At 52.7% G+C, this 57,671-nt stretch carries 55 protein-coding genes, 1 tRNA gene and 2 pseudogenes (1 of these 58 running past the window's edge); 15 read left to right on the top strand and 43 right to left on the bottom strand.

The genetic code is table 11. The features are described from left to right. The 3 genes in view from yfcD to yfcF are tightly spaced (at most 56 nt apart) and all read right to left on the bottom strand, a layout consistent with a single transcriptional unit that may run on beyond the window. A protein-coding gene (gene yfcD, locus NAZ64_RS19500; RefSeq protein ID WP_076935015.1) for an NUDIX hydrolase YfcD crosses the window boundary here: on the bottom strand, nt 1-483 show its 5' portion. It extends 72 nt beyond the left edge of the window; only the first 483 of its 555 coding nucleotides appear in the window; it begins with the start codon at nt 481-483; its stop codon lies beyond the left edge, outside the window. Between the two features lie 56 nt (nt 484-539). Continuing rightward, the gene (gene yfcE / locus NAZ64_RS19495) at nt 540-1,091 is read right to left on the bottom strand and encodes a phosphodiesterase (protein ID WP_000772458.1); all 552 of its coding nucleotides are present in this window, start codon (nt 1,089-1,091) and stop codon (nt 540-542) included. Between the two features lie 55 nt (nt 1,092-1,146). Continuing rightward, nucleotides 1,147-1,791 (bottom strand): glutathione transferase, encoded by a 645-nt coding sequence (gene yfcF, locus NAZ64_RS19490; RefSeq protein ID WP_000043010.1) that lies wholly within the window; start codon nt 1,789-1,791, stop codon nt 1,147-1,149. A 142-nt stretch (nt 1,792-1,933) separates the two neighbouring features. Here yfcF and yfcG point away from each other — a divergent pair, with 142 nt between their 5' ends. Both yfcG and NAZ64_RS19480 read left to right on the top strand, forming a co-directional pair. Next, nucleotides 1,934-2,581 (top strand): GSH-dependent disulfide bond oxidoreductase, encoded by a 648-nt coding sequence (yfcG, locus tag NAZ64_RS19485; protein ID WP_000566563.1) that lies wholly within the window; start codon nt 1,934-1,936, stop codon nt 2,579-2,581. A gap of 125 nt (nt 2,582-2,706) precedes the next feature. After that, nucleotides 2,707-3,600 carry a TIGR01777 family oxidoreductase gene (locus NAZ64_RS19480; RefSeq protein WP_001166274.1) on the top strand — a complete coding sequence of 298 codons (894 nt, stop codon included), beginning with the start codon at nt 2,707-2,709 and terminating at the stop codon, nt 3,598-3,600. Nucleotides 3,601-3,651: 51 nt separating this feature from the next. Here NAZ64_RS19480 and hisP read toward each other — a convergent pair whose 3' ends face one another. The 10 genes from hisP to dokD form a co-directional block, all read right to left on the bottom strand. Beyond that, nucleotides 3,652-4,425: a histidine ABC transporter ATP-binding protein HisP gene (hisP, locus tag NAZ64_RS19475; protein WP_058819520.1), complete on the bottom strand. Its 774-nt coding sequence runs from the start codon at nt 4,423-4,425 to the stop codon at nt 3,652-3,654. A 13-nt stretch (nt 4,426-4,438) separates the two neighbouring features. Then, nucleotides 4,439-5,146, bottom strand: coding sequence for a histidine ABC transporter permease HisM (hisM, locus tag NAZ64_RS19470; protein WP_023219864.1), 708 nt, complete (start codon nt 5,144-5,146; stop codon nt 4,439-4,441). Beyond that, nucleotides 5,143-5,829, bottom strand: a complete 687-nt coding sequence (locus NAZ64_RS19465) for a histidine ABC transporter permease HisQ (protein ID WP_220569752.1) — start codon at nt 5,827-5,829, stop codon at nt 5,143-5,145. Before NAZ64_RS19465 ends, hisM begins: the two co-directional genes overlap by 4 nt. 182 nt (nt 5,830-6,011) lie before the next feature. Next, nucleotides 6,012-6,794: a histidine ABC transporter substrate-binding protein HisJ gene (gene hisJ, locus NAZ64_RS19460; protein WP_000731865.1), complete on the bottom strand. Its 783-nt coding sequence runs from the start codon at nt 6,792-6,794 to the stop codon at nt 6,012-6,014. A gap of 237 nt (nt 6,795-7,031) precedes the next feature. Further along, nucleotides 7,032-7,814, bottom strand: coding sequence for a lysine/arginine/ornithine ABC transporter substrate-binding protein ArgT (gene argT, locus NAZ64_RS19455; protein WP_023193939.1), 783 nt, complete (start codon nt 7,812-7,814; stop codon nt 7,032-7,034). A gap of 288 nt (nt 7,815-8,102) precedes the next feature. Beyond that, the gene (locus tag NAZ64_RS19450; protein WP_000825682.1) at nt 8,103-8,672 is read right to left on the bottom strand and encodes a UbiX family flavin prenyltransferase; all 570 of its coding nucleotides are present in this window, start codon (nt 8,670-8,672) and stop codon (nt 8,103-8,105) included. A 26-nt stretch (nt 8,673-8,698) separates the two neighbouring features. Beyond that, nucleotides 8,699-10,105: an amino acid permease gene (locus NAZ64_RS19445; protein WP_000380350.1), complete on the bottom strand. Its 1,407-nt coding sequence runs from the start codon at nt 10,103-10,105 to the stop codon at nt 8,699-8,701. A gap of 63 nt (nt 10,106-10,168) precedes the next feature. Then, entirely contained in the window at nt 10,169-11,272 is a 1,104-nt protein-coding gene (locus NAZ64_RS19440; RefSeq protein ID WP_000281907.1) for an alanine/ornithine racemase family PLP-dependent enzyme, read from the bottom strand. Between the two features lies 1 nt (nt 11,273). Then, on the bottom strand, nt 11,274-12,695 hold the full coding sequence (locus NAZ64_RS19435; RefSeq protein ID WP_115285813.1) for an APC family permease: 1,422 nt from the start codon (nt 12,693-12,695) through the stop codon (nt 11,274-11,276). A gap of 90 nt (nt 12,696-12,785) precedes the next feature. Then, complete coding sequence (gene dokD / locus NAZ64_RS19430) at nt 12,786-14,183, bottom strand: ornithine/lysine decarboxylase DokD (protein ID WP_483641017.1); 1,398 nt, start codon at nt 14,181-14,183, stop codon at nt 12,786-12,788. A gap of 210 nt (nt 14,184-14,393) precedes the next feature. Here dokD and NAZ64_RS19425 point away from each other — a divergent pair, with 210 nt between their 5' ends. Then, complete coding sequence (locus NAZ64_RS19425; protein WP_000168925.1) at nt 14,394-15,821, top strand: sigma-54 interaction domain-containing protein; 1,428 nt, start codon at nt 14,394-14,396, stop codon at nt 15,819-15,821. A gap of 35 nt (nt 15,822-15,856) precedes the next feature. Here the strand turns inward: NAZ64_RS19425 and purF are convergent, their stop codons facing one another. The 9 genes from purF to pdxB form a co-directional block, all read right to left on the bottom strand. Further along, nucleotides 15,857-17,374, bottom strand: a complete 1,518-nt coding sequence (gene purF / locus NAZ64_RS19420) for an amidophosphoribosyltransferase (RefSeq protein WP_000334205.1) — start codon at nt 17,372-17,374, stop codon at nt 15,857-15,859. 37 nt (nt 17,375-17,411) lie between these two features. Further along, entirely contained in the window at nt 17,412-17,900 is a 489-nt protein-coding gene (gene cvpA, locus NAZ64_RS19415) for a colicin V production protein (protein ID WP_000262102.1), read from the bottom strand. A 310-nt stretch (nt 17,901-18,210) separates the two neighbouring features. Then, nucleotides 18,211-18,885: a cell division protein DedD gene (gene dedD, locus NAZ64_RS19410; protein ID WP_024798144.1), complete on the bottom strand. Its 675-nt coding sequence runs from the start codon at nt 18,883-18,885 to the stop codon at nt 18,211-18,213. Beyond that, nucleotides 18,875-20,143 (bottom strand): bifunctional tetrahydrofolate synthase/dihydrofolate synthase, encoded by a 1,269-nt coding sequence (gene folC, locus NAZ64_RS19405; protein WP_000792275.1) that lies wholly within the window; start codon nt 20,141-20,143, stop codon nt 18,875-18,877. Before folC ends, dedD begins: the two co-directional genes overlap by 11 nt. A 67-nt stretch (nt 20,144-20,210) precedes the next feature. Then, on the bottom strand, nt 20,211-21,125 hold the full coding sequence (gene accD, locus NAZ64_RS19400) for an acetyl-CoA carboxylase, carboxyltransferase subunit beta (RefSeq protein ID WP_000118383.1): 915 nt from the start codon (nt 21,123-21,125) through the stop codon (nt 20,211-20,213). Between the two features lie 149 nt (nt 21,126-21,274). Next, nucleotides 21,275-21,934, bottom strand: coding sequence for a DedA family protein (locus NAZ64_RS19395; protein ID WP_000364318.1), 660 nt, complete (start codon nt 21,932-21,934; stop codon nt 21,275-21,277). Nucleotides 21,935-21,982: 48 nt separating this feature from the next. Beyond that, nucleotides 21,983-22,795 carry a tRNA pseudouridine(38-40) synthase TruA gene (gene truA / locus NAZ64_RS19390; RefSeq protein WP_220569751.1) on the bottom strand — a complete coding sequence of 271 codons (813 nt, stop codon included), beginning with the start codon at nt 22,793-22,795 and terminating at the stop codon, nt 21,983-21,985. Beyond that, a complete protein-coding gene (locus NAZ64_RS19385; RefSeq protein WP_001289141.1) occupies nt 22,795-23,808 on the bottom strand; it encodes an aspartate-semialdehyde dehydrogenase in 1,014 nt (337 codons plus the stop codon). The genes truA and NAZ64_RS19385 overlap by 1 nt, the downstream gene beginning before the upstream one ends. 67 nt (nt 23,809-23,875) lie before the next feature. Further along, nucleotides 23,876-25,012: a 4-phosphoerythronate dehydrogenase PdxB gene (pdxB, locus tag NAZ64_RS19380; RefSeq protein WP_000699178.1), complete on the bottom strand. Its 1,137-nt coding sequence runs from the start codon at nt 25,010-25,012 to the stop codon at nt 23,876-23,878. Nucleotides 25,013-25,115: 103 nt separating this feature from the next. Between pdxB and flk the strand changes: the two genes are divergently transcribed. Continuing rightward, nucleotides 25,116-26,117, top strand: a complete 1,002-nt coding sequence (gene flk, locus NAZ64_RS19375; RefSeq protein ID WP_000553395.1) for a flagella biosynthesis regulator Flk — start codon at nt 25,116-25,118, stop codon at nt 26,115-26,117. Here flk and NAZ64_RS19370 read toward each other — a convergent pair. Both NAZ64_RS19370 and NAZ64_RS19365 read right to left on the bottom strand, forming a co-directional pair. Beyond that, nucleotides 26,114-27,292: an MFS transporter gene (locus NAZ64_RS19370; protein WP_000127730.1), complete on the bottom strand. Its 1,179-nt coding sequence runs from the start codon at nt 27,290-27,292 to the stop codon at nt 26,114-26,116. The genes flk and NAZ64_RS19370 overlap by 4 nt on opposite strands. Before the next feature lie 179 nt (nt 27,293-27,471). Further along, nucleotides 27,472-27,846: a MerR family transcriptional regulator gene (locus NAZ64_RS19365; RefSeq protein WP_001051266.1), complete on the bottom strand. Its 375-nt coding sequence runs from the start codon at nt 27,844-27,846 to the stop codon at nt 27,472-27,474. A gap of 172 nt (nt 27,847-28,018) precedes the next feature. Between NAZ64_RS19365 and NAZ64_RS19360 the strand changes: the two genes are divergently transcribed. The 3 genes and pseudogenes from NAZ64_RS19360 to NAZ64_RS19350 all read left to right on the top strand — a co-directional run bounded on the left by NAZ64_RS19360 (nt 28,019) and on the right by NAZ64_RS19350 (nt 29,323). Further along, nucleotides 28,019-28,267 (top strand): helix-turn-helix domain-containing protein, encoded by a 249-nt coding sequence (locus NAZ64_RS19360; RefSeq protein WP_000433429.1) that lies wholly within the window; start codon nt 28,019-28,021, stop codon nt 28,265-28,267. Nucleotides 28,268-28,435: 168 nt separating this feature from the next. After that, nucleotides 28,436-28,804, top strand: coding sequence for an NlpC/P60 family protein (locus NAZ64_RS19355; protein WP_000118256.1), 369 nt, complete (start codon nt 28,436-28,438; stop codon nt 28,802-28,804). After that, a pseudogene (locus tag NAZ64_RS19350) lies at nt 28,804-29,323 on the top strand (YqhG/Tai3 family protein). The gene NAZ64_RS19355 and the pseudogene NAZ64_RS19350 overlap by 1 nt, the downstream one beginning before the upstream one ends. A 66-nt stretch (nt 29,324-29,389) precedes the next feature. Here the strand turns inward: NAZ64_RS19350 and NAZ64_RS19345 are convergent. Together NAZ64_RS19345 and fabB are read right to left on the bottom strand one after the other, a co-directional pair. Continuing rightward, a complete protein-coding gene (locus NAZ64_RS19345; RefSeq protein WP_024798140.1) occupies nt 29,390-30,046 on the bottom strand; it encodes a CPBP family intramembrane glutamic endopeptidase in 657 nt (218 codons plus the stop codon). A gap of 97 nt (nt 30,047-30,143) precedes the next feature. Further along, nucleotides 30,144-31,358 (bottom strand): beta-ketoacyl-ACP synthase I, encoded by a 1,215-nt coding sequence (gene fabB, locus NAZ64_RS19340; RefSeq protein ID WP_024798139.1) that lies wholly within the window; start codon nt 31,356-31,358, stop codon nt 30,144-30,146. 159 nt (nt 31,359-31,517) lie between these two features. On the opposite strand from fabB, the gene mnmC reads away from it, so the two are divergent. Next, nucleotides 31,518-33,518 carry a bifunctional tRNA (5-methylaminomethyl-2-thiouridine)(34)-methyltransferase MnmC2/FAD-dependent 5-carboxymethylaminomethyl-2-thiouridine(34) oxidoreductase MnmC1 gene (mnmC, locus tag NAZ64_RS19335; protein WP_024798138.1) on the top strand — a complete coding sequence of 667 codons (2,001 nt, stop codon included), beginning with the start codon at nt 31,518-31,520 and terminating at the stop codon, nt 33,516-33,518. Between the two features lie 51 nt (nt 33,519-33,569). Here the strand turns inward: mnmC and NAZ64_RS19330 are convergent, their stop codons facing one another. From NAZ64_RS19330 to prmB, 6 genes are read right to left on the bottom strand one after another with little or no spacing between them, the layout of a single operon-like run. Then, entirely contained in the window at nt 33,570-33,845 is a 276-nt protein-coding gene (locus NAZ64_RS19330; RefSeq protein ID WP_000559749.1) for a YfcL family protein, read from the bottom strand. A 32-nt stretch (nt 33,846-33,877) separates the two neighbouring features. Then, complete coding sequence (locus NAZ64_RS19325) at nt 33,878-34,426, bottom strand: elongation factor P hydroxylase (protein WP_001089211.1); 549 nt, start codon at nt 34,424-34,426, stop codon at nt 33,878-33,880. Beyond that, nucleotides 34,426-35,235: a sulfite exporter TauE/SafE family protein gene (locus NAZ64_RS19320; RefSeq protein ID WP_000368599.1), complete on the bottom strand. Its 810-nt coding sequence runs from the start codon at nt 35,233-35,235 to the stop codon at nt 34,426-34,428. Before NAZ64_RS19320 ends, NAZ64_RS19325 begins: the two co-directional genes overlap by 1 nt. Next, a complete protein-coding gene (gene mepA, locus NAZ64_RS19315; protein WP_023206598.1) occupies nt 35,235-36,059 on the bottom strand; it encodes a penicillin-insensitive murein endopeptidase in 825 nt (274 codons plus the stop codon). The genes NAZ64_RS19320 and mepA overlap by 1 nt, the downstream gene beginning before the upstream one ends. Before the next feature lie 3 nt (nt 36,060-36,062). Continuing rightward, on the bottom strand, nt 36,063-37,148 hold the full coding sequence (aroC, locus tag NAZ64_RS19310; RefSeq protein WP_000918457.1) for a chorismate synthase: 1,086 nt from the start codon (nt 37,146-37,148) through the stop codon (nt 36,063-36,065). Nucleotides 37,149-37,183: 35 nt separating this feature from the next. Continuing rightward, nucleotides 37,184-38,116: a 50S ribosomal protein L3 N(5)-glutamine methyltransferase gene (gene prmB, locus NAZ64_RS19305; RefSeq protein WP_001542329.1), complete on the bottom strand. Its 933-nt coding sequence runs from the start codon at nt 38,114-38,116 to the stop codon at nt 37,184-37,186. A gap of 165 nt (nt 38,117-38,281) precedes the next feature. Between prmB and smrB the strand changes: the two genes are divergently transcribed. After that, a complete protein-coding gene (gene smrB / locus NAZ64_RS19300; RefSeq protein WP_000730794.1) occupies nt 38,282-38,833 on the top strand; it encodes an endonuclease SmrB in 552 nt (183 codons plus the stop codon). A 99-nt stretch (nt 38,834-38,932) separates the two neighbouring features. On the opposite strand, the gene sixA is transcribed toward smrB, so the two are convergent. The 4 genes from sixA to NAZ64_RS19280 form a co-directional block, all read right to left on the bottom strand. Continuing rightward, nucleotides 38,933-39,418 (bottom strand): phosphohistidine phosphatase SixA, encoded by a 486-nt coding sequence (sixA, locus tag NAZ64_RS19295; protein WP_001195801.1) that lies wholly within the window; start codon nt 39,416-39,418, stop codon nt 38,933-38,935. 208 nt (nt 39,419-39,626) lie between these two features. Next, the gene (gene fadJ / locus NAZ64_RS19290) at nt 39,627-41,774 is read right to left on the bottom strand and encodes a fatty acid oxidation complex subunit alpha FadJ (RefSeq protein WP_220569750.1); all 2,148 of its coding nucleotides are present in this window, start codon (nt 41,772-41,774) and stop codon (nt 39,627-39,629) included. Then, nucleotides 41,774-43,084, bottom strand: a complete 1,311-nt coding sequence (fadI, locus tag NAZ64_RS19285) for an acetyl-CoA C-acyltransferase FadI (RefSeq protein WP_183058387.1) — start codon at nt 43,082-43,084, stop codon at nt 41,774-41,776. The genes fadJ and fadI overlap by 1 nt, the downstream gene beginning before the upstream one ends. Nucleotides 43,085-43,261: 177 nt before the next feature. Then, the gene (locus NAZ64_RS19280) at nt 43,262-43,546 is read right to left on the bottom strand and encodes a YfcZ/YiiS family protein (RefSeq protein WP_000030904.1); all 285 of its coding nucleotides are present in this window, start codon (nt 43,544-43,546) and stop codon (nt 43,262-43,264) included. A gap of 370 nt (nt 43,547-43,916) precedes the next feature. On the opposite strand from NAZ64_RS19280, the gene fadL reads away from it, so the two are divergent. Continuing rightward, nucleotides 43,917-45,224, top strand: a complete 1,308-nt coding sequence (fadL, locus tag NAZ64_RS19275) for a long-chain fatty acid transporter FadL (RefSeq protein ID WP_001518618.1) — start codon at nt 43,917-43,919, stop codon at nt 45,222-45,224. Nucleotides 45,225-45,284: 60 nt separating this feature from the next. On the opposite strand, the gene mlaA is transcribed toward fadL, so the two are convergent. Further along, nucleotides 45,285-46,040, bottom strand: coding sequence for a phospholipid-binding lipoprotein MlaA (gene mlaA, locus NAZ64_RS19270; RefSeq protein ID WP_000776787.1), 756 nt, complete (start codon nt 46,038-46,040; stop codon nt 45,285-45,287). A 288-nt stretch (nt 46,041-46,328) separates the two neighbouring features. Here mlaA and NAZ64_RS19265 point away from each other — a divergent pair, with 288 nt between their 5' ends. Both NAZ64_RS19265 and NAZ64_RS19260 read left to right on the top strand, forming a co-directional pair. After that, nucleotides 46,329-47,270, top strand: a complete 942-nt coding sequence (locus tag NAZ64_RS19265; protein WP_000377772.1) for a formate/nitrite transporter family protein — start codon at nt 46,329-46,331, stop codon at nt 47,268-47,270. Nucleotides 47,271-47,345: 75 nt separating this feature from the next. Next, a tRNA-Arg gene (locus NAZ64_RS19260) sits at nt 47,346-47,420 on the top strand. A gap of 156 nt (nt 47,421-47,576) precedes the next feature. On the opposite strand, the gene pgtE is transcribed toward NAZ64_RS19260, so the two are convergent. From pgtE to pgtC, 4 genes are all read right to left on the bottom strand, one after another. Next, on the bottom strand, nt 47,577-48,515 hold the full coding sequence (gene pgtE / locus NAZ64_RS19255; protein ID WP_195700947.1) for an omptin family outer membrane protease PgtE: 939 nt from the start codon (nt 48,513-48,515) through the stop codon (nt 47,577-47,579). 267 nt (nt 48,516-48,782) lie between these two features. Next, entirely contained in the window at nt 48,783-50,030 is a 1,248-nt protein-coding gene (pgtA, locus tag NAZ64_RS19250) for a two-component system response regulator PgtA (RefSeq protein ID WP_000930843.1), read from the bottom strand. Further along, complete coding sequence (gene pgtB, locus NAZ64_RS19245; RefSeq protein ID WP_220569749.1) at nt 50,020-52,026, bottom strand: two-component system sensor histidine kinase PgtB; 2,007 nt, start codon at nt 52,024-52,026, stop codon at nt 50,020-50,022. Before pgtB ends, pgtA begins: the two co-directional genes overlap by 11 nt. Continuing rightward, nucleotides 52,023-53,216 (bottom strand): phosphoglycerate transport regulator PgtC, encoded by a 1,194-nt coding sequence (pgtC, locus tag NAZ64_RS19240; protein ID WP_000467985.1) that lies wholly within the window; start codon nt 53,214-53,216, stop codon nt 52,023-52,025. Before pgtC ends, pgtB begins: the two co-directional genes overlap by 4 nt. A 435-nt stretch (nt 53,217-53,651) precedes the next feature. Between pgtC and pgtP the strand changes: the two genes are divergently transcribed. Further along, nucleotides 53,652-55,043, top strand: coding sequence for a phosphoglycerate transporter PgtP (gene pgtP, locus NAZ64_RS19235; protein WP_000955747.1), 1,392 nt, complete (start codon nt 53,652-53,654; stop codon nt 55,041-55,043). Nucleotides 55,044-55,318: 275 nt separating this feature from the next. Here the strand turns inward: pgtP and NAZ64_RS19230 are convergent, their stop codons facing one another. Next, a complete protein-coding gene (locus NAZ64_RS19230; protein ID WP_000639889.1) occupies nt 55,319-55,561 on the bottom strand; it encodes a YfdY family protein in 243 nt (80 codons plus the stop codon). Between the two features lie 521 nt (nt 55,562-56,082). Here NAZ64_RS19230 and lpxP point away from each other — a divergent pair. Further along, on the top strand, nt 56,083-57,003 hold the full coding sequence (lpxP, locus tag NAZ64_RS19225; protein WP_220569748.1) for a kdo(2)-lipid IV(A) palmitoleoyltransferase: 921 nt from the start codon (nt 56,083-56,085) through the stop codon (nt 57,001-57,003). A gap of 402 nt (nt 57,004-57,405) precedes the next feature. Next, on the top strand, nt 57,406-57,477 hold the full coding sequence (gene ypdK / locus NAZ64_RS19220) for a membrane protein YpdK (RefSeq protein ID WP_010723117.1): 72 nt from the start codon (nt 57,406-57,408) through the stop codon (nt 57,475-57,477). A 121-nt stretch (nt 57,478-57,598) separates the two neighbouring features. Here ypdK and NAZ64_RS19215 read toward each other — a convergent pair. Beyond that, nucleotides 57,599-57,671 (bottom strand): annotated as a pseudogene (locus tag NAZ64_RS19215) (IS200/IS605 family transposase); the annotation flags it as partial.

Genomic DNA, 57,671 nt, shown 5'->3' with positions numbered 1-57,671 from the left:
CGCTTTGAGCGAGTCCGGCGTAAATTCATCACAGCGCGCGGTGATCTCCTCCGGGGTCAGCCAACACACTTCGCTGACTTCATCTTCCTGAAGCGCGAAAGGCCCGTGGGAAACGCAGCTAAACAGCGCGCCCCAAACCCGGCAATGTTGGTCTTCAAAGTAAAACAGACCGTGTTCGGCAAACGGCACGCCTGCAATACCCAACTCTTCTTCCGCTTCGCGGCGGGCAGATTCCAGTAGCTGCTCATCAGCCAGGACCACGCCGCCTGCGGTAGCATCTAACATACCGGGCAAAAAATCTTTTGTTTCGGTACGACGCTGCACCAGAATTTTACCCATACCATCATGAACGACGATATACGTCGCACGATGCCGTAAGCGTTGCGCACGCATCTGTTCCCGGCTGGACTGTGCAATGACTTCATTGTCTTCATTCACAATATCCACCCATTCCGTACTTGCCAAACGACGCTGTTCCACCATCAGGAAACCTTCTTATTTCTGGCGCTCTTACGGCGCATTTACGTTTGTGAGGTAAATTACGAGTTAATTGCAACCTGCGCAATGATACTTTGATCATTGAGTGCGATTACGCTCAACACATTATCATCCAGAATACCGTAGCTTGCCGCATACCCGCCTTTCGGGATGCTCACTGACCCAGGATTAAAGTGATACAGTCCTTCCTGCTGTTGCGCCACCGGCAGATGCGTATGACCATAGACCAACACATCGCCAGTATGCAGAGCGGGCAGATTCGTCGGCCCGAAGAGGTGCCCATGCGTTAAAAATAGCCGCCTCTCTTGCGTCAATATTTGCTGCCACGGCGCAGTTATCGGAAAATGCAGCAGCATCTGATCCACTTCGCTATCGCAGTTGCCGCGCACGGCAATGATTTGCGTCGCCACCGCGTTCAGGCGTTCGGCGACCTGAGCGGGCGCATAGCCTTCAGGCAGCGCATTTCGCGGCCCGTGGTTAAGGACATCGCCTAATATCACCAGCCAACGCGCGCCGCTTTGCGCGAACCGCTCAAGCACGCGTTCCGTGGCGGGTAAAGAACCATGAATGTCCGATGCGAACATCAGTTTCATCGCTCACTCCTCGTTGTGAAAAACGGCGTTATGATACTGGAATATGAATAGATTTTCAGCCTGAACGCTTCGAGGAAAGCGCAATAAAACGCTGTACGGAAGCACGCTGCCACTGGAATGTCGCATACGCCGCCAGCGACGCCGGCACGTCATCGCCATGCAGCGCCAGACGATTGATCATCAATGCCAGATCGGTATCGGCAATGCACCATTCACCAAATAAATTTTGCGTCCCCTGCCCCAATAGCGCTTCAGCCGTCGCAAACAGTTTTGCCGCGCTGGCTTTTCCAGCCTCGCTTAGCGGCGCTTTTTTCGCCCCGGCAAACACCACGTCGGTAGGCCGTTCTTCGCGAAGCGGCAGTAAATCGCTGCGTAGCCACGCCTGAATCTGTCGCGCGCGGGCGCGTTTTTGTAAATCGTGCGGGTAGATACGCTCCCACTGCGGCGGCGCGAAACGCTCCTCCAGGTATTCCGCAATAGCGGACGACTCGCTCAGCTCAAAATTGTCGGCCTCAAGCACCGGTACGCGCTGCGTCAGCGCATATCCCCGCCAGCCAGGTTGCAGATGTTCTCCCTGGTCCAGATCGCGGGTTTTCAGAGTAAAGGAAAGCCCTTTTTCTTGTAATGCCACCCAGGCGGACAAGACGTAGGGAGAGAAAAAGTTCGCATCCGACCACAGCACAATAACAGGCTTACTCATAATGTCCTCTTGAGGGCGTATTAGGTTTCTTCCCAAAATATAGCGTCTTTCGCCTGCTGTCACCTGATGAAAACTCACACACATCAGGAGGCTTTCTATACTTAATTCAGCCCAGACTCTTTACGCATATGCAGGAGCCAAAATGATTGACCTTTACTACGCCCCCACGCCCAACGGGCATAAAATAACGCTGTTTCTGGAAGAGGCGGAGCTGGCGTATCGTTTGCTAAAAGTAGATATCAGCAAGGGCAATCAGTTTCGCCCTGATTTTTTAGCTATCTCTCCCAATAATAAAATTCCTGCCATCGTCGATCACGCCCCGGCAGACGGCGGTCAACCGCTTAGTCTTTTTGAATCCGGCGAAATTCTTCTCTACCTGGCGGAAAAAAGCGGCAAACTGCTTAGCGGGGAGCTGCGTGAACGCCATACCACGCTGCAATGGCTGTTCTGGCAGGTCGGCGGGTTAGGGCCGATGCTGGGCCAGAATCACCACTTTAACCACTTTGCGCCGCAGGCCATCCCCTATGCGATTGAACGCTATCAGGTTGAAACGCAACGCTTATACAACGTCCTGAATAAACGCCTGGAAACCTCCCCGTGGCTGGGCGGCGACCACTACAGTATTGCGGATATCGCCAGTTGGCCGTGGGTTAACGCACATCAGCGTCAGCGAATCGATCTTGATACCTACCCGGCGGTGTATAACTGGTTTGAACGCATTCGCACGCGTCCTGCGACAGCGCGCGCACTGTTACAAGCGCAACTGCACTGTAACAGTACGAAAGCGTAACGCGGTAGCATACATCATGTATGATGTAGAGGTGTATACACGGAAAAAACCTGCGTCCGGCACCCTTATTCGTATTAAAAACCTGACATTAGGGAAGAGGAAATCCTCCCTACTCTGGAGGTCATATGCAGATTCTGATTACCGGCGGTACGGGCCTGATAGGGCGTCATCTCATTCCCCGGCTGTTAACACTGGGGCACCAGGTGACGGTCGTTACGCGCAATCCCGATAACGCGCGTCAGATTCTCGATTCCAGAGTGACATTATGGAAAGGGCTGGCGGAACGTGAGCACCTCAATGAGATTGATGCCATCATCAATCTGGCGGGCGAACCGATTGCCGACAAGCGCTGGACGTCGCAACAAAAAGAACGGTTGTGCCAAAGCCGCTGGGCTATCACGCAAAAGTTGGTGGATTTAATTCATGCCAGCGCAACGCCGCCCTCGGTGTTGATATCCGGCTCCGCCACGGGCTATTACGGCGATCTGGGCGACGTTGTCGTCACTGAAGATGAGCCGCCGCACAACGAATTTACGCATAAACTTTGCGCCCGCTGGGAACAGATTGCCTGTCGTGCGCAGAGCGACCAGACCCGCGTCTGCCTGCTGCGTACCGGCGTTGTCCTGGCGCCGCAAGGCGGGATTCTGGGGAAAATGGTTCCGCCGTTTCGCCTCGGACTCGGCGGTCCGGTGGGTAATGGTCGGCAATATCTGGCCTGGATTCACATCGACGATATGGTCAACGGCATTCTGTGGCTGCTGGATAACGATCTTCGCGGTCCCTTCAATATGGTCTCGCCGTATCCCGTCCATAATGAGCATTTTGCTCATGCGCTGGGTCGCGCGCTGCGCCGTCCAGCGATTATTCGCATTCCGGCGACGGCAATTCGCTTATTGATGGGAGAGTCGTCAGTGCTGGTGCTGGGCGGACAGCGGGCGCTGCCAAAACGGCTTGAAGCCGCCGGATTCGCATTTCGCTGGTATGATTTAGAAGAGGCGCTGGCGGATGTGATTCGCTAGTTCCCAAAGCGCCGTATCCTGCCCGGTAAGCGATGCGCCGCCGGGCTTCTTTTATTTCAGCGAGCCTTTCAGGAATTGCTGTAAACGCGGGCTTTGCGGATTGCCGAACACCTGCTCCGGCTCGCCCTCTTCTTCAATTTTCCCCTGATGCAGAAAAATAACGTGCGAAGAGACATGGCGAGCGAAGCCCATTTCATGCGTGACCACCACCATCGTTTTGCCTTCTTCCGCCAGTTGTTGCATGATGCGCAACACTTCGCCGACCAGTTCAGGATCGAGCGCCGAAGTAGGTTCATCGAACAGTAAAACGTCAGGTTCCATCGCCAGCGCGCGCGCAATAGAAACGCGCTGCTGTTGGCCGCCGGAGAGATGGACGGGATATTTGCCCTGAGCGCGCTCATCAATCCCCACCTTCGCCAGATATTTCAACGCCCGCTCGCGCGCGTCGTGCTTGCTCAATCCCAGTACCTGAATCGGCGCTTCCATCACATTTTCCAGCACCGTCATGTGGCTCCAGAGGTTAAAGTGCTGAAACACCATCGTCAGGCGGGTACGCAACAAGCGTAGCTGATTTTTATCCGCCACTTTGAGCTGCCCGTCTTTGTCGCGCACCAGATTAATGTTCTGACCGTTCACGATAATCGCGCCTTCGCTCGGTTTTTCGAGGAAGTTAATACAGCGCAAAAAAGTGCTTTTACCGGAGCCGGACGAGCCGATGATGCTAATCACATCTCCGGCGCGGGCCTGCAGCGATACCCCTTTCAGCACTTCATGACCGCCGTAGCGTTTGTGCAAATCGATAACGTGTAATTTATTTTCTGACATCATGTTACTCGAATTATTTAGAGGACACGTGCTGCAACCAGCGTCTTTCCGCCCGACGGAACAGGCTTATCAGGACATACGAAATGAGTAAATACAACACGGCGGCAATGCCAAACGCGGTAAACGGCTGGTAAGTCGCTGAGTTAATATCGCGGGCGATTTTCAACAAATCCGGCACCGTCGCGGTAAACGCCAGCGCCGTAGAGTGCAGCATTAAAATCACTTCGTTGCTGTAGGCAGGCAAGGCGATGCGTAATGCCGACGGCAAAATAATGCAGCGATACATTTTAAATGACGAGAAGCCATAGGCCCGTGCCGCTTCAATTTCACCGTGCGGCACCGAGCGAATCGCCCCGGCGAAAATTTCCGTGGTGTACGCGCAGGTATTCAGCGTCAGCGCCAGTACGGTACAGTTCAGTCCGCTGCGGAAAAACGCGTTAAGAAGATCGGTGCCTTTGACTATCTCCAGCGTATACATCCCCGAATAGAACACCAGTAGCTGTACGTACAGCGGCGTGCCGCGAAAAATATACGTAAACAGCCAGATGGGAAAACGGATGAATTTATTACTGGAAACGCGACCTACCGCCAGAACCACCGCCAGAAGACCGCCCATCACCACCGATGAAATTAACAACCACAGCGTAATCGCCACGCCGGTAAAACGATAGCCATCCGTCCACAGCAGGGATTTCCAGTACTCCTGAATGATCTCAATCACAAATCGGCCCTCTTCACGCCCACGGAATAGCGACGCTCAAGTAAGAGCAGCACACCATTGGAAACGGTGGTAAATACCAGGTAGATAAGTCCACAGACCACGGCAAAATAGAAAGGCTCCCAGGTGCTTTTACCGGCAAGCTGCGTGGCTTTGACGACATCTTCCAGGCCCAGCAGCGACACCAGCGCCGTCGCTTTGAGTATCACCTGCCAGTTATTGCCGATCCCCGGCAGGGCGTAACGCATCATCGCCGGGAACATAATCCGCCGGAAGATTTGCCCGTGGGTAAAACCAAAAGCCGTCGCCGCCTCGATATGGCCTTTCGGCACCGCCATAAACGCGCCGCGAAAGGTTTCGGTAAAATAGGCGCCGTAGATGAAACCAAGGGTGATAATACCGGCCACCATCGGATCAATATCTATCTGGTCGATACCCAGCGAATCGGTCACCACGTTAAGCGCGATTTGCAATCCGTAAAATATCAGCAGCATTAAGACCAGATCCGGCACCCCGCGAATCAGGGTGGTGTATCCTTCAAAAATAAGCCCCGTTACCCGGTTTTGCGAAAGCTTCGCCCCCGCGCCGACAAGACCGATAAGCACGGCCAGCACCACGGAACTGAGCGCCAGTTCCAGCGTGACGATCGCGCCCTGTAAAATTACGCCTGAAAACCCGTACAACATGCAGCCTGTCCTGTTGTGTGTGGTGAAGTAAGAAGCCTCTTTTGCATTTTTGCCTCACATCACGCCGGATGGCGGCTGTGCCTTGCCCGGCCTACGATGCTCCCCGTAGGCCTGACACGCACAGCGCCATCAGGCAATGCAGACAGTCAACATTCTTTGGGCTTTATCTGCACCGACGGTGATTAACCGCCATAAACATCAAAATCAAAGTACTTTTTCGCCAGCTTTTCGTAAGTACCGTCAGCACGCATTTCAGCAAAGGCTTTGTTCAGCGCTTCGCGCAGCTCGTTATCCTCTTTGCGCAGCCCCATACCGGTTCCTACGCCGAATAACTTCTCATCTTTCACCGCCGGGCCGCCGAATTTATAGTCTTTTCCGACGGGCTGTTTAAGGAAACCTTCGCTGGCCGCGACCTCATCCTGGAACGCCGCATCAATACGGCCAGCCGTCAGATCGGAATAAATGTTGTCCTGCCCCTGGTAAGAGACGATCTCAATCCCTTTCGGCGCCCAGTGCTCATTGCCGAAGGTCTCCTGCGTCGTCCCCTGTAGCACGCCGACGCGCTTGCCTTTCAGCGACGCGATGGTCGGCTGAATATCAGAGTTCTTCGCCACCACCAGACGGGAATCAGCGGCGTAAAGCTTGTCGGTAAACGCGATTTCCTGCTGGCGCTTTTCAGTGATGGACAGCGAGGACATGATGGCATCAATTTTCTTCGCTTTTAAAGACGGAATCAGCGCATCCAGCGGGTTTTCCACGAACGTACACTGTGTGTTGATACGTTTGCACAGCTCTTTGGCCAGATCGATATCAAAGCCGACCAATTCACCTTGTGCATTTTTGGATTCAAACGGTGCGTATGTAGGATCGGTACCGATACGAATCTTTTGTGGAATAGCGGCAAATGCTGCGGTAGCGCTGGAAAATGCCAGCACCAGAGAAAGGGATAACGCCAGTTTTTTCATAACTATCCTCAACAGACTGTCTTTCCAGGAGATCTTTACAGATCCGATGCGACTATCGTGCCATTAATCAGGCCGACAAGGCAAAGCATTCTACCTTGTCAGCCGGTTTATTTTGCATAAAAATCGATTAAGTATGCATTTATGCGCCTGTTCCGCAACGGCTTATGCACCAAAAAGGTGCAAAACATCTATTTTGCACCGTGATAGTTCCCCAGCGCGACGCGTTATCCCCTTCCCTCAATCGCCGTAGACATTAAAATCGAAGTACTTTTTGGCCATTTTGTCGTAAGTTCCGTCCTGGCGCAGTTCGGTCAGCGCTTTATCAAACGCGGCTTTTAGCTCGGTATCGTCTTTGCGCAGCCCAACCCCCGTCCCGTCGCCAAAATATTTTTTATCCTTCACGGAAGGACCGGCAAACGCATACTCTTTGCCCGCTGGCTGCTTCAGGAATCCTTCGCTGGCGGCGACTTCATCCTGCAATGCGGCATCCAGACGACCGGCGGTTAAATCGGAATAGATAAGATCCTGGTTGGCATAAGCCACCACATCCACACCTTTAGTGCGCCAGTTATCATTGGCGTAAGCCTCTTGCGTGGACCCTTGCAGCACGCCGACATGCTTGCCTTTCAGCGATTCCAGCGTCGGCTGAATGGGAGACCCTTTTGCCGCAATCAGGCGTGAATCCGCCGCGTAAAGTTTGTCGGAAAACGCAATTTCTTGCTGGCGTTTATCGGTGATAGAGAGCGATGAAATAATGGCATCAATTTTTTTCGCTTTTAGTGAGGGAATAAGCGCATCAAAGTCGCTGGCGGCCCAGGTACATTTCACCTGCATACGCTTACACATTTCATTACCGAGATCGATATCAAAGCCAATAAAGTCGCCTTTGGCATCTTTCGATGAGAAAGGCGCGTAGGTGGTATCTGTTCCAATACGAACCGTTTGCGGAAGCGCGGCGTAACTGGCCGCCGTCGCGCCCAGACCTATCAGCAAAGACAAAGCGAGAACGGTCTTCTTCATACATACCCCTCAAGTGGCGTCATTTTTTTATGTTTTACGTGGTGTTGTGTGTTTGCAGACTTTTTCATGCAGGTCTTATGCCATTTTCACGTCAGCAAAACGATTCTACGTTAAATTTGTTAATAAAACGTTGCAATATTGTCCTGATGTTGAAGATAGCAGGTATGACGGTTGAACCGCAGCGTTTCGGCGGCTTTTAACGAATTAAATGTTGAGGATATGATCGCGGTTACAAAATTGCCCTGAAACAGGGCAACAGGGACAATAATGCACGCTAAACAGACAACGCTATGCGCCCTGCCAGCGAACAAAAAGATCGTGCGGAAGGGGGATATCAAACTGATCCAAAACTCGGTTAACCGTTTGATTTATAACATCATCTAACGTCTGAGGAAGATGATAAAAAGCCGGAACCGGCGGCATAATCACCGCGCCTATCTCAGCGGCCTGGGTCATTAAACGCAAATGCCCGATATGCAGCGGCGTTTCGCGCACACACAGCACCAGAGGTCGCCGCTCTTTTAATATCACATCCGCCGCGCGGGTAAGCAGTCCGTCAGTATAACTGTGGACAATCCCCGACAGCGTTTTAATCGAACAGGGCAAGATAACCATTCCCGCCGTCGGGTAAGAGCCCGAGGAAATGCTGGCGGCAATGTCGCGCGCATCGTGCGTCACATCGGCCAGCGCCTGCACCTCGCGCAGCGAAAAATGGGTCTCCAGCGCCAGCGTTTGCCGGGCCGCCTGGCTCATCACCAGATGCGTTTCCACGCTATCGACATCGCGCAAAATTTGTAATAAGCGCACGCCATAAATCGCTCCGCTGGCGCCGCTAATTCCTACAATGAGTCGTTTCATGTTCTCTTACCGTTTACGAGCGCCGTTCATCCCACTGTGTTACGTAATCGGCTCAAAGTGGGTCTGAAGAGATACCATGACAAAAGAATCCCTATCATAAAAGCCAGCTCAACCAACATTATCACTACCCCTTGCTCACTAAACCAGGTGCCGACCATAATGGCAAAATTGGTGATAATGACAAATCGGGCCGTCCAGGGGAAAAGCGGCGATCGATAGCGTAGCAAATCGCTGGCGTACGTTCCATTACGCACCGATTGTCGGAAACGATACTGGCACCATCCGATGGTTATCCATGCCAGGCAACCCACCTGCCCGGTACTGGCGATCAGATATAAATAAAATTGCTGTGCGGGAATATAGCGGGTCAGCAACGACACCAACGCCAACAAGGCCGTGATTAAAATAGCATACACCGGCACGCCGCCGCCGTTCGTTTTACCAAAGCAGGCTGGCGCAAAGCGATCGCCCGCCATAGACCACAGCATACGCGAACTGGCGTAAATGGCCGAGTTAGCGGCAGAAACCGCGGCGGAAAAGATCACCAGCGTCATCAGCGTATCCGCCCCGGGAATGCCCGCGTGGGAGAATACCCATACAAAGGGACTTTGTCCATTTGGCGTCAGTTCATGCGGATAGACCAGCGCCAGCACCGCAATCGCCAGGCCGTAAAACAAAATGATTCTGAGACCGATCCCCAGGATCACTTTCGGTAAAATAATGTGCGGCGATTCGGTCTCCCCTGCCGCATTTCCTACCAGTTCCACCCCCTGGAAGGAGTAAATCACGATCGTCATACAGACCACAATTTGCTCCCAACCGTGGGGAAACCACATTCCGTCTGCTTTTAACGTCGGGTGCCAGTCGCTATGGCCCATTAGCGAGTAGATCATGACCCCGCCCGCGCAGATAAACAGCACAATCGCGAAAACCTTAATGGCCGAAAGCCAGTATTCGCATTCGCCAAAACTTTTTGCGGAGGTAAGATTGATGGCCGTCAGGATGAGCAGAATCGCCAGGCAGAACATATATACCGGAACCGCGGGGAAAAACTGGTGAGCAATAAACCCTGCGGCAGTGAGGTCGGCTGCCAGGGAAAAGACCCAGCTAAACCAGTAAAGCCAGCCAATGGTATAGCTCCAGCAAGGTGACGGCATAAACATCAGCGCGTAATGTTGAAATGAACCGGAGTGAGGAAAGGCGCATGATAATTCGCCAAGACACATCATCGTCGCCAGCATAATGGTTCCGGCAAACAGATAGGCCAGTAAGGTTCCCGCCGGCCCGACGCTGCTTAACGGTTCGGCAATGCCGATAAATAAGCCGGTGCCAATCGTGCCGCCCAGCGACATCATCAGCAGGTGCCGCTTCTTCAGGTTACGCCGCAGACCGCCTTCAGGCTCTGCTGGCGGAGATTGTTGCAGGGTATCCATCGTTACTCCCTGTCTTTCGTGAGGTCAAAGATGCCGCCGCGACATAGCCGCGGCGGTTATGCGTTAACGCGTAAACCTCCAGGCGACGCCTTTGGTCTGGCAGGCCATTAACAGGCCCGTATAATCCAGCTCAAAGCGAACCACATCGCCTACTTTTAGCGACTGACGACAATCTTCAATATCCACCAGCGTATGATCGCTGGTTTGCCCTAAGATAGTGATAGCGTCGTCGCATGGCACACAGTTATCCGACGGCACATCCTGACGACCAAACGCCAGCAATGCGCGTCGGCGTATGCCACGATCGACAAAGGTTTTACTTTGCAAAAAGGCATCGACGCCCAGCTCCCCGACCGGGACAGTCGGTTTACTGTTCAGTTCGATGATTTCCGCTTCCAGGATATACATATCGGAACAGGCTTTATCGACCGGTTTTGCGGAGTGGTGAAATTCATTCAGGTATTTCATGTCCACATATTCAATGCCGAATTCATGCAGTCCGCCGATGCGCAGATGATTCAGCCCCTGCGGCCAGATACCTTTATCCAGCAGGTGATAGCTGGTGCAGTTTCCCGCAGAAAGCCGCCGGACAGGAATACCGCTGTCGGCTTCCAGCCGGGCGGCCAGCGCCAGAAAATCCTCGCCATTTTTTACCGTTGGCAACACGGTGCCGTAACAATTAAAGTTGGTGCCCAGTCCATATAATTCCAGACCGGGCAGACCAGTAATCAGAGTCACGGTCTCAAGAATGCGTTGATATTCACCAAACCAGATACCCTCGCGTAAATCGCCCATATCCACCATCAGTAATACCTGATGCGTTTTCCCCTGGCGTTGGGCTTCTTGCGATAATGCCCGTAATACCACCGGCTCGCTATTTAAACTAATATCCGCGTAGCGCACCACATCTTCGATTTCACTCAGACACGGGCTGCGTAACAGGCAGGTCGTACATCCTGTCTCGCGTATTTTTTTCAAATTATAGGTTCGTGATTCAGCAATAACGGTAATTCCGCCATTGAACACCGCCTGCGCAGTTTCCACGCAGCCGTCAAAAACTTTATTGACAGCCATCACGTCAATACCGCTACTTGCCAGCAGAGCTTTTTCCGTGCGGGCGTTTTCTTCCAGCTTGCGTAGATTTATTTCAAGAACTGGCATATACATTTTATTTTCCTCCCGCCATGCTTAAACGGGCATTACGTTTCTGCGCCCGATGGTAAATGTACTCCGCGACGACAACCGCCAGCACGGCTCCGCCAATAATTTTCCCGGCGTACTGGAAATATCCGCCCATATCAATTTGAGAAGGCGGAATAAATAACAGCGCAACGGCAAAGGCGATAGAAAGAAAGCCCAGCGCGGGTAAAATAGCCGGTAAAACCTTGCCCGGAATTTTAAAACTTCTTGGCGTATCTGGCTGAGTCTTACGTAAACGCCAGAACGCCGGGAACATCACCAGGTAAGGAATAAAATAGGTGATGGTCGTTAGCGCCGTTAACATCCAGTAAGCCGCCGCAACGCTTGGCGAAATAAAAGTCGAAAAACACAGGACCGTGACAATAATCGCCTGTACAGTCAAGGCAAAGGCGGGCGTTTTCCACACCGGATGTAATTTGCCGATTCGGTCCCCCAGCAGATTATCTTCACGCGAGGCTTCCTGGAGCATATAAATCGGCCCCACCAGCCAGGAGTTAATTTGCCCGAGAGCGCCAAAAAACATACAGATGGCCATAATAGGAATTAACCACGGCATATGTAGCGTGTCCGCAGCAGCATGCATAGCCTGCATGACGCCTGCCACGATGTCGGTTTTCCCTGCGGGTAAAAGCGTGTTTAGCGCCCAGGTACCGACCATATAGATCCCAACGATAACGGCGGCGGAGACGGCCATCGCTCGCGGAAAATCACGCTGTGGATTACGGGTACGCCCGGCAATCATCGGGGCGACCTCCAGTCCGGCAAACGCAAACATCATGCTGGATAAGAAAACGATCGTATCCCAGTGCCCGAGATCCGGAATCCAGTTTTTCGCTGTAGTGTAGTCCGTCTGCATCTGGTGTCCGGTACATAGCCATACCACCGCCAGTAAAATGAGGATGGCGGAGGGAATAAATACGCCGCACCAGGCGCTGATGCTATTAATAATTTTTGTCCATTCCATCCCGCGGATATTCATCAGCGTTAATAGCCAGAAAATTACCGCGGAACCAATACCGATAAATGCTTTATTTTCCGCCAGGCCGCCGCCGATCATATAGCCCAACGCGGTAAAGCCGAATTGCAGCATTAATGGGAAAAACAGTACGCAGGAAAAGAGAAAACAAACCACGACAATCCATGCAATACGTTTACCAAATGCCTCTTTAATCCAGACAAATATCCCACCATCTTTCGGCCAGCCGGTTGACAGCTCGCCGCATACCATCGCTAAAGGAAAAAACAAGCAGAATGCGGCTATCACCCATAACAACATGGCCGATGCCCCGTAAGGCGCCACGTTAGGGATTTGCCGCAAACTCAGAATAGCGATGACATTCATAAAGACAATGTCTTTGATGCCAAGTAAGCCAGAATTCGTGTTACTCATGGCCATCTCCTGTTATGCATTCAGGCATCACTGCCCTCTTCTTATCATCTGACGACGGGCTTCAGCATAAAACTGAAGCCCAAAACAGTATTAATAAATGTCGTACTTGACCATATCTTCGTAACTGTCTTCCCGACGAATCAGACGCGTTTCACCATTTTTATCGATCATCACCACGCCCGTGCGCGGACGGTTGTTATAAACGGTTTGACTTTCAATGGTGTATGCCCCGGCATCAAGAAACGCGACAATATCGCCAACATGAGTCTCCTTCGGCAGTAAAAACTCTTCACCTTTCACTCCCATGTGGAAATAATCTCCGCCATCACACAGCGGCCCGGCTAATTTTATCCAGGCGTCGTGCGCTGCCGTCATGCGAGATGCGTTATAGACATAAAAGAACCAGTCAAAATGCTGGCTGTCAGAGAGTACGCTGTAACCAGCGTCGACAAATTTCCATTCAACGTGGCATTCCACATTGCCGTTAAGATCGTAATTTGTTTTACGTTTTTCGCAGGAGACTTCCGTCAGTAACACCGCCGCCGACCCGGTCACTTTACGTCCCGGTTCAATACATATTTCCACATCGGTACGCCATTTATGCACTTCGCGAATGACCGCATCGGCAAAATCCTGGGCGGTAATACCGGCATACATATTATCTTTTAACGGGTCGCCATTCTCGTCGTCATATTTATAGGGAACCGGAATTCCGCCGCCCACGTTGATCAAATCAAATTTAATACCGAGCACCTCTTCCAGGCGACGGGATTCATCCACCAGCACTTTAGTCGCTTTTGCGAAAGGCTCTGACTCCGGCACCTGATCACCCACATGCATATGCAAGCCGCGCAAATGCACATAAGGCATCGCCAGAATGCGGCGGCAGGTTTCTTCCGCCTGTTCCAGGTCGAGACCTGACTTCGCATGGAAAGCGGTAACCAGTTCCGCATGCGTCGCCGAGGGAACATTCGGCTCTACACGGACGCAAACATTGGCGACTTTCTTCAGATTGCGAGAGATGGCATCAATATGTTCCAGCTCATACAGGCTATCAACATTAATAAGATACAGATCGTTAGCGATGGCATATTCCAGATCGGCAGGCTTTTTCACCACGCCGTTGAAGACGATCTGATCGCCGCGAAAGCCTATCTCCAGACACTTGCGAACCTCATATTGTGAGTTTGCCTCCGCGCAAATTCCGGCGTCACGAATGGCTTTCAACACCCCCATGACCGAGCAGGTTTTTGACGCAAAGAAGGTTTTGGTATTTTTATGCGCCGCAAATGCCTGCTGGATTTCATGAATGTTACGAATAATCTCCGGCTCAGAAAACACATAGAACGGCGTGGGGTACTGGCGCGCCAGAGCGTCCAGATCGACCCCTTCAAAACACAAATGACCGTCTTTGTGCTGGAAACGGCGATCGCCGTTGATTACCTGCTCACGTAGCTGGTTGTAATTCTGCATAATCGAGTCAGTCATAACGCCCTCTGCTTAATGTTTATGGTAAAAATCCTCATTCTTTACAGGGATAAAGCAAAAGGCATGCCACTATTTTTTATCAAAATAATCAATTATTTATAAAAATAAGCTGTTTCTCATTTTCGTCATTGAGTTTGCTATTCATCACAACGACGAAAATTCGTCACTTTTATAATGGCAACATGAACAATAGATATGAGGAATGCATGTATGGCATCCACCAATCAGGAACTGGCCTCGGCGCTCAGGATGTTTTCCCGCTTTTTCGATTTGATTCATCAGCCGTTGGCCGTCATTAATGAGCGTGGTGAATACGTTTACTACAATCAGGAAAGCGCGGATCTGGACGGCTACAGTATTGAACGGGCAATGGGAAAACATATGCTGGATGTCTATCCGGGCATGAAAGAGACCCAAAGTACGATGCTTTCATCGTTAAAAAAAGGCGTGGAATACATTGGCCATTATCAAATTTATTACAATGCGCGAGGCCAGGCCGTTGACTATCAGCACACCACCGCGCCGCTCTATGCAAGCGATGGCGGCATGGTCGGCGTTATCGAAATCGGCAGGAATATGTCCGGCGTCAGGCGGCTCCAGGAGCAGGTGGTAGAACTGAACCAACTGCTGTATGCCGATCACCATGAGAAGCACCATGCCATTATTACCGAAAACCCGGAAATGCTCAGTAATATCGCCAAAGCCAAACGGCTGGCCGCCAGTAATATTCCGGTGACGATTGTCGGGGAGACGGGTACGGGTAAGGAGCTATTTTCCCGCCTGATCCATCAATGCAGCAAGCGGGCGAATAAACCATTTATCGCCCTGAACTGCGGCGCTCTACCGCCTACGCTTATCGAAAGTACGCTTTTCGGCACCGTGCGCGGCGCCTATACCGGCGCGGAAAATAGCCAAGGCTATCTGGAACTGGCAAACGGGGGAACGCTCTTTCTTGATGAGCTGAACGCCATGCCGATAGAGATGCAAAGTAAGCTGCTGCGATTCTTGCAGGATAAAACCTTCTGGCGGCTCGGCGGACAACAGCAACTCCACTCTGATGTCAGGATCGTTGCCGCCATGAACGAAGCGCCCGTCAAATTAATTCAACAAGAACGTCTGCGGGCAGATCTTTTTTATCGGTTGAGCGTCGGAATGTTGACGTTACCGCCGCTGCGCGCCCGCCCGGAAGATATTCCCTTACTGGCGAATTATTTTATTGATAAATACCGTAATGACGTGCCGCAGGATATTCACGGATTAAGCGAGACGGCGCGTGCTGATCTGCTCAATCACGCCTGGCCGGGTAATGTCAGGATGCTGGAAAACGCGATTGTACGCAGCATGATCATGCAGGAAAAAGACGGGCTGCTCAAACACATCATTTTTGAACAGGACGAGTTAAATTTAGGCGTACCGGAAACCGCGCCGGAAAATCCCCTTCCCTCGTCACCCGATCCGCAGTATGAAGGGTCGCTGGAGGTACGGGTTGCCAACTACGAAAGGCATTTAATAGAAACCGCGCTGGATACGCATCAGGGGAATATTGCCGCCGCGGCCCGCAGCCTTAACGTATCGCGCACCACGTTACAGTACAAAGTACAAAAATACGCTATTCGCTTCGGCGTGGTGCGTAATTGACATCGGCCAGCGGCATCGCGCCGCTGGCAAAGCCATTAGCCTTCGTTATGCATTTCCAGGTTTTCCATTTCGTTCTGGAACAGCACCGCTTTGGCGTCGTCATTACGTAATGAATCCAGGAAGTCGAGGTATTGCTGGTCTACGTCTTTGGTGACATATACCCCGTTAAATACCGAACATTCAAACTGCTGGATATCCGGATTTTCCGCGCGTACGGCTTCGATCAGATCGTTCAGATCCTGGAAGATAAGCCCGTCTGCGCCGATGATCTGACGAATCTCATCCACCTCGCGACCATGCGCGATCAGCTCATTGGCGGTCGGCATATCAATGCCATAGACGTTGGGGAAACGAATTTCCGGCGCGGCGGACGCCAGATAAACCTTCTTCGCACCGGCCTCCCGGGCCATCTCAATGATCTGCTCTGATGTGGTGCCACGCACGATGGAATCATCCACCAGCAGGACGTTCTTATCGCGGAATTCCGCGCGATTAGCATTGAGCTTACGGCGCACGGATTTACGGCGTAGCTGTTGGCCCGGCATGATAAAGGTACGTCCCACGTAACGATTTTTGACAAATCCCTGGCGGTATGGCTTGCCGAGAATACGGGCAATTTCCAGTGCGATATCGCAGGAGGTTTCCGGGATAGGGATCACGACGTCGATGTCCAGATCTTCCCATTCACGAGCGATTTTTTCGCCAAGTTTGGTGCCCATATTCACACGAGCGCTGTAGACGGAGATCTTGTCGATAAAGGAGTCCGGGCGAGCAAAGTAAACGTACTCGAACAGACAGGGATTACTGACCGGATTATCCGCGCACTGGCGCGTGAACAGTTGCCCCTTTTCGGTAATATAGATAGCTTCGCCCGGCGCGACATCGCGCAGAAACTCAAAGCCCAGCGTATCCAGCGCCACGCTTTCAGAAGCGACCATATACTCCGTACGTCCATCGCCAACGTCACGCTTGCCCAGCACTAACGGGCGAATGCCGTGCGGATCGCGAAAAGCCACCATGCCGTGGCCGATAATCATCGCCACGCAGGCATAGGCGCCGCGGATTTGACGGTTAGTCGCGGCAATCGCGGCAAAAATATTGTCGGCTTCCAGCGGATAGTGACGGAAGTTGTCGAGCTCGCTGGCGAAAATATTGAGCAGGATTTCGGAATCGGAGGTGGTGTTGATATGACGGCGCTTTTCTTCAAACAGCTTTTTACGTAGCTCGTGCGCGTTAGTCAGGTTGCCATTATGGGCCAACGTGATGCCATACGGCGAGTTAACGTAAAAAGGTTGCGCTTCGGAAGCGCTGGAGCTGCCTGCGGTAGGGTAGCGCACATGGCCGATCCCCATGTTGCCCTGCAAACGCTGCATGTGGCGAGCTTCAAAAATATCGTTCACCAGCCCGTTTGCCTTACGCAAGCGGAAGCAGTTATTCGCATCAATGGTGATGATACCGGCAGCATCCTGACCACGATGCTGGAGCACTGTTAACGCGTCATAAATCGACTGGTTGACCGGCATAACACCGGCGATACCGACAATACCGCACATACGTCATTTTCCTCGTTAAGCCACATCTCAGAACCTGTTACGTCCTGGGCAAGAAACTCGACGAGCTTTGCAGATAGTCAAAGAACCATCTGATGATGAAGCTGAACTGCGGGATGAGCTGCGATTTGCTCCAGTCTTCGCTTTTCGACAAGCCGGTAAAGGTATCAAGGAAGAACAGAATGGCGGCGACAATCAGCGCGCCTCGCAGTGCGCCGAAACAGATCCCCAACACCCGGTCAGTTCCCGACAGGCCGGTCTTCTCTACTAGCTGACCTATCACAAAATTCACGATAGCGCCGACGATAAGCGTCGCGATAAACAGTACCGCGATAGCAATCCCATTACGAACCAGTTCGTCTTCAAAGCCCGTAAACCAGACAGACAGGTAAGTGTAGTAGTGACTGGCGACAAAGAAAGCACAGCCCCACGTCACCAGCGATAACGCTTCACGAACAAAGCCGCGGATCAGGCTAACCAGACAGGAAAAAGCAATCACCGCGATAATGGCGTAATCAATCCAGACCATAGATGTCCCACGATTTTACGCCCTGTCGTCCTGTTCGGGGCGCATTCTAACAGAAAAAGAAAACGTTTGCGTAGGGATTTCCTTCCCACGCGTAAATAAAAATGGCGCTGAAAAAATATTCAACGCCATCACACTTTTTATCTCTTCGGGCACGACCAGAAGAGCTGCCATCGGCCTGATAAGCGCAGGATACCAGGTTTATTCCTTCTGCCGGATGGCGGCGTAAACGCCTTATCCAGCCTACAGAACTTCGGCTATTACCAGGTGAACACCGTAGGCCTTAACGCTGCGCGCTCAGGCAAAACGCGCCTTAGTTCGGGCTATATCCCATCACCACGCCGCTTAACCCGGAAATCTGCTTGAGCTCGCCAAGCGATCCTTTCATCTTATCTTTCGACGCATCCGGCCCGACGAGAATACGGGTTATTTTACCCTGTACCGGCGTTGATGGGGAAGTATAAACCCGGAACCCGGCGGAACGAAGCTTGCCGACTATCTCGTTGACTTTATCCGCGTTTTTCAGCGCGCCCAACTGTACGACATAGGCTTTGCCGGTCGGCGCAGGTTTATCGTCGGCGACTGGTTGCGGCGCGGGCGTCGGCGTGGAAGCGGCGACAACCGGCTGTTGCGGTTTAGGCTGCGGTTTCGGCTTTTCAACCGGCTTCGGTTTAGGCGTCTCCGCCGGTATCGGATCAAGCTCAATATTGTTAGACACCATGCGCGACGGGTCCAGCGATGGCGCTGCCGCATCTCCCGCCCGCACCTCTTCAGCCGCCCCTTCCGGCGGTTGTGTCGGCAGCGCCTGCGTTGCGGCAGGCATCATATCCGGCTCATCGCGGTCGCCAGGCTTCGGTACCAGTGGAATCGCAGCAAATTCATCCTGATAATGCTTTTTCTGTCCGTCCAGCAGACCGGGAAGCACAATAACCCCCAGCGCGACTAACACAATCGTGCCGACTAAACGATTCTGAAACTTACTCGCCACCGATTCTCCCCGCGTCTATCACTTCCATAACATGTGCGACGGTGTGGAACGATCCGCACACCAGCACGGTATCTTCTGGCTGCGCCGCGTCGATAGCGGCCTGCCATGCCTGCGCGACGCTATCATAGACATTCCCTTTCCCCAGATGTTCCAGAAGTTGTTCCGCCGTCGCGCCGCGCGGCCCCTCTAACGGAGCACAATACCAGTCGTCAACCACGCTTTTCAACCAGGCTAACGTGCCGGCGATATCTTTATCATGCAGCATACCAATCACCGCAAGCACGCGCCCGCGTTTCGGCAACATTTTCAGACGACCCGTCAGGTATTCCGCCGCGTGGGGATTATGGGCGACATCAAAGATAACGCGCGGCGACTCACTCACGATTTGAAAACGTCCCGGCAAGGTAGCCTGCGCAATACCGTCGCGAATCGCCTGCTCGTCAATGTTCAACCTGCTGGCGCGCAGCGCGGCCAGGGCGGTGGCGGCATTCGGCTGGGGAACCTGCGGCAACGGCAGTCCGGCAAGCGTACCGTCGCCATCGGTAAACGCCCAGTGGGTCGCTGTCACCTCATAACGCCAGTCAACGCCGCGACGCCGCAACAGCGCGCCGGTCTCCTGAGCGACATCCGCGATGGTTGCCGGCATTTCCGGTTCGCCGACGATAGCGGGTTTTTCCGCACGAAAAATCCCGGCCTTCTCGCGGCCGATACTTTCGCGATCCGGCCCCAGCCAGTCAGTATGGTCAAGCGCGATGCTGGTAATTACCGCTACATCGGCATCCACAATGTTCGTGGCGTCCAGGCGTCCGCCCAACCCGACCTCCAGAATCACCACGTCAAGGTTAGCCTGTTTAAACAGCCACAATGCCGACAACGTGCCATATTCAAAATAGGTCAATGAAATATCGCCGCGCGCCGCTTCTATTTCCGCAAAGGACGCGGTATGCGCGGATTCCGCTAATTCTTTCCCCTGCACGCGCACGCGCTCGGTGTAACGTACCAGATGAGGCGAACTATAGACGCCCACACGGTATCCCGCCGCGATTAACACCGACTCCAGCGTGCGACAGGTCGTACCTTTGCCGTTGGTTCCCGCAACGGTAAAAACGAACGGCGCAGGCTTGAGGATGTCCAGACGCGCTGCCACCTGGCTTACGCGCTCAAGGCCTAAATCGATACTCTTGCTGTGCAGGTTTTCCAGATAAGAAAGCCACGAGGCCAGGGGCGACGCAGCTTGAGGTATAGATTTGTTTTTCATTGATTCCGCTGCTTCTTTACGGTGAAAAGCAAAAGGGCAGAGCCTGCGGCCCTGCCCTTTTCAGTTATCAGGCCTCAGACTCCTGATCCGGCGCCGGAGGCACCACCACGCCTTCACGCGGGGCGTCCGGGTTCGGCGCGGGCAGATTCATCAGCTTCGCCAGAATGCTCGCCAGCTTCAGGCGCATTTCCGGGCGGCGGACGATCATATCAATAGCGCCTTTTTCGATCAGGAACTCACTGCGCTGGAATCCTGGCGGGAGCTTCTCACGAACGGTTTGTTCGATAACGCGCGGGCCGGCGAAGCCAATCAGGGCTTTTGGCTCGGCGATGTTGAGATCGCCCAGCATCGCAAAACTGGCGGAAACGCCGCCCATTGTCGGATCGGTCAATACCGAAATGTAGGGCAGACCACGTTCCTGCATTTTAGCCAGCGCCGCCGAGGTTTTCGCCATCTGCATCAGCGACATCAGCGCTTCTTGCATACGCGCGCCGCCGGAAGCAGAGAAACACACTAACGGACAGTTGTCTTCCAGCGCCTGTTCAACGGCGCGAACGAAGCGTGCGCCAACGACAGACCCCATTGAGCCGCCCATGAACGCGAATTCAAACGCGGCGGCGACAACCGGCATACCGTGAAGCGTCCCTTTCATGACCACCAGCGCGTCTTTCTCGCCGGTTTCTTTCTGCGCGGACGCCAGTCTGTCTTTATATTTTTTGGAGTCGCGGAACTTGAGCACGTCTTTCGGCTCCAGCTCGCTACCCAACTCCACAAGGGAACCTTCATCTAACAGGCTATGCAGGCGATTGCGCGCCGACATGCGCATATGATGGTCACACTTAGGACAGACCTCAAGATTACGTTCCAGCTCAGCGCGGTATAAAACCTGACCGCAGCTATCACACTTGGTCCACACCCCTTCAGGAATGCTTGCCTTGCGGGTGGGAGTAATGTTGCTTTTAATTCGTTCAATCCAGCTCATTGGTGACCTTTCTGCCTGAACCTTAGTCAGCTTTATTATAAGGGGCGCATAATGCCATTTTTGCCCCCAACAGACCATGAATGTTGCACATTAAAACATAACAGCCCGAAACTTTGGATAAAAAAGTGGTCGAACCGCTGAGTTACTTTCTATTTTGCGGCACGCGACGCAGCGCGCTTATGCCGGACAATCTCAATGACGCCAGGTAATATCGAAACCACGATAATCCCCACAATCAGCAGCTTAAGGTTATCCTGAATCAACGGTATCGTACCGAAGAAATAACCGGCGTAGGTAAAGAGCAGTACCCACAGCAGCGCGCCGATGACGTTATAGGCGGCAAAATGCCGATAGGACATGTGCCCCATCCCTGCCACAAACGGCGCAAAGGTTCTGACGATCGGCACGAAGCGAGCGAGAATGATAGTTTTACCGCCGTGTTTTTCATAAAACTGGTGGGTTTTATCCAGATAACTGCGGCGGAAAATTTTCGAATTCGGATTACTGAACAGTTTTTCGCCGAACAGTCGACCAATCGTGTAATTTACCGCATCGCCGACAATTGCGGCGATCAGCATTAACGCCACCATGACATGCACATTGAGATCGTTGGTTTCCAGCGAAGCCAGCGCCCCGGCGACAAACAGCAGCGAGTCGCCCGGCAGGAACGGCGTGACGACCAGGCCGGTTTCACAAAACAGAATCAAAAACAAAATAGCGTACACCCAGACGCCGTACTCCGCGACCAGCTCCGCCAGATGCACATCGATGTGCAGAATAAAATCAATAATAAAGTAGATCAGGTCCATATTTGTCTTTGCCTTTCTACCCGACACGTTTCGGGTGTACGATTCGGATTAGTCCGCCAGAAATAGCGGGCCCATTGGCGGTTTTGGAAGGTCAAACCGGTCAGGGTAATCTACCGCAACCAAATATAGCCCTTCCGCCTTCGCCGTTGCCGCCGCCAGCGTTCTGTCCCTGGCCGCTAACAGCTCTGCGATCCAGCTCTCCGGCTGGTTGTGAGCGCCTACTTCCAGCAGGCTGCCGACAATATTCCTGACCATATGATGAACAAAGGCATTCGCTTTGATATCGACCACCACATAAGGGCCGTGGCGGGTAACGTTGATGTGCATCACATTACGCCACGGCGTGCGCGACTGGCACTGCACCGCGCGAAACGAGGTAAAATCATTTTCGCCAAGCAGACACTGCGCCGCGCGATGCATCCGCTCTGCATCCAGCGGCTCATAGTAATGCGTCACGCCTTTTGCTAATACCGCAGGACGCAGTCGATGATTGTAGATGATATAGCGATAACGGCGAGCCGTAGCGCTAAATCGCGCGTGAAAATCATCCGGTACAATTTTCACCCAACGCACGGCAATGTCACCAGGCAAATTCGCATTTACCCCCAGCGTCCATGCCGCATCTTTGCGCAATGCGGTCGTTTCGAAATGGACAACCTGCCCGGTGCCGTGAACGCCGGCATCGGTGCGCCCGGCGCAGAACACGTTAATAGGTTCATTTGCCACCTGCGAGAGCGCTTTTTCCAGCTTTTCCTGCACGCTGCGCACTTCATTCTGACGCTGCCAGCCATAATACTTGCTGCCGTCGTACTCAATACCCAGCGCAATTTTATAGACCGGCGATGATTGCTGTCCGGACATCAGTACAGATACTCCTGCACCAGCTTCTCCGCAATTTTAACGGCCATCAGCGCGCCGCCGAAACGCACGTTGTCCGCCACTGACCAGAACTGAATTTGTTCCGGCATACCGTAATCATTATGCACACAGCCAATAGAAAGCTGTGGATTGCCGGAAGCGTCGCCCACCTGCGTCGGGTAATCCGTCTCTTCTGACAGTACGATATCTTCACCGCGGGAAAATGCCTCGCGCGCCTCTTCCGCCGCCAGCGGACGGAGCGCTTCAAAGCTCACCATCTGCGCATGGCCATAGAACACCGGCGACTGCACGACACTGGCGGAGATCATCACGCCATCGTCCTGCAAAATTTTACGCACTTCATCGACGATACGACGTTCCTGGCGCACGCTGCCTTCCCGATCCGGCAGCAGCGGCAGCATATTGAACGCTAACTGGCGGCCAAAGAAATCATCTTCATCAATCGGTATGCCGTTAAGCAGCTTCGCACTCTGTCCAGCCAGCGCATCGACCGCTTTTTTCCCCTGTGCGGACGCTGATAACATACTGGTGACGGCGATGCGCGACAGTCCCCCCTGATCGATTAACGGCTTGAGCGCCGCCAGCAGTTGACTGGTCAGACTATCGGCGACCGCAATCACGTTACGGTTGCGGTAATCCGCCAGTACATACGGGTTAACTTCCGGCACGACCAGCGGCACATCAGGCTCCAGCGCGAACAGACCGCTGGAATCTATCACCAGGCAACCTGCATTGGTTGCGTCGTCTATCCAGGCAGCCGATGCCTCTGCGCCGGCAACGAAAAACGCCAACTGCGCCTGCGTCCAGTCAAAGTCCGCCGCATCCTGGACAATGACCGACTTGCCACCAAAACGGAGGTGCTCGCCCGCGCTTTCATGACGCGCCAATGCATAAATTTCACCGACCGGGAACTGGCGTTCAGCCAGTGTTTCAAGCAGGGCTTCGCCTACGGCGCCCGTTGCGCCCAGAATGGCAATGTTCCAGCCTTCAGACATGGTGATTTACTCCAGAAATACATAAGCGTCCCTGTCGCATTATTCGACAGGGAGCATTAAGAAGACATTAATGTGCCGGGTGATGAACAGCGTTAAAACCTAGCTTACACAGCAAGGCGGCTGCCGTTTCGTCGTCACACATCACGTATAAAGACGACCATTCACGGCGCTCAAGATAATTTTTACGCAATTTATCAAATTCACCCGGAATTCCAGCGACTTTACGCAGCGGCGCATCGTCGCGGCGCACATCATACACCAAATGCGCCAGTCTTTTCAGCGTCGGTTGATCCAGCGGGCCGTGAAGCGTAATACGACCAAACTCAGGCGCAGGCAGTAATGTCTCCAGCGCGACACGCTGCTCGCGACCGATAAACGCGCTATACGCCTCAAAGACCTGGGTGGTGCCGCGCGCTTTGCCTTCCAGCGTATAGCCGGCAATATGCGACGTGCCGATATCCACGGCTTCCAGTAGCGCGACGTTAAGATCCGGTTCGCCCTCCCACACATCAAGCACCACGCTCAGCGGCTGCCCGGCATTAAGTCGCGCCAGCAACGCGGCGTTATCCACCACCGGACCGCGGCAGGCGTTAATGAGAATGGCGCCGGGTTTCAGTCGACGGATCAGCGTCTCATCGGCCAGATGCAGCGTTTTGTACGGTCCGTCTTTATAGAGCGGCGTATGGAAAGTCAGGACATCCGCTTCCTGCACCAGCTCATCCAGCGTACGAAAATCACCCTCGTCCCCGCGTGCGGCGCGTGGCGGATCGCACAGCAACGTGCGGATACCCAACGCTTCAAGCCTGGTCTGTAGCCGGCTTCCGACGTTACCCACGCCGACAATCCCTATAGTGCGATCGCGTAACGAAAAGCCGTCACGTTCGGCCAGCATCAACAGCGCGGAAAACACATACTCCACCACGGCGATAGCATTACAGCCGGGCGCGGCTGAAAAACCGATGCCCGCCTGCTTCAGCCATGCCTCATCCACATGATCGGTGCCTGCCGTAGCAGTACCAACGAAGTTAATCGGCGTGCCGCTCAGCAGCGATTCATTCACTTTCGTGACCGAACGCACCATTAACGCATCGGCATGGTTCAATTCTTCAACGGGGATCGGGCGACCCGGCACTGCCTTTACCTCACCCAGGCGGCTAAATAATTCGCGGGCGTAAGGCATATTTTCATCAACGAGAATTTTCACGACTGTCGTACCTGTTTGAGAACGAGAGTTAACCGGACAAGTGTGCCATAATCTGGCCGCCAGGCATATATTGCTCAGATTTATGGTTAAAGGATAATTAATTATGCATCCCATCTCCGGCGCCCCTGCACAGCCTCCAGGCGAAGGGCGTAATCCTCTTTCCGCTGCGAGCGAGCAGCCGCTTTCCATGCAACAGCGTACGGTACTGGAAAGGCTGATCACGCGCCTGATTTCACTGACCCAGCAGCAAAGCGCGGAAGTATGGGCCGGAATGAAACACGATCTGGGGATAAAAAATGACGCGCCGCTACTGTCGCGCCACTTCCCCGCCGCTGAACAGAATCTTACCCAGCGTCTGGGCGTAGCGCAGCAAAATCACGCCAATCGTCAGGTACTTTCACAGCTAACAGAGCTGCTTGGCGTCGGGAATAATCGTCAGGCCGTCAGCGATTTTATCCGTCAGCAATACGGTCAAACCGCGCTTAGCCAGCTTACGCCCGATCAACTCAAAAACGTGCTGACGCTCCTGCAACAGGGGCAGCTTTCCATTCCGCAGCCGCAGCAACGTCCGGCAACGGATCGGCCATTATTGCCTGCTGAACATAATACGTTGAATCAGTTGGTGACGAAGCTGGCGGCCGCGACCGGCGAGTCAAACAAACTTATCTGGCAATCAATGCTGGAACTCTCCGGCGTGAAAAGCGGCGAGCTCATTCCGGCAAAACAGTTTACCCATCTGGCAACATGGCTACAGGCGCGGCAGACGCTGTCACTACAACACGCGCCTACGCTACATACGCTGCAAGCTGCGTTAAAACAACCGCTGGAACCGGACGAACTCACAGCGATCAAAGAGTATGCCCAACACACCTATCAAATTCAGCCGCAAACGGTGCTGACCACCGCCCAGGTGCAGGATTTACTTAACCATATTTTCCTGCGTCGCGTAGAGCGAGAGGCGGATGAGCTTGAACCGCTCTCTATTCAACCCATCTACCGCCCGTTCGCGCCGATGATTGAAACCGTGAAAAATCTGTCTGCGCGGCCAGGCCTGTTGTTTATCGCGCTAATAATTGTACTGGCGCTTTTCTGGCTGGTTTCTTAACCACGCCGGAACGATAATATCGTCACCAGGATGCCAACCACCGCGGAGATCGCTCCCGCGAGGAATACGGAAGGATAGCCGCATGACGTGGCCAGCACGCCCGCCAGCGGGCCGGTAACGCCGTAGGAGATATCCTGAAATGCGGCGTAACCGCCGAGCGCCGTACCGCGTACCTGAGAAGGTACGCGTTTCACAACCTCCACGCCCAGCGCCGGGAAAATCAATGAACACCCTGCCCCGGTGAGCGCCGCGCCTACCAGCGCTATCCAGGCCGTCGGCGCCAGCCACAAGAGCAGCAGTCCTGCCGTCTCAACCAGCAATGAGACAACGGCGACCTTCACGCCGCCAAAGCGGTCCGGCATCCAACCGAACAATATGCGCATCAGTACAAACGCACCGCCAAACGCGGTCAGGGTGAATCCCGCCATCGTCCAGCCATTGCTGACAAAATAAAGTGAAATAAACGTACCGATGACGGCAAAGCCCACGCCCTGCAATGCCAGACCCAGACCCGGTTTCCAGATAAGCCCGACCACGCTCCACAGTGAAGGTCGCTCCCCCGTATACGCAGGCACTTTACGCACGGTGCCGTTGAATGCCCAGGCCAGCAGCGGTAAAACCATCGTCGTCCCCGCCAGCGCCGCGAAGCCAAAGTGGCTATGGATCAGCAAGCCCAACGGCGCACCGGCCGCCAGCGCGCCGTAAATCGCCATTCCGTTCCACGACATCACCTTACCGGAACGCGTTGGGCCAACCAGCCCCAGTCCCCAGGTCAGGGTTCCGGTCAGCAGCTGGCTTTCGCCAAATCCGAGGATCAAACGCCCGACAATAAGCAGCGCGAATTTTACCGGCGCGGAAACCGGCAACAGCGCGGCCAGGAGCCAGGCGGCGCCCGCCAGCCCGCAGGCAAACATCCCCTGTAACGCCGATCGTTTAGCGCCATATTGATCCGCCAGCCGTCCGGCATAGCCGCGCGTCAGTACCGTCGCAAAAAACTGAATGCCCACGGCGATCCCAACCATCGTATTGCTATAGCCCAGTTCGTGATGGACAAAAAGCGGGATGACGGGTAACGGCAGGCCGACCGTCATATAGGTCAGGAAAACCGCAAAGGCGATGCGGAACAGCGAAAAATTCGCAGACGGGGTCGTTGTTTTTTGGCTAACTGCTGTCATGCATTACTCCAGAATGCAGAGTAAGGCGGGGAAAGGCCACGCCCCCCTCTACCTGAACGTCAGGATTAAGGTGCGTTGGATAACGTTAAACGCTTACGCATTATCGGAAGGATAATGTAGAAAGTGAAGTCTGCCTGTGAGACGCGAAACTTGTCAACCTTGAAATTGCAGCCAGGCTATCAACGTGGCGGCGTGTCATCAAACAGAAAGGGAAAGACCGCTTTCATCCCTCTCACCTTAAACCGTCCGGTCACCTGCTTGCGCTGTTCTGGCGTCAGTAACCTGAACATCATCTCCCAGATATCTTCAGGCTCCGCTTCCTGTAAGGAAATGGGTTCTGGCGTCGGTTCCTCTCCGCTGTCGTCAAGATAACGATGAACATAAAGAGGGAAAACAGATATATGAAACTCCTCGGCCTTTGATTTAACACGCTTACGCCTGACACCCTCTTTCCCTTCGCTGTACTTATACAAACGTTCGCGAACCGCAGGCTCGCTTCCCGGAAACCCCGGCAAGCCAAGACATTCCTTAACCGTGAACCATTCCTTTGCCATCGGTTTCTTTCCTTTCCTTTGATGAAATAAAAATATTTCTTCTTTTGCGCGAAATTTTGCTTTCTTTCTGGCACTATTCTTAGAGTGAAAAAGAAAGTAACTTTCTTTTTCTCACGCTAATTTTCACTTTAAAAATATCGGTGCCGATAACACATCTTCTTAGGATTACAGAATGGAACCAAAAAGCCAAGACTGGCATCGTGCAGATATTAAAAGTGCACTGGAAAAAAGAGGTATTACGCTCAGAGATCTTTCTCGTCAGGCCGGTTTATCACCTGATTCACTGCGCAATGTCTTTACCCGCTCCTGGCCGAGAGCCGAACGGATTATTGCGGACGCGCTTGGCATCACGCCGCAGGAGATCTGGCCGTCGCGCTATGGCGATATGCAAATAAAAAATGATGCCAATACCGCAGAATAATAATTAATGTTGAATAAATTGGCCCTAACTTATCAACCTCAACAATTAATAAATATTTAAACTTATTCTATTGGAAATAGTAATAGCACTATTTGTCATGCTTCCCGAATCAAATACTGTTAAAGCATTACGTCGTTGCTATTACGTATTTTATTAACAGGAATCATTATGAGTTGGGATAAAAGAATGGCGGTTAATTATGCCAAAACGCATGCAGGTTCTCATTCTCAAGGCCGGTGTGCGGAATTTACCCGAAAGGCAATTCAGGCGGGCGGTATCACGCTGGGGCATACATATCATGCGAAAGATTATGGCCCAATGTTAAGAAGCGCCGGATTCACCGCTATTGGTACCTATGAAATGCCGCGCGAGGGTGACGTCATCATTATTCAACCTTACGCTGGCGGAAACCCGAGTGGTCACATGGCGATATATGATGGCACAGAGTGGTATTCAGATTTTAAACAACGCGATATGTGGGCCGGCCCGGGCTACCGGGCAGCCAGGCCCTCATATACCATCTACAGGAAGAATTAATGAAAACGTTCTCCCTTGTCGCGCTTATCCTGTTGCTTTGTAGTTGCTCTGCGCCTCAACACGACAGTACGCAGGCCGTGAAGCAGTTCTATACCTCATGGATGACGACGTTCACGAACGATGTGAATCCCCCTGACGACACCACCGCCTTAATGCAACGTTACGTCGCTAAAGAGGTTATTCATCGCCTGGCGCTAATACAGTCCCTTTATGAACAGGAGATTGTGGGGGCTGATTATTTTTATGTATGCGCAGGACTATGCGCCAGAGTGGATTCCACAGTTACGGGTTGGGAAGGCACACCCTTTCCTCGGCGGAGAAAAAGTGGATGTTCTGTTGGCTACAGAGTCAACGCCCATCCACCTGGAAGTTTATACCCGTTGGGAAGAGGGACGCTGGAAAATTTACCGCGTTCGGGATGCTGATAAGGGTTATGAACAGCCGATTTATGACGCAGGCGCCATCACCCAAGCTGAGGCCTGGTCAGCGAAAGTCGCGCCGGAATATAAGAAGCATTAAAAAAGGGAACCGCCATCGGTCTCTTGTTCGTACCGGAGAGGTCAAAGCGCCTCTTGCATCAGGCGCTTATTCCGTCGCTGAAAACAGTAAGCCGAAAATAACCCAGGCATTATTTAAAACATGAAGTATTATCGGTATCATTAACCCACGACTTCTCATTCGAACAACGCATAATATAGATGAGAAAACAAACAGATAAACAAAAGTCACCGCAAAGAGATATTGTGTATGCATAAATGCAAAAGCGAGTGAGGTAATAATAATACCGGAAACTCTTGAGTACCGACCCCAACCGATACTGCTGTTTAATAAAAACCCTCTGAATATAATTTCCTCCGCCACAGGAGCCAGAAAGCACATCGCCAGCGTGTTAAGAAATTTATGAAGAAAAAATTGCCTTGATAACTCGGCCATCCAGGGTTCCGGGCCACTAAAAGCATTGTAGAGAACGGTAAGGCACACCAGGGCCAGCGCCGGAACAAAACATTCCACAAATGATAAGCGGCCCAATGATAAAAATGGATAATACTTTGAATAAATACTCCAGGCGGCAATCGCATAGACAAAAACAATACTATATATAAAAGGCGCAGCCAGACCTGCCAAATAAAGCCAGGCATAGGAAGGCGAAAATGAGGCAAAAACAAAAATGCCAAGCAAACCAAATAAAACAGCCACGCAACTCAAACTATGCCTAATTTTATCTAATGTATTAGTTGGCATTTATAGAATATCCATATATTTTGTTGTTCCCTGAATGAAAAAACAGGTCGCATTAGCGACCTGTTTCATTATTGATACTACAACGTAATAGTCAGGCTTACAACTTACGCATCACCAGCGTGGCGTTGGTGCCGCCAAAACCGAAGCTGTTAGACATTACGGTGGTCAGTTCACGCTCGGTCGTTTCGGTCACGATGTTCAGGCCCGCAGCCTGCTCATCCAGCTCTTCGATGTTGATACTCGGCGCGATAAAACCGTGCTCCAGCATCAGCAGAGAATAGATAGCTTCCTGCACGCCTGCGGCACCCAGCGAGTGGCCGGTCATCGCTTTGGTTGCAGAAATTGCCGGGCTGTTATTGCCAAACACTTCACGGATTGCACCCAGTTCTTTCACGTCGCCTACCGGAGTAGAGGTACCGTGAGAGTTCAGGTAGTCGATCGGCGTGTCTACGCCGTGCATCGCCATCTGCATGCAACGTACTGCGCCTTCACCAGACGGAGCAACCATGTCTGCGCCATCGGATGTTGCGCCGTAACCGACGATTTCCGCATAGATATGCGCGCCGCGCGCCAGAGCGTGTTCCAGCTCTTCGACAACAACCATACCGCCACCGCCCGCGATGACAAACCCATCACGGTGCGCATCATAGGTACGGGACGCTTTTTCAGGCGTATCGTTATATTTGGTGGACAGTGCCCCCATCGCGTCGAACTCACAGGCCATTTCCCAGCACAGCTCTTCGCCGCCGCCAGCAAAAACGATGTCCTGTTTGCCCAGTTGGATCTGTTCAACCGCATTGCCAATACAGTGTGCGGAGGTCGCGCAAGCGGAGCTAATGGAGTAGTTCACGCCATAAATTTTAAACGGCGTAGCGAGGCAGGCGGAAACGCCGGATGCCATTGCTTTCGTCACCACATACGGGCCCACGGCTTTCAGACCACGCGGGCTACGCATGGCGTCTGCGCCAAAGACCTGGAATTTCGGGGAGCCGCCGCCGGAACCTGCAATCAGGCCGACACGCGGGTTATTCTGATAAACTTCCGGCGCCAGACCGGCGTCGGCCACTGCCTGCTCCATAGACAGATAAGCATAGATGGAGGCGTCGCTCATAAAGCGCACGACTTTGCGGTCAATGAGGCCAGTGGTATCCAGTTTTACGTTGCCCCATACCTGGCTACGCATGCCGGCGTCCTTCAGCTCCTGAGAGAAAGTGATCCCTGAACGTCCTTCACGCAGAGATGCCAGGACTTCCTGCTGGTTATTACCGATGCTGGAAACGATGCCCAGGCCAGTAATCACTGCACGTTTCATTCAATACCTCTGTAATTCGCACTATTTTTAAGTTTCGATTGGCACAATAGCGTACACTTGTACGCCGAACAAGTCCGATCAGCCATTTAGTACGGAAATTTGCGCCGTCAGGCACACATCGTTAAGATCGCGATACCGCCCGTCAGACGAGTAACTTACGTGAAACAATACGCCATACAACCCGCCACACTCGAATTTAACGCTGAGGGTACACCTGTTTCCCGAGATTTTGATGATGTCTATTTTTCTAATGACAATGGACTCGAAGAGACACGCTACGTTTTTCTTGGCGGCAATCGTCTTGCGGAGCGATTTCCCGTACATTCACATCCATTATTTATAGTCGCGGAAAGCGGTTTTGGCACCGGACTCAACTTCCTGACGCTGTGGCAGGCGTTTGACAGCTTTCGTTCTGCGCACCCACAGGCGACGTTGCAAAGGTTACATTTCATCAGTTTTGAGAAATTCCCGTTAACGCGCGGCGATCTGGCGCTGGCGCACCAACACTGGCCGGAGCTCGCGCCCTGGGCAGAGCAGCTGCAGGCGCAATGGCCGCTGCCGCTCCCGGGATGCCATCGCCTATTGCTGGATCGGGGCCGGGTGACGCTGGATTTGTGGTTTGGCGATATTAATGAATTGACCGACCAACTGGACGCCACGCTGAATCAAACAGTCGACGCCTGGTTCCTCGACGGTTTTGCCCCGGCGAAAAATCCGGATATGTGGACGCCAAACCTGTTTAACGCGATGGCGCGGCTGGCGCGGCCCGGCGCAACGCTGGCGACGTTTACCTCGGCGGGTTTCGTTCGTCGGGGATTACAGGAAGCCGGTTTTACCATGCAAAAACGCAAAGGCTTCGGACGTAAACGCGAGATGCTTTGCGGAGTGATGGAACAACACCTCATGCCGACCCTTTCCGCGCCCTGGTTTTACCGCAGCGGAAGCGAAAAACGTGAAACGGCAATCATTGGCGGCGGCATCGCCAGCGCGCTGTTATCACTGGCGTTACTGCGTCGCGGCTGGCAGGTGACGCTCTATTGCGCGGACGACCAGCCCGCCCAGGGCGCCTCCGGTAATCGACAGGGCGCGCTTTATCCGCTCCTTAGCAAACATGACGCCGCCATTAATCGCTTTTTCCCGACCGCATTCACCTTTGCCCGTCGCCTGTATGATGCCCTGCCCGTCTCTTTTGATCATGACTGGTGCGGCGTGACGCAGCTCGGATGGGATGAGAAAAGCCAGCAGAAAATTGCCCAGATGCTGTCCCTGGCGCTGCCCGCCGGACTGGCCTCGGCGCTCAATGCCGAAGAGGCGGAACAGGCGGTTGGCGTGACGACACGCTGCGGAGGAATTACCTATCCGGCAGGCGGCTGGCTGTGCCCGGAACAATTAACTCGCGCAGTCATCGCACTGGCGACCGAACAGGGTTTACAAACGCGCTTTCGCCATACGCTCACGTCGCTCGTTGCGCAGGAGTCGCGCTGGCAACTGCGCTTTACGTCAGGTGAAACCGCCAGCCATGAGACCGTCGTCCTGGCGAACGGCCATCAGATTAACCGTTTTGATCAGACCCGGCCGCTGCCGGTGTATGCCGTCGGGGGGCAGGTCAGTCATATTCCCACCACCCCCGCCCTCTCGGCGTTGCGTCAGGTGTTATGCTACGACGGCTATCTGACGCCGCAAAATCCGCATAATCAGCAGCACTGTATTGGCGCCAGCTATCACCGGGGCGACGAAAGCACCGTCTGGCGCGAAGAAGATCAGCGTCAGAACCGACAGCGTCTGCTTGACTGTTTTCCGGATGCGAAATGGGCCACAGAGGTTGACGTTAGCGGCAACAGCGCCCGTTGCGGCGTGCGTTGCGCCACCCGCGATCATCTGCCGATGGTGGGCAATGTCCCGGATTACCACGCCACGCTGACGCATTACGCCGATTTAGCCGATAATAAAACGTCGGCGGCGTCTGCGCCTGTGTATCCGGGTTTATTTATGCTCGGCGCGCTGGGATCGCGCGGTTTGTGCTCAGCGCCATTATGCGCAGAAATTCTGGCGGCGCAGATGAGTAACGAGCCGATTCCACTGGATGCCAGTACGCTGGCGGCGTTAAATCCGAATCGGTTATGGGTGAGAAAGTTATTGAAGGGAAAAGCGGTGAAGTAATGGGCCAGTCAATAGCGGAAGGCGGCAAGCGTCGCCTTCCGGCCCACGGCGTTATTGTTTTGCCTTGTCGAACAAATTGTCCCACATGGCTTTGACTAACGCCTGATCGCGCGGCGACAGTTCACCGGCGCCGATCGCTTTTTCCAGACTTTGGCTAACGTTGGCATAGACCGCCTCGACGGAGTGGTCATCACCGCTCTCCAGCTCGGCAATGGCTAACGTCAGGTGGCCACGCAGGTATCCACTGGCAAAAAGCTCATCGTCGCTGGCGTGCTCTACCATATCGTCAATTAATGCCAGAATGCGTGATTCAAACTCCGCGATCATCTTCTTTCCTCATTGTAAACGTGGCGCTGGCTTTAATTAAGCGCTTCCGGCCACGGGAACTGTTCCGCCTTAAGTTCGGGCGTGTGATAGTAATTCTGTAGCGCTTTGATGAAGCGGGCCGGACGTTCAGGAATGCCCTGCTCCAGATACGCCATTACCTGCGCATGAACCCGGCGCTGAAACGCCACGCGATCCGGCTCAATATCGCCTTCCAGATTGTCGCAACTGACGTTAAAGGGATACCCCGCCGCCACGCAAAACAACCAGTCGAAAGCCTGTGGCTTCACCTCCACGTCTTCAAATTGACTTTGGGTCTGCGCGTCGCGTCCGTCCGGGCAGTACCAGTAACCAAAGTCAACCAGTTCACGGCGCGCCTTGCCGGCGATACACCAGTGAGAAATCTCATGCAGCGCGCTGGCGTAAAACCCATGCGCAAAGACGATGCGGTGGTACGGTACCTGCGCGTCAGCAGGAAGATAGATCGGTTCGTCGTCGCCTTTAATCAGACGGGTATTAAATTCTTCGGCAAAGCAGCCGTTAAAAATCTCAATTAACTGTTCGTAATGGTGCGTACTGTTCATTAATTCATCCCCAACCAGTGGAGGATCTCCTGTCCGTGGCTATCATAAAGTAACCTGGCGCTCATTACCGCCGAGACAATAACGATCATCGGTCTGATAAGCTTTTGGCCTTTGCTCAACACTAGACGCGACCCCATTCGCGCCCCTAAAAACTGACCAACCAGCATCACAAAGCCCGTCGCCCAGATCACTTTGCCGCCGATGATAAATAACAGCAGGCCGCCAACGTTGGAGGTAGCGTTAAGCACTTTGGCATGTGCCGTGGATTTCGCCAGGTTATAGCCACATAAGGTGACAAACGCCAGAGCGTAAAACGACCCGGCGGCAGGCCCGAAAAAACCGTCGTAAAACCCGACGCATCCCCCGGCTATCAGCGCGAACGGTAATCCATACAGGCGGCGCTGGCGATCTTCCTCGCCCAGCTTCGGCATCAATAAAAAATAGAGGCCGATGAAAATCACCAGGATGGGCAAGATCTGGCGCAAAATATCCGCCTGCACGTGCTGCACCAGCAGCGCGCCGCTCATCGAGCCAATGAACGTCATCAGAATATTGAGCTTTTGCTCGGCCAGGTTTACCACTTTACGGCGAATAAAATAGAGCGAAGACGAGAGGGAGCCGCCGCACGCCTGTAATTTATTGGTCGCCAGCGCATTTGCCGGCGACATCCCGGCGGCCATCAGCGCAGGGATAGTGAGCAGCCCTCCGCCCCCGGCGATAGAATCAATAAATCCTGCCAGTACGGCGACAAAAAACAGCACCACCAGCAGCAGCGGGGAGACCATAAACAGATCATAAAAATTGTCCATCAGAGTACATGCTCATCCAGTAGCGCCTGGCAGGAAGGCGGCAGCGGCGGCGGTGTCTTCTTCTCAGGCTTTGTGGTGCCAGGTTTTGGCGGTTCGAACCAGCTTTGCAGTTCAGCGCCGCATCCATCGCCCGGCGGGGGTAAAGGTTGATCTTCGCACTCCAGGCTGTCGGCAGGGCAGCGTAAACGCACGTGCATATGCGCGCGATGCTGGAACCAGGGGCGTACTTTACGTAGCCAGTCACGATCGTTTCCGGCATCGAGGCAAAGCTGTTGTTTAATAGCCGGATTGACGAAAATACGGGTGACGTCATTGTCTTGTGCCGCCAGTTTGATCAGACTGGCGATATCCGACGACCAGCGCGATGGCACGACATGTTTACCGTCGCGGGACACCAGATCTAACGCCTGCGGGCGCAATAGCTGCGCCTGGCTCCAGCGCGTTTTCGGCAACTGCAAGAAAATATCCACATCAAGCCCGGTCTGATGACTGGCGTGTCCGCCATTAAAGCGGCCTCCGGCAGGCATCCCCATGTCGCCTATCAGGACGGTTCCGAGCCCCCGTTGCTGCACCTGATGACTCAACCGCTGGATAAACATGACCAGATCCGGGTGGCCGAAATAACGGCGCTGATCGGTGCGCATCACCTGATAATTATCGGACTGTACCGGCAACGTGTCGGCGCCAATGATGCATCCGTTGGCAAAGCTACCGATAGACTGGGCGGCGCCGGGGACAGGATGGGTTATTTTCTGCCACGGCGTCGCCGCCAGGCTGGCGCTACTGACAAACCATGCCAGCAGCGCAATCGCGGTTTTTTTCATTTCTTACCAGCGTGGAATCTCTGTCTTTACATCCGCATTCTGTGCCCGATGGCGCAGCAGGTGATCCATCAGCACGATCGCCAGCATGGCTTCTGCGATCGGCACTGCGCGAATCCCCACACACGGATCGTGGCGCCCTTTGGTGATCATCTCGACTTCTTCACCCATCCGGTTGATCGTACGTCCCGGCACGGTAATGCTGGAGGTAGGTTTCAGCGCCATATGCGCCACAATGTGTTGCCCGCTACTGATGCCACCGAGGATGCCGCCAGCGTGGTTGCTCTGAAAACCCTGCGCCGTGATTTCATCGCGATTCTGGCTGCCGCGCAGCGCCACCACGTTAAATCCTTCGCCGATCTCCACGCCTTTCACCGCATTGATGCTCATCAGCGCATGGGCGATGTCCGCATCCAGTCGGTCAAACACCGGTTCGCCAAGCCCTGCCGGCACGCCGCTCGCCATCACCGTCACTTTCGCGCCGATGGAGTCGCCCTCTTTTTTCAGCGCGCGCATCAGTTCGTCCAGCGCGTCAAGTTTGTCCGCATCGGGACAAAAGAACGGATTAAGCTCAACCTGACGCCAGTCTTTAATCTCCAGCGGAATGTCGCCCATCTGGGTCAGGCAGCCGCGGATTTCGATACCGAACTTTTCCGCCAGGTATTTCTTGGCGATCGCCCCTGCCGCTACGCGCATCGCGGTTTCACGCGCGGAAGAACGTCCACCGCCACGGTAATCGCGCAGGCCGTATTTCTGCTCATAGGTGTAATCCGCGTGTCCCGGACGAAAAACATCTTTAATCGCGCTGTAGTCCTGCGAGCGCTGATCGGTGTTTTCAATCAGCAGGCCAATGCTGGTGCCGGTCGTCACGCCATCAAACACGCCGGAGAGAATTTTTACCTGATCCGGTTCGCGGCGCTGGGTAGTATAGCGCGAGGTGCCGGGGCGGCGTCTGTCGAGATCGTGCTGCAGATCGGCCTCCGTCAACGGGATGCCGGGCGGCACGCCATCGACGATACACCCAAGCGCCAGCCCGTGTGATTCGCCGAAAGTGGTTACGCGAAAGAGTTGTCCAATTGTGTTTCCTGCCATCACGGCTCCGTTATCGTTGTTGTCGTTTGCGTGTTTTAATCTTTATAAATATTGAAATGTTCACGGGCCGCGAGCAACTGCGCTTTGGTCAACATAAAGACGCCATCGCCGCCGTTGTCAAACTCCAGCCAGGTGAACGGCACATCCGGATACTGCTCCATCAGATGTACCATGCTGTTTCCGACTTCACAAATCAGAACGCCGTCATCGGACAGATAATCCGGCGCATTCCCCAGGATACGGCGGGTCAATTTGAGGCCGTCAGTGCCGGACGCCAGCCCCAGCTCAGGTTCGTGGCGATATTCGTTCGGCAGATCGGACATATCCTCCGCATCGACATAAGGCGGGTTAGTGACAATCAGATCGTACTGAACTTTCGGCAGATCGCGAAACAGATCGGAACGGATTGGCGTCACGTGATGGATAAGACCGTGTTCTTCAATGTTATGCTCGGCGACAGCCAGCGCATCCGGCGAAATATCGACCGCATCAACCTCTGCGTCCGGGAAAGCATAAGCACAGGCGATGGCGATGCAGCCGCTACCGGTACACATATCCAGAATATATTTCGGCTGTTGGCTAATAAGGCCGGCGAAGTGGTTATTAATCAGCTCGCCAATGGGCGAACGCGGCACCAGCACGCGCTCATCGACATAAAATTCGTGGCCGCAGAACCAGGCTTTATTGGTCAGGTAGGCGACCGGGATACGTTCGTTAATGCGACGAATCACTCGCTCGACAATGCGGTGTTTTTCGCTGGACGTCAGCCGCGCGGTTCGCATATCTTCCGGAATATCCAGCGGCAGATAAAGAGACGGCAACACCAGTTGCACCGCTTCATCCCACGGGTTATCGGTACCGTGTCCATACCAGATATTCGCCGCGCTAAAGCGGCTTACCGCCCAGCGCAACATGTCCTGAATGGTATGCAGTTCACTTACTGCTTCATCGACGAAAATTTTATCCACGTATTCCTCCAGGGCATGCTCGCATTAAATTCGGCGGCTAGTTTGCCACGAAGACAGGGATAAATCAGCATTGACGCGGCGGGAGAATACGAAAAATCCGTTTTGACCGTTCGGATATCCTCCGGGTCGGGTAAACTAAGGCAAAAGATCAGACGAGACCCACGAATGAAAAAGAAAACATCGCTCAGCGAGGAGGACCAGGCGCTGTTCCGTCAGCTGATGGTCGGCACCCGAAAGATTAAACAGGATACTATCGTCCATCGGCCACTGCGCAAGAAAATCACGGAAGTCCCTACCCGAAGGTTAATTCAGGAACAGGCGGACGCCAGCCACTATTTTTCTGATGAGTTCCAGCCGCTGCTCAATACGGAAGGGCCGGTAAAGTATGTCCGTGAAGATGTCAGCCATTTCGAGCTAAAAAAAATGCGCCGCGGCGACTATTCGCCAGAACTGTTTCTGGATTTACACGGCTTAACGCAGCTTCAGGCCAAGCAGGAATTGGGAGCGCTAATTGCCGCCTGCCGTCGGGAACATATTTTTTGCGCCTGCGTCATGCATGGACACGGTAAACATATTCTGAAACAGCAAACGCCGTTATGGCTGGCGCAGCATCCGCATGTGATGGCCTTTCATCAGGCACCAAAAGAGTACGGCGGCGACGCCGCGCTGCTGGTGTTGATTGAAGTGGAAGAGTGGCAACCGCCCGAATTACCCTGATGCGGAATTGCCGGATGGCGGCGCAAGCGGCTTATCCAGCCTACGAACAGCCAGCGCTGTCGTAGGCCTGATAAGCGAAGCGCCATCAGGCAGCAAAGATTAAATCGCTTTCGCCATTTTCAGATTGCAGGGACTCATTTGCCAGTTGAATGTCCCCTTGCCGCTTACATCAAGCGTAACGTTGGCAATTGCGGACGTCGTGAACATCGGCGGCGTTTCGCCCGGACAAAGCTCAGATACCAGGTATCCGACCAGAGGTAAGTGAGAGATCACCAGCACCGATCCGATCTCTTCATTGGCCAGCGCCTGGAGGTAGGCGCTGACCAGACCGACATCGCCACAGGGCGTTAGCTCCGGCAGGACATCCACCTGAGCCGGCAGATTCATACAATCGCCGACCACATCTAACGTCTGTTCGGCCCGAAGAAACGGACTCACCAGAACACGTTCGATATCCACTTTTTGACCTTTCAGCCAGTTCGCCATCAGGCGAGACTCGTCACACCCACAAGGGGTCAAGGGACGAACCGAATCACTGGCGGCATCGAGGGCTGCGTCGCCGTGACGCATGATAAAAACTTGCATATTGCACCGCTTTTGTTAACCAGTTTCACCAACACGCTTACCACATGCCCCTATTGGCTGCGGCAAAAATGCGGTGGCCGGCATTGTGCCTTATCCATTCACCGAATGAAACGCTGTTTTTTACCTCAATGGCGTAAGTATAGTCAATCCTTGATTATTATTTCGCCATTAAGGAGGCATTCAGTGCGGATTCATATTCTCTTTGACCTCAATTTCCCTGGTCAGTTTCCCCATTCGTCCAGAAATGCTCCCTGCGCTCCGCCATGCGCACTAATTGTTCACAAGGCGCGTAACGAGGACCGTAAAGTGCGGCCAGGCGCTGTAATGTCGCCACCATTTCACCCGGCCCGAGAGCATCCATATAGCGGAACGGGCCACCGAGGAACGGCGGAAAACCGATACCAAACACGGCGCCAATATCGCCATCGCGCGCGCTGCGAATCACTTTTTCGTCGAAACAGCGCGCCGCTTCGTTAAGCATTAACATGACACAGCGCTCTGCCACCTGCTGCGCAGATAGTCGACTCTGCCCTTGCACGCCAATAAGCTTATAAATAGCAGGGTCAACCTGTTTTTTGCTTTTACGCCCTTTTTCGCCATAAAGATAGAAACCGCGGCCATTTTTTCTACCTTTGCGATCGTCATTCAAAATTGAAGCGACAACATTTGCAGGCGCGCTAAAACGTTCTCCATACGCCGCCTCAAGCACAGGAATAATTTTAGTGCCCGTGTCGATTCCTACCTCATCCAAAAGTTGGATTGGCCCCACCGGAAAACCAAATTTTACCAGGGCGGCGTCAATATGTTCGACGCGTTCGCCTTCAGTCAGCATCCGAATCGCCTCATTGATATATGGCGCAAGAATTCGGTTAACATAAAACCCGGCTTTATCACTGACGACTATCGGGGTTTTACCCTGTTTTTTCGCCAGCTTAACGGTCGTGGCGATGGTCTGCGCGGAAGTAGACGCATGAGGAATGACCTCAACCAGCGGCATTTTTTCGACCGGGCTAAAAAAGTGCAATCCAATCACCTGTTCCGGTCTGGCCGCATTCGCCGCAATATCGCCAATCGGCAGGGAAGAAGTATTGGAGGCAAAAATGGTGTGAGCAGCGCAATTTTGTTCCACTTCCGCCACCATCTGTTGTTTTAACGGCAGATCTTCAAACACCGCTTCAATGACCAGATCACGATGACTGAAACCACGATAATCTGTCGAACCTGATATCAACGCCAATTGTTTATCGAGTTCGCTGGCTTTGATATGGCGGCGGCGTACTTTTGTTTCAAGCAGATCCCAGCTGTACTTCAGAGCATGATTGATCCCCTGAGTATTTATATCCTTAATTCGTACTGGCAATCCGCCTTTACAGGCCGTAACCCAGGCGATACCGCCACCCATTAACCCGCCGCCTAAGATGCCCACGCTGTTCAGCGGGCCGGGCGGCGCATCGCTACCGGGATCTTTTTTCACCTCGGTACTGGCAAAGAAAATAGCGCGCAGCGCCTGCGATTGAGGCGTCATCGCCAGCTCGCCGAAAGCGCGCGCTTCCGCGTCATAGCCGCTACTGCTGCCCTGCGCCAGTCCAGTTTCAATCACATCAATGATCCGCTCCGTCGCCGGATAATTACCCTGCGTTTTTTGCGCCGTCTTTTTACGCACCAGGCGAAATAACAGCGCGCGCCCCAGCGGCCCCGCCAGGATACGTTCCCGGACCGGCAATGTCCGTTGCGCCAGGCGTTCTTTTTTAGCCAGCTCGACAGCCGCTTCCAGTAAAATAGTTTGCGGCACCACATCATCAACCAGCCCGGCTTTAAGCGCCTGTCTGGCGCGAAGCTGTTTACCTGTCAGGATCATATCCAGCGCGGTACTGACCCCCACCAGCCGCGGAAGACGTTGCGTTCCGCCCGATCCCGGTAAAAGCCCTAACTGTACCTCCGGCAGTCCGAGAACGGTTTTAACGTCGTCGGTACAGATGCGCCGATGGCAGGCCAGCGCCATTTCAAGACCGCCCCCCAGGCAGGCGCCGTGAATGGCAGCGATAACCGGAACAGGCAACGCCTGGATCTCCGCCATCAGTTGTTGCCCCTGACGCGCCAGCGTTTCCGCTTCCTGCGCGTTTTGGCAGTGACCTATCATGTTGATATCAGCGCCAGCAATAAAGTTATCTGCTTTGGCTGAGATAAAAACAACGCCCTGCAACGCTTTATTTTCCCGGATCTGCTTCAGGATGGCGCGTACCTGCGCGGCAAACTCCGCTTTCAGGGTGTTCACCTTTTCTCCAGGGACATCAATAGCGACAACCGCGACATTATCCAGACGCACGTTAAGCATAAAAGCTGATGTGGTAGTCATTATTCCGCCTCCAGAACCATCGCCGCGCCAAGACCGCCAGCCGCGCAGGCCGTGACCAGGCCAAAACCTCCGCCCCGACGCCGTAATTCATGCAACGTTTGGGTTATCATCCGCGCGCCCGTTGCGGCAAAAGGATGCCCGTAGGCGATTGAGCCGCCAAGCACGTTGAATTTAGCGTCATCCACCTCCCCTGTCGCCTGCGCACGACCAAGCACCTCACGGGCAAATCGTTCGCTGCCCAGCAGTTGTAAGTTCGCCAGAGTCTGAGCGGCAAACGCTTCATGCATGTCAAAAAGCGTCAGATCGGCCATCGTCAACCCGGCCCGCTCCAGCGCCAGCGGCGTTGACCAGGCCGGCCCCAATAGCATGTCCTGCCAGACATCAATAGCGGTAAAGGCGTAGCTGCGCAGATAACCAAGCGGGTGCAGCCCCAGCTCTTTAGCGCGGGATTCGGTCATCAGAATAACGGCGGCAGCGCCGTCGGTCAGCGGTGTACTATTGGCGGCGGTCACGGAGCCATGTTTTCTGTCAAAAGCGGGACGCAGTTTAGCGTAGTCCGCCAGCATGGAGGCGCCGCGAATGTTGTTGTCTTCTGCAAAGGGGTTTTTATACGGCGGCACATAGGTCGTCATCACTTCTTCCGCCAGTTTGCCATCCGCCCATGCCTGCGCGGCGCGCTGATGTGAACGATGCGCCAGAGCGTCCTGCTGTTCACGCGTAATACCATACGTTTTCGCCATCTGTTCGGCGGTATCGCCCATGCGCAGACCGGTGGAATACTCAGCAACGGCGGGAGGAACGGGCAGCAGGTCGCGTAAGCGCAGACGAGAAAAAAGCGTCAGCCGTTGGCGGGTCGTCCGGGCTTTATTGACATCAACCAGTACCCGCGCCAGGGCTTTACTCACGCCTATTGGCAGTACCGACGACGAATCCGCGCCGCCAGCGATACCGGCGCGTATCGCGCCGGCCATCAGGCTTTCCGCCACATTCGCTACCGCCTGAAAACTGGTGGCGCAGGCGCGGCTTACGCTATAGGCATCGGTATGAACATTCATCCCCGTACCCAGCACAATTTCGCGCGCAATGTTGGGCGCTTCCGGCATTTGTACTACCTGACCAAAAACCAGTTGCTCAATGGCATCAGCTGGAATTTCACTGCGCGCCAGCAGCTCGCCTACCACCATCTTGCCGAGATCAACAGCGGGAATACCATGAAATGCAGTGGCCTGACGAGCGAAGGGGGTTCGTAACCCACTGACAATAGCAATGCGATCGCCCTGGCGGGTGACCAACGGTAAAGCCTGACGCATAGTACTCCCCTGTAAAAAAATAAATTAGTGGTCTGACCTGATCACAGTCTTAACCAATTTTTTACATTTAGCCAAGCAGAGAGAAAAGAAAGTGGGAGCTAAGGCACAGTGAAGGGAAGCGACAAAAAAAGAAAACGCCTCCGCCAGATGATGACGGAGGCGTCGTGAATGAACGGATTAACGCAGGCCGAGCTGGAAGATCAGCGTTTCTGCTTCGCAGGCGAAAACAAAATCAATATCCAGACGAACGCCTTCGGATTCCTCGGTAAAGGTTGGCGTAATTTGGCAAGGTTCAGACTCCACGCTACGCGCTTTTTCGGTTAACGCCGCCAGCGTCTCTTCAGCCTCTGCGCGGGTAGCGAATACGCGGCTGTATGACGCGGTGCAATCGGAGTTGTCCATGATGGTTCCAACGTCCATACAGCAGCAAACCGGGGTTTCATCAGCACTGCATTTACTCATTGTAGATTTCCTCTGTATTTGCACCCAGGGTGCCAGATAAACGATGGGGATATTTTACGCTCCCGGCATTCGCCTCTCCAGTCGTTAATGGAGGGAAACGCGTTAAGTGACCGAAATCACACTTAAAAATGATCTAAAACAAAAATCGCGCGATCGGGTGACCGTTAAGCCCGCCGATTTTGCCAGCCAGATCTCGTTTCTAAGATCACAATTGAAAAAACTTATAAACATACTTGCAACATTCTAGCTGGTCAGACCTATACTCTCGCCACTGGTCTGATTTCTAAGTCGTACCGCAGACCCTACACTTCGCGCTCCTGTTACAGCATGTAACATAGTTTGTATAAAAATAATCAATGAGGTTATGGTCATGAGCCAGAAAACCCTGTTTACAAAGTCTGCTCTCGCAGTCGCAGTGGCAATCATCTCCACCCAAGCCTGGTCTGCAGGCTTTCAGTTAAACGAATTTTCTTCCTCTGGCCTTGGCCGGGCCTATTCGGGTGAAGGCGCAATCGCAGATGATGCGGGTAACGTTAGCCGCAACCCGGCGTTAATTACTATGTTTGACCGCCCGACGTTTTCAGCGGGCGCGGTTTATATTGATCCTGATGTTAATATTAGCGGGACATCGCCATCTCGTCGGACGTTAGATGCGGATAACATCGCGCCGACGGCCTGGGTGCCGAACGTCCATTTTGTCGCCCCGATTAACGATCAGTTTGGCTGGGGGGCTTCTATTACCTCTAACTATGGTCTGGCGACAGAGTTTAACGACACATACGCCGGCGGCTCGGTAGGCGGTACGACCGATCTTGAAACCATGAACCTGAATTTAAGCGGCGCTTATCGCTTAAATGAGGCCTGGAGCTTCGGCCTCGGCTTTGATGCGGTATACGCGCGTGCGAAAATCGAACGTTTTGCGGGCGATTTAGGCCAGTTGGTCGCGGCACAGAATCCGGCGCTGGCGCCGGTCGCGGGTCAGATTCCCAGCGACACCAAGATTGCCCACCTGAACGGTAATCAGTGGGGCTTTGGCTGGAATGCCGGTATCCTTTATGAACTGGATAAAAATAACCGCTACGCGCTGACCTACCGCTCGGAAGTCAAAATTGACTTTAAAGGCAACTACAGTAGCGATCTTCCCATCGCTATAAACCGATTTAACCTGCCTATCCCAACGGCAACCGGCGGCGCGACGCAGTCAGGCTACCTGACACTGAATCTGCCGGAAATGTGGGAAGTGTCCGGTTATAACCGTGTGGCGCCACAGTGGGCCATCCACTATAGCCTGGCCTATACCAGCTGGAGTCAGTTCCAGGAATTGAAGGCAAAATCGACCGCCGGCGATACGCTCTTTGAGAAGCATGAAGGCTTTAAAGACGCTTACCGCATTGCGTTGGGTACCACCTATTACTACGATGACAACTGGACGTTCCGTACCGGTATCGCCTTCGATGACAGCCCGGTACCAGCGCAAAACCGTTCTATCTCTATTCCGGACCAAGACCGTTTCTGGCTGAGCGCCGGTACGACTTACGCCTTTAATAAAGATGCGTCTGTCGACGTTGGCGTCTCTTATATGCATGGTCAGAGCGTGAAAATTAATGAAGGCCCTTATCAGTTTGAATCTGAAGGGAAAGCCTGGCTGTTCGGTACTAACTTTAACTACGCGTTCTAATCTCTTTCTGAAACGGATCAAAAAGGTGAGCATTTCGCTCACCTTTTTATTTACTGCCGTTTATTCTGAGTCTATCTCTTTGAGTTCGTCCTGAATCGCCTGCGCGTTCGGGTTTTCCTGCGGCTTGAGTTTTCCGCCATTGGCGATAAAGTCATGACGCTGGAAGTACGCCTCGCGCACCATAATATAAGGATCGGAAGACTGGCGCAGCAAACCATCGGAGTCCAGCAACTGCGCACGAGTTTCTATCCCTTCGATAGTCCATTTTCCTATGGACATTGGCCAGGTCAACCACGAGAGCACCGGATACAAGGTATCCGCCATATCCCCGCCATCTTCACGCAGCGTGAAGCTGCCGTAGAACGGAAGTTGCATATAAGGCCCATACCCCACGCCATAATGGCCCAGCGTACTGCCAAAGCGATGCGGTTCAACGCGCTGCAGCTTAGGATTCGCCATTCCCGCGACGTCAATAAAGCCGCCCATCCCTAATAAGGTGTTCAGGAAGAAACGAGTGAAATGCACCATACCCTGATAAGGATCGCCCTGCAGGAAATAGTTCACCATGATCGCCGGTTCTTCGAGGTTGCCGGTGAAATTACTTAAACCGTTACGCGCAGGCTGTGGAACATAATCACGCCAGGCGACCGCGACCGGCCGAACAACATACGGGTCCAGCACATTAAAGTTGAAGTTGTACATGGTGCGGTTAAACCCTTCAAATGGGTCTGAACGCCCCTGCTGTTCTGTACCGGAACTCGCACACCCGACCAGCAGTGTGGTTCCCAGCGCCAGCGCCGACAGGCGAAGCTTCATAGATGTCTCCCTGTGAATTATGGCTATCGCTGATTGCCATCCATGACGGAACGCTACCGTATCCGCCTGTTTAGGTGTGAGCGATTTTAACAGCACGTCAAACGATGTCTATATGCGCGATCTCATTGCTCTGAGCATAGCCTGGTAACGCAACAACGTGACGGCCCTATTCTAACGAAACAGATAAAAACGAGCGTGATCATTTTTATTTTTTCGGAGAATGCCCCGGCCTGGGTAAATGAAAAACCGCTACGCTTTATTAATATGTGTTAATCAGCAGGGATCATCATGGATAGCCTTAACGACGATAAAATTAACCGGCACAGCAGTGACCTGGAAGTTGAAAGCGAAGAAAAACAAAGCGGTAAAGAGATTGAGGTGGATGAAGATCGTCTTCCTTCCCGCGCCATGGCGATTCATGAACATATTCGCCAGGATGGTGAAAAAGAGATGGAACGCGATGCGATGGCTTTGCTCTGGTCAGCCATTGCCGCAGGACTTTCTATGGGGGCATCACTCCTGGCGAAAGGGATTTTCCACGTGCAGCTTGAAGGCGTTCCCGGCGGCTTTTTACTGGAAAATCTCGGCTACACCTTTGGTTTTATCATTGTCATCATGGCCCGCCAGCAATTATTTACTGAAAATACCGTTACTGCCGTATTGCCGGTAATGCAAAATCCCACTCTGAGTAACGTTGGCCTGCTGATGCGCTTATGGGGCGTAGTCTTATTGGGCAACCTTATTGGCACCGGGGTTGCGGCGTGGGCATTTGAATATATGCCTATATTTGATGAAGAGACCCGCGACGCCTTTGTCAAAATTGGTATGGAGGTCATGAAAAATAGCCCAACGGAGATGTTTGCCAACGCGATTATCTCTGGCTGGATCATCGCCACAATGGTATGGATGTTTCCTGCTGCAGGCGGGGCAAAAATTGTGGTCATTATTTTGATGACCTGGCTTATCGCGCTGGGCGATACCACCCATATTGTCGTCGGTTCCGTTGAAATTTTGTATTTGGTTTTCAACGGCACGCTGCCCTGGAGCGACTTTCTCTGGCCCTTCGCCCTTCCCACACTTGCCGGAAATATCTGCGGCGGCACCTTTATTTTCGCATTGATGAGCCACGCGCAGATCCGCAACGATATGAGCAATAAGCGTAAGGAAGAAGCGAGGCTACGCGGCGAGCGCCTGGAACGGGAGCGGAAAAAAGCGGAAAAACAGCGCTGAGTGGCGACGGTTTAACCAGTCAGGCGGCGCTACACTTACTCCGGCGAATAAAAAACGCTATACTGGCGCCGCGTTGTCCCCTTAGTTAAATGGATATAACGAGCCCCTCCTAAGGGCTAGTTGCAGGTTCGATTCCTGCAGGGGACACCATTGATACCCAGGACATTCTCTTCTTGCTGCATAGCCTTTCGAGCGGTTCCCCTTTCATGTTGCTTTTATTGCCCCTATGCAATATCACCGGACATGCCATACGTTCAGCAAAAAGTCGTCATCGGCCGGTTATGACCGATGACATGCTGATGTGGTCTAGAAGCGGTACTGCAACCCCGCGGTAACCGTATAGTTATTATTAGCTATACCTGCGGCATCGCCACCAAAATACGCCGTATCACCGCTGGTTTTATCTATGATTTGCGTACCGCCCTTACCTTCTTCATATTTACTGTAAGCGAACTCAGCAAAGATTTTTGCATTACTGGTAATATAATATCCGGCGTCAATAGAAGCGCCATAATATCGTGAATTTTCCGTTTTTTCGCGGAAGGTAAGTTTGCGCATGTAGTGTTCGTCATTATCATGCGCATTTACCCAGTCGCTGTATTTAAACAGTACATTACACTCAAAGTCATTAATACGATAATCACCCGCCAGCCCGATATAGGGCATTTCGAAACGCTGGCTATAACCTATGCCGCGCACGCCATGAGGAAAATTACCAATATATCGACCATTATCATAAATATAAGACCCGCCTCTTGCCGTCCAGCTAAAACGGGTTTCCTGATAGCCCGCTGTTACGCCCGCCTTGTAGTTATCGCCCTGCAATAACCAACCTTTCACGTTCAAATCGTATTCATTAGCATAGTTGACGCTGGTGTCCGGATGAATTGAACGATCGGTCCAGCCTGGCTGCTCACTGCTCATCCAGTCATGGTCAACCATATGACCCGATCCCGACGCCAAAGACGTCCAGCCGCGGGCGTCCAGCGTCATGAACGAATAGGGTTCCCATGATAAATCCCCCTGCAACGTGGCGACATTTTTTATTTTCCAGTCCAGTTGACTAATCTTCCGCCCGGTGTCGGTATCATAAACCAGCTCCCTGGATTTACCATTTAACACTCCCACGGAAAGGGATGTCGTGACGCTATCAGGAGAGACGTCCGGAATAAATAAGGTAGACTCCGCATAAACCGACTCAGAAAATACGGCGATCATCATTACTGCAATAGCATGTTTTTTCATTTCTCTTGTCCTCATATTCAGATGTAATCTGGAGAGGTGATGAAGTTTTCATCTTGTCAAATCGTCGGACAAGAGTACATTTATTACGCCAGAGAACTTGACGCATTTTTACCTTATATTGAAGTTAAGAAATAGAATTTGATGCTCAGGTGAATAATAAGCAATCTATAATCATAATGGAATGATTTACCATTACGGTGATGCGACGTTATCTGGCTAACGACATCGCTGCTGATGTTGTCAGCCAGATTGAAAGTAACTGTAATATCAGAATTTATAATGCTCTTTACTTAGACCATATTTTTTCATGCGCAGATAAAGTTTTTTACGGGGAATTTGCAGGTACTCTGCCACTTCATTAATTCGTCCCTGATGAATATTTAATGCTTCGGTAATAATTTGTCGCTCATACTCTTCAACGCGCCGGTCAAGCGGAGTCGGTTCCTGCAGAAGCAACTGCGGGTTGACCGTTTCCGCCAGCGGCAGCACGCCAACAGCGAAAAGCTCCGCCGCATTGGCCAGTTCGCGCACATTGCTTGGCCAGGCGCGTCGCATTATTCCTTTCAGTAATTCCCCCGCAATTTCCGGCACTGGATGATTGAGTCGCAGGCAGGCTTTTCGAAGATAATGGCGAAATAACGGCTCGATATCATCCGGTCGCTGAGAAAGAGACTGGCAGGCGATTTGGGTCATGGCGAAACAGTAGTAAAGCTCGGCCGCAATCTGGTTAGCTGCCGCCTGCTCCACCAGCGAAGCGCTGCCAACGCCCACCAAACGAAAAGGCCGATGCTCCAGGCTTTGTAAACGCGCCAGATGGTGCTGCTGTTCGCGTGTCAGATATTCGGGATGACTCAACACCAGCGTGCCTCCTTGCGCCTGGTCGATGAATGTCTCCAACTGCCCGGCATTCTCCGGCGTCAGTTCATAGCGTACAAACGGCCCTTTCGCGTTACGCCCCAGTTGATGGAGATAACGGGCGCCAGTCATACGTCCAGTGCCATGCTCACCGTAAAACCATACGGCAATGTCCGTTTCCGCCAGTTGTTGTAACCGTTGTCGAAACTGATTCATCCACTCGCTGCGCCCAATCAGTTCAACCTGTAACGTCTGCTGGCAATATTGCCGCCGTGCAATGACCGACCGGCGCTGGCGTAGCGCGTCTTCAATTAATATCAACAGTTTGCCCGGATCGACGGGTTTTTGCAGAAAATCCCAGGCACCCTTTTTCACCGCATCAACCGCCATCGGTACATCGCCATGTCCGGTAATCAATAAGATTGGCAGTTGATCGTCATCCTGATGAAACAGCGTCATAAGATCGATACCGGAACACCCCGGCATACACACATCGCTCAAAACGATCCCCTCCCAATCCGCTTTTACCCACTCTTTGGCCTCGAAAGGATGGGTAAAGCCACGCACGCGGTAGCCTGCCTGCTCAAGCATTTGGGTATAGGCGTCAAGTACATCAACGTCATCATCAATCAGCAAAATAGAACATTCATCATTCAACATCATCGACATCCGTTACCGAGAATTGCAGCACCACGCAAGCGTTACGCGTCAGCGTCGACGCCAGACGCAGGTCGCCCTTCATTTGCGCCATCAGCGACACGCTAATCGACAGCCCAATACCCAACCCGACAGCTTTACTGGTGGTAAACGGCTTGAGTAAAGAGGGCAACAGCGCCACAGGCCAGCCAGGGCCGTTATCTGCAATATAAACCTCCAGCGCCTCTCCCTGCGTCTGCCACGTCACCGCGATCGCCGCATCATGCGAACAGGCGTCAAGCGCATTCGCCAGCACATTCACCAGAACCTGCTGAATACGCACTTCATCGCCGCTAACCCATACGGTGTCGGTTGGCAGTAAAAGCGCTCCCTGCCGGGATTGGTGGCGCATGGCTAATAACTCCCATGCCGCCACAAAGGTTTGGCGCAGATCAACGGGATACAATGGCGTTTCCAGCTCCGCCCGACGGGTAAACTGCCGCAGCGAACGGATAATGGCGTCAATCCGGTTAATGAGCCCTTCCGCTTTGGTGAGCGTATTTCTCGCCTGTCCGCTCTGACCTTGTTCAATCGCGCGTCCCGCCGTAAATAAATACATTGAAAGCGCATTCAGCGGCTGGTTAATTTCATGCGCCAGCGTGGTCATGGTCTGGCCGACTACCGCCAGTTTCGCCGTCTGAATCAACTCATCCTGCATGGCGCGCAGGTCGGCTTCTATCTCTTTGCGCTCGGCGACCTCTTGTTCAAGCTGCCTGCGTTGCATATTGAGCTGGCCCAGCGTATAACGTAGCAAACGGGCTATCCGTCCTAGCTCATCGCGCCCGTAAACCGGGATAGTCGAGTCGGTTCTCCCCAGCCCTATCTGTACCACAGCCTGATTAAGCGCGGTAAAACGCTTTACCAGCCGGGAACGGATAAAATAGTGGTTGAGTCCCCAGGCCAGCAGCAACGCCAGGAGCGTTGCCACTAAAATAAGCCCACCGCTAACGCGTACAATCTGTTCCAGGCGTTGATTGAACGTCTGCATTTGCTGGTGACTACTACCTAACTGCGCCTCAAGCAGCGTGCGAAAGCGCCCTAGCGTAGCCTCTCTGGCGCGGCTGGCGTCCAGTAAGGCTTTTTGCGCCGCAACATAATCGCGCATGGTATCGGGCATCTTATTTTTTACCATCCCGATTTCCAATAGTTCGTCGATGGTTTGCCGCAGCGTGATCGTACTGGGCCAGTCATCCAGCGCACGAATATTCTCATCCGCCGTTTTTTTTAGGTTTTCCAGATAACGAATATGGGTCTCTACCAGCATCCCGTCATTATTGCCGGACTTGAGCTCATTCAATCTGTCGCGCAGGTCGTCAACAATCTGATTTTCAATTCGCGCCAGGGTATATACCTGCTGCTGCTCGTTCTGCACCTCGCGCGAACGTTGCAAATACTGCGCTGCATCACCCTGATTCGCCTCAATTTGATCGAGCAGTGTCCCCTGCTGCCAGGTAAAATCCTGTACCAGCGAATTTAGCTCCGTGGTGAAATCATCATGGAGCCAGTCAATACGAGCGGAAAGCTCGCTGACTTTCTCCCGCACCAAAAACATGTTGTAGAGGGCGTTGTCCAGCTCCGCCAGCAAGGTCCGGCTATCCTGTAAAATGACGGCCAGTTGCCGGCGCTCAGCAAGCTGAAGCCCCTGACTCAGACGCTCAATCTTATCCAGATGCTGAATAATCTGCGTACGTAACTGCAAACGTACCGTCGTGTTCGGCGCCAGCAAAAATTCATTGAGCTGATCCACGGCCAGATTCAGGTTCCCCTCAATTAAAAAAGCGGAGTGGATGCGAGGAAAATATTCATCAAGCGAATAGCGAACCTGCGAACTTTGCTCATGCCAGGAATAAAGGCTGACCATACTGACAATCAGCGTCAGTAATGCGCCAGTTAAAAATGCGCCCCGTAAACTGTTGCTGATACTGAGCTGACGAAGCCGTTGCAATAATCTCCCCTTCATTTCAGCTCTTCCAGTTTGTGAATCGCCAGCCGCTGATTGTTCAGAAACCAGATCTGCCACTCCATCATTTTTTGTTCGGCAAAGCTTTTATTATCAAACTGCGCCAGCCAGGTTTCATCTTCGCTGCTTGCCGCATCCACCGGGACGCTGGTCAATAAGGCTCTGATTTCAGGTAAGGGGCGTTTAAGCCGCGTTTCTGCGCTGTGCAACGCTCGCCATGCATCTTTAAGCTGCGCAAGACGAAAACTGATCGCGGTATCAAACATGCGTTGTACCAGTTGCTGACGCTTCAGGATCAGACGATAGTTCAAGGGCGGCTGGGCCATCAAACGCTGTTGTTGCGCGGCGCGAGGATTATCGGCGCTAAGCGGTGCGACGGGATACTTACCGGTATTCGCGTCAGCCAGTATCCTTTGCCCTTTCGGACTTAATAAGTAATGAATAAAAGCACGCGCTTCGTCTGCATGACGGCTGTTTTTCAACACCGCGACGTAAGTGGGCGACACCGCAGAATACGGGAAATAGGTAAAAGTAAGATTAGGATCGTTGAGTAGCAAATTAGCATAGTTATCAATGACCGGCCCGGCAACGCCAAGCCCGCTTTTGATTTTATCCGCTACGCCGAAACTGCGAGAGGAAATCGTGACCAGATTACCCGAGATTGCCAGCAGCGTCGCCCACCCTGCCGTCCAGCCTTTTTGCTGCAACAGCGACTCCACCATCAAATGATTGGTGTCTGAGCGTGACGGACTGCTCATTAATAGAGCGCCCTGGTAACTGGGCAGGCCCATATCCTGCCAGTCGGCAGGCGGCGGAAGATGGCGCGCAGCGAGCGCTGAACGATTGATCAATAGCCCAAATCCGGATACCGCTACTGCCACTGAAGTTGAGCGGATAGAACGCGGCACCAGCTTCTGGCTGGCGGCAGGCGCGCTATCTAATAGCGCCAGCTTTTGGTGCTCCTGAAGGTGTTGCAACAGCATGGGGGATGACGTCAGGATCAGATCGACATTTTCCGCATTCGCCGTATCAAGTAATTGCTCTAAAGAACCGCTGGTACGGTTGAGCGTACGAATCATGACGGAACCCGGCTCCGTCTGCCAGCGCTGGATAATCCAGGCGGTCGCGCTGGGTGAAAAGGTCGTTGCCATCACCAGCTCGCGGCTGTACGCCTGGCAAGAACCGAACATCGCCGCCAGCCATAGCGTAAAAGCGCCCACTCTGGCGAAACGACTACAGCATGAGAAAAGTCGATTTGTGATCCCGTTCATAAATATCGATATCACATAAAGAAAATATTGAGACAAAACTTACCCTTTTATTTCTGTTGGCATCCAGAACCACGTTATTTGAATAATAACGGGTCCGTCGCCCGAAAACATCAATAAAGCGTATCAGATCACTGGCAGCAAATTTGTTAATATCCGCACATGCTAACGATAAAACGGCCATGCCAATAATTAAAGTTTCACCACACCCTTCAGGATGGGTCAAAAATAACCTTTAAATTCACCCAATTGAGTCAATTTTGACACATTTCTTCGACTTGAATTTTATTGTCACTCCTTTCACTCTACCGACAAAACCTCCTGATGTTCATCTCACTATAAAATACAGGTGACTCCATGTTAACAATATTAAAAACAGGGCAATCGGCGCATAAAGTCCCACCGGAAAAAGTCCAGGCCACATATGGTCGATATCGTATACAGGCATTGTTAAGCGTATTTCTGGGATATCTCGCTTACTATATAGTCAGAAACAATTTCACATTATCGACGCCTTATTTAAAAGAACAATTGGATCTCAGCGCTACGCAAATCGGCCTGCTGAGTAGCTGTATGCTTATTGCTTACGGAATCAGTAAAGGCGTAATGAGCAGTCTGGCGGATAAAGCCAGCCCAAAAGTCTTCATGGCGTGCGGTCTGGTACTCTGCGCGATTGTTAATGTTGGGCTGGGATTCAGTAGCGCATTCTGGATATTTGCCGCTCTGGTGGTCTTCAATGGCCTTTTTCAGGGCATGGGCGTCGGCCCCTCGTTTATTACCATTGCAAACTGGTTCCCTCGCCGGGAACGCGGACGCGTAGGCGCCTTCTGGAATATCTCGCATAACGTTGGCGGCGGGATCGTCGCGCCTATCGTCGGTGCGGCTTTTGCGATATTGGGCAGCGAACACTGGCAAAGCGCCAGTTATATCGTTCCGGCCTGCGTCGCCGTCATTTTTGCCTTAATTGTTCTGGTCTTGGGAAAAGGTTCACCGCGCGAAGAAGGTCTTCCCTCCCTGGAACAGATGATGCCGGAAGAAAAAGTCGTACTGAAAACGAAGAATACGGCAAAAGCGCCGGAAAATATGAGCGCATGGCAAATCTTCTGTACTTATGTGCTGCGCAATAAAAATGCCTGGTATATTTCGCTGGTGGATGTCTTCGTCTATATGGTGCGGTTTGGCATGATTAGCTGGTTGCCTATCTATCTGTTGACAGTAAAACACTTTTCAAAAGAACAGATGAGCGTCGCGTTTCTCTTTTTCGAATGGGCGGCGATTCCCTCTACGCTACTGGCAGGCTGGCTGTCAGATAAACTGTTTAAGGGCCGCAGAATGCCGTTAGCCATGATTTGCATGGCGCTGATTTTTGTCTGTCTGATCGGATACTGGAAAAGTGAATCTTTGCTGATGGTAACGATTTTCGCCGCCATTGTAGGTTGTCTGATTTACGTCCCGCAATTCCTCGCGTCCGTACAGACAATGGAGATAGTCCCCAGCTTTGCCGTAGGTTCCGCCGTCGGATTACGTGGGTTCATGAGCTATATTTTCGGCGCCTCGTTGGGCACCAGCCTGTTTGGCGTCATGGTGGATAAACTGGGCTGGTACGGCGGATTTTATCTTCTGATGGGCGGTATCGTATGCTGCATTCTATTCTGTTACCTCTCCCATCGCGGCGCGCTGGAACTAGAACGTCAGCGCCAGAATGCGTTACATAACCAGGACTCGCTGCAGCTTGCGGACGCGCAATAAACGATTAGCCTTCCCGGGGAACAGAAGCGCCGACATTGTCGGCGCTATCTATTCGCTGACATCGTATATACCCAAAATAATTCGAGTTGCTTAAAGGCGGCAAGGGAGTGAGTCCCCAGGAGCATAGATAACGATGTGACTGGGGTGAGCGACAAATCTGCCGGGAGCAGATTTGAACGTCGCGTGCGACGGCCCGTCAGGGCGAGGCCCATGGATGGGTCGAGTAATCCGTAGCCAACACATAAGCAACTTGAAGTATGAAGGGTATCTACTGACTAACGCTTACCGTATCCCACCATAAAGCGAATAATTAACCCACATGCCGGTGCGAGAAAAAGCAATAATCCGCTAACGATGTCATCGCCATCCTGCAGCCATACATTGAGTAAATAAATCAGCGCGGCAAGGATAACCATTCCCGTAAAAGAAGAAACCGCAGAAAAAGCCCCCATCACCTGACCGATATAGCCACTCACGGCAAGTATACTTATTGCAAGAAATGTCCATAAATAGATCATCTATAATACCTCCTGTCTATGGCAAGGCTTCCATATAGCCTTACGGTCCCTCTCACTTCTCCTTTAAGATAAACCTTATCAGCACGTCATTTCCATAACATTTATCTCACATTTTATTTTTCTAATCATTTTTCAATAACCTTCGTCTGAAATAAAATTATCACTGTAAAAACAATGCATTAAAAATAATGATTAGCTTATTTTTGCTACGGGAGAAATATTTACGCTTCTTGATAAAGAATTTCTGGGCGCGAGTAAATAACTGGTGGTACATTAGCCTGCCTGGCGTTCATGCCCTCGTGGTTTAGTACTGACTTAGTTTTACACTCCTTACGGGAACCATTGTCGTACATGATGGCCTAACTATACGTAAATCATTCAAGTTACCCTGATGGGCTTACTCAAGTAAGTGCTTCGGATAAGCGAACGCAACTTGAAGGATGATGCGTATTTCAGAGTGTACCGCTGCGGATAATGACTCTTCTGCGATACATTATTTTCGTATCTACAGAAGGTATTTTATGTTTCCTCAAAGCAAATTTTCACGCGCGTTTTTGCACCCGCGCTACTGGCTGACGTGGTTTGGCGTTGGCGTCCTCTGGTTACTGGTGCAGCTTCCCTACCCGGTTTTACGTTTTCTGGGCACCCGCACCGGTAAGCTGGCGCGCCCCTTCCTGAAGCGACGTGAGTCGATCGCCCAGAAAAATATTGAACTCTGTTTTCCGACCCTCTCCCGGGAAGAAAGGGAAAAACTGATCGCCGAGAATTTCCACTCTCTTGGCATGGCGCTGCTTGAAACGGGCATGGCCTGGTTCTGGCCTGATAGCCGGGTTCGCAAATGGTTTGATGTGGACGGGCTGGACAACCTTACCCGTGCGCAGGCGCAAAATCGCGGCGTAATGGTCGTTGGCGTGCATTTTATGTCGCTGGAATTGGGAGGCCGGGTAATGGGTCTCTGCCAGCCAATGATGGCGACCTATCGTCCGCATAACAATCCGCTCATGGAGTGGGTGCAGACGCGCGGTCGTATGCGCTCAAATAAAGCGATGATCGGCAGAAACAATCTGCGCGGCATTGTGGGCGCGCTAAAAAAAGGGGAAGCTGTTTGGTTTGCTCCCGACCAGGACTACGGCCCTAAAGGCAGCTCCTTTGCGCCATTTTTCGCGGTTGAAAACGTCGCCACTACCAACGGCACCTATGTACTGTCCAGGCTGTCTGGCGCCGCCATGTTGACCGTTACAATGGTAAGGAAATCCGATAACTCGGGTTATCGTCTGTATATTACCCCTGAAATGAAAGGTTACCCGGCAGATGAAAATCAAGCCGCTGCCTATATGAATAAAATTATTGAGAAAGAGATCATGCGCGCCCCGGAGCAATATCTCTGGATTCATCGCCGTTTCAAGACTCGCCCGTTGGGAGAAGCGTCACTCTACATCTGAAAAAGGCCGCAAGGCCTTTTATTTTGTCATTTCGCATTGCCATAATATTCATATCGTAAATTACTCATTCCTGCTTTCAGCGATAAGTCTCCTGTTTACAGGCGATTTTTTACTGTGTCGGCGGCGTCGCTCAATAGCGATTCATCACTGTCAGAAATTAAACTGTCGCCGATCCCCGACACTTGTAAGTTACTAAAAGTAAATAAGAAAATGCCTCTTGTTTCACCTCATTTTTAGGCGTACATTAGCGCCGTCTGGAGCGATGACGCGCAGAATTCTGAGGTGATGCAGGCGGTAGAAACACGAATAATTCTCAATTTCGTGTTGTCCGGCATCAACTCTCTATAATCAGGTAAGTGTAAGTTCATTTAGGCGTACGACAGGTACGCGGAGAGATGAAACGTGAAATATTTCTTTATGGGCATTTCATTTATGGTCATCGTTTGGGCCGGTACTTTCGCCCTGATGATTTAAAAGTACAATGCAAATAAATATCCTCCGGCATAGCCGGAGGTTTTTCTGATGCGCCTGTAAGGCTCTCTTACCAGCCGCGCCCTAACAGGCGCATACGATCTGACATTTGCATCAAAATTCGTTACTTACGGCCCGTAAACGGGCTGCCCGGATAAGGGATCGATAATTGCTCACCCATTTTATCCTCTTCAAGC

The sequence above is a fragment of the Salmonella sp. A1325 genome (genome assembly GCF_056991255.1).
This window is presented reverse-complemented; position numbering and strand designations above follow the sequence as displayed.

Bases quoted from the DNA above. Each gene is read 5' to 3' on its own strand.
- yfcE (WP_000772458.1), bottom strand. From the start codon at position 1,091: ATGAAACTGATGTTCGCATCGGACATTCATGGTTCTTTACCCGCCACG.
- yfcF (WP_000043010.1), bottom strand. From the start codon at position 1,791: ATGAGTAAGCCTGTTATTGTGCTGTGGTCGGATGCGAACTTTTTCTCT.
- yfcG (WP_000566563.1), top strand. From the start codon at position 1,934: ATGATTGACCTTTACTACGCCCCCACGCCCAACGGGCATAAAATAACG.
- NAZ64_RS19480 (WP_001166274.1), top strand. From the start codon at position 2,707: ATGCAGATTCTGATTACCGGCGGTACGGGCCTGATAGGGCGTCATCTC.
- hisP (WP_058819520.1), bottom strand. From the start codon at position 4,425: ATGTCAGAAAATAAATTACACGTTATCGATTTGCACAAACGCTACGGC.
- NAZ64_RS19465 (WP_220569752.1), bottom strand. From the start codon at position 5,829: ATGTTGTACGGGTTTTCAGGCGTAATTTTACAGGGCGCGATCGTCACG.
- hisJ (WP_000731865.1), bottom strand. From the start codon at position 6,794: ATGAAAAAACTGGCGTTATCCCTTTCTCTGGTGCTGGCATTTTCCAGC.
- argT (WP_023193939.1), bottom strand. From the start codon at position 7,814: ATGAAGAAGACCGTTCTCGCTTTGTCTTTGCTGATAGGTCTGGGCGCG.
- NAZ64_RS19450 (WP_000825682.1), bottom strand. From the start codon at position 8,672: ATGAAACGACTCATTGTAGGAATTAGCGGCGCCAGCGGAGCGATTTAT.
- NAZ64_RS19445 (WP_000380350.1), bottom strand. From the start codon at position 10,105: ATGGATACCCTGCAACAATCTCCGCCAGCAGAGCCTGAAGGCGGTCTG.
- NAZ64_RS19440 (WP_000281907.1), bottom strand. From the start codon at position 11,272: ATGTATATGCCAGTTCTTGAAATAAATCTACGCAAGCTGGAAGAAAAC.
- NAZ64_RS19435 (WP_115285813.1), bottom strand. From the start codon at position 12,695: ATGAGTAACACGAATTCTGGCTTACTTGGCATCAAAGACATTGTCTTT.
- dokD (WP_483641017.1), bottom strand. From the start codon at position 14,183: ATGACTGACTCGATTATGCAGAATTACAACCAGCTACGTGAGCAGGTA.
- NAZ64_RS19425 (WP_000168925.1), top strand. From the start codon at position 14,394: ATGGCATCCACCAATCAGGAACTGGCCTCGGCGCTCAGGATGTTTTCC.
- purF (WP_000334205.1), bottom strand. From the start codon at position 17,374: ATGTGCGGTATTGTCGGTATCGCCGGTGTTATGCCGGTCAACCAGTCG.
- cvpA (WP_000262102.1), bottom strand. From the start codon at position 17,900: ATGGTCTGGATTGATTACGCCATTATCGCGGTGATTGCTTTTTCCTGT.
- folC (WP_000792275.1), bottom strand. From the start codon at position 20,143: ATGAAAAACAAATCTATACCTCAAGCTGCGTCGCCCCTGGCCTCGTGG.
- accD (WP_000118383.1), bottom strand. From the start codon at position 21,125: ATGAGCTGGATTGAACGAATTAAAAGCAACATTACTCCCACCCGCAAG.
- NAZ64_RS19395 (WP_000364318.1), bottom strand. From the start codon at position 21,934: ATGGACCTGATCTACTTTATTATTGATTTTATTCTGCACATCGATGTG.
- truA (WP_220569751.1), bottom strand. From the start codon at position 22,795: ATGTCCGGACAGCAATCATCGCCGGTCTATAAAATTGCGCTGGGTATT.
- NAZ64_RS19385 (WP_001289141.1), bottom strand. From the start codon at position 23,808: ATGTCTGAAGGCTGGAACATTGCCATTCTGGGCGCAACGGGCGCCGTA.
- flk (WP_000553395.1), top strand. From the start codon at position 25,116: ATGCATCCCATCTCCGGCGCCCCTGCACAGCCTCCAGGCGAAGGGCGT.
- NAZ64_RS19370 (WP_000127730.1), bottom strand. From the start codon at position 27,292: ATGACAGCAGTTAGCCAAAAAACAACGACCCCGTCTGCGAATTTTTCG.
- NAZ64_RS19365 (WP_001051266.1), bottom strand. From the start codon at position 27,846: ATGGCAAAGGAATGGTTCACGGTTAAGGAATGTCTTGGCTTGCCGGGG.
- NAZ64_RS19360 (WP_000433429.1), top strand. From the start codon at position 28,019: ATGGAACCAAAAAGCCAAGACTGGCATCGTGCAGATATTAAAAGTGCA.
- NAZ64_RS19355 (WP_000118256.1), top strand. From the start codon at position 28,436: ATGAGTTGGGATAAAAGAATGGCGGTTAATTATGCCAAAACGCATGCA.
- NAZ64_RS19345 (WP_024798140.1), bottom strand. From the start codon at position 30,046: ATGCCAACTAATACATTAGATAAAATTAGGCATAGTTTGAGTTGCGTG.
- fabB (WP_024798139.1), bottom strand. From the start codon at position 31,358: ATGAAACGTGCAGTGATTACTGGCCTGGGCATCGTTTCCAGCATCGGT.
- NAZ64_RS19330 (WP_000559749.1), bottom strand. From the start codon at position 33,845: ATGATCGCGGAGTTTGAATCACGCATTCTGGCATTAATTGACGATATG.
- NAZ64_RS19325 (WP_001089211.1), bottom strand. From the start codon at position 34,426: ATGAACAGTACGCACCATTACGAACAGTTAATTGAGATTTTTAACGGC.
- NAZ64_RS19320 (WP_000368599.1), bottom strand. From the start codon at position 35,235: ATGGACAATTTTTATGATCTGTTTATGGTCTCCCCGCTGCTGCTGGTG.
- mepA (WP_023206598.1), bottom strand. From the start codon at position 36,059: ATGAAAAAAACCGCGATTGCGCTGCTGGCATGGTTTGTCAGTAGCGCC.
- aroC (WP_000918457.1), bottom strand. From the start codon at position 37,148: ATGGCAGGAAACACAATTGGACAACTCTTTCGCGTAACCACTTTCGGC.
- smrB (WP_000730794.1), top strand. From the start codon at position 38,282: ATGAAAAAGAAAACATCGCTCAGCGAGGAGGACCAGGCGCTGTTCCGT.
- sixA (WP_001195801.1), bottom strand. From the start codon at position 39,418: ATGCAAGTTTTTATCATGCGTCACGGCGACGCAGCCCTCGATGCCGCC.
- fadJ (WP_220569750.1), bottom strand. From the start codon at position 41,774: ATGACTACCACATCAGCTTTTATGCTTAACGTGCGTCTGGATAATGTC.
- fadI (WP_183058387.1), bottom strand. From the start codon at position 43,084: ATGCGTCAGGCTTTACCGTTGGTCACCCGCCAGGGCGATCGCATTGCT.
- NAZ64_RS19280 (WP_000030904.1), bottom strand. From the start codon at position 43,546: ATGAGTAAATGCAGTGCTGATGAAACCCCGGTTTGCTGCTGTATGGAC.
- fadL (WP_001518618.1), top strand. From the start codon at position 43,917: ATGAGCCAGAAAACCCTGTTTACAAAGTCTGCTCTCGCAGTCGCAGTG.
- mlaA (WP_000776787.1), bottom strand. From the start codon at position 46,040: ATGAAGCTTCGCCTGTCGGCGCTGGCGCTGGGAACCACACTGCTGGTC.
- NAZ64_RS19265 (WP_000377772.1), top strand. From the start codon at position 46,329: ATGGATAGCCTTAACGACGATAAAATTAACCGGCACAGCAGTGACCTG.
- pgtE (WP_195700947.1), bottom strand. From the start codon at position 48,515: ATGAAAAAACATGCTATTGCAGTAATGATGATCGCCGTATTTTCTGAG.
- pgtA (WP_000930843.1), bottom strand. From the start codon at position 50,030: ATGTTGAATGATGAATGTTCTATTTTGCTGATTGATGATGACGTTGAT.
- pgtB (WP_220569749.1), bottom strand. From the start codon at position 52,026: ATGAAGGGGAGATTATTGCAACGGCTTCGTCAGCTCAGTATCAGCAAC.
- pgtC (WP_000467985.1), bottom strand. From the start codon at position 53,216: ATGTTCGGTTCTTGCCAGGCGTACAGCCGCGAGCTGGTGATGGCAACG.
- pgtP (WP_000955747.1), top strand. From the start codon at position 53,652: ATGTTAACAATATTAAAAACAGGGCAATCGGCGCATAAAGTCCCACCG.
- NAZ64_RS19230 (WP_000639889.1), bottom strand. From the start codon at position 55,561: ATGATCTATTTATGGACATTTCTTGCAATAAGTATACTTGCCGTGAGT.
- lpxP (WP_220569748.1), top strand. From the start codon at position 56,083: ATGTTTCCTCAAAGCAAATTTTCACGCGCGTTTTTGCACCCGCGCTAC.